Genomic DNA, 57,671 nt, shown 5'->3' with positions numbered 1-57,671 from the left:
GAGCATGACGCTCTGTCTTGAGGCTTAACACGCCACGACCTGCACCGGTACGCCGTTCAACGCCGCGTTGCCGGACAGCACGTCGAGTTGCCGTTCGTCGGTCAGGTCATTGGCACTGACGCCAGGCAGGCTCTGTGCGATCGCCATCTTTACTCCCGCACGTGAATGCCCCCAACCGTGCGGCAGGCTGACCACCCCGGGCATCATGTCCAGACTGCCCAGCACCTGAACCTCGATCATCCCGACCCGGGAGCTGACGCGAACCTGCTGGCCGTCGCTCAGACCACGGCACGCGAGATCGTCAGGATGCATCAACAGCTGATGCCGGGGTTTGCCCTTCACCAGCCGATGGTAGTTGTGCATCCAGGAATTGTTACTGCGCACATGCCGGCGGCCAATCAGCAGCAACTCGCCGGTCTGAGGAGCAGGCTCGGCAGCAAAGCGCGCCAAGTCGGCCATGATCACCTCAGGCGCGGCCTGAATGCGCCCATTGGCGGTCTTCAAGCGCTCTGCAAGATTGGCCTTCAAAGCCCCCAGATCAAGACCGTGCGGATGACTGTCCAGGGTTTCCAGTGACAGCTTATGGGGTGATGCATCGCCATAGAGACCTGCACGCAGCCCGCGATCGATCATCTGCGCAGGCGGCCACGTGGGTTTCAGCGCTCGCTCGGCCTTGGCAGCAAAGGCGCTGGCCAGCCCGACGAAGATTTCCCAGTCGTGCAGCGCACCTTCGGGCTTGTCGAAAATGGCCCGATTGAAGCGCGTGACGTTACGCACGGCCAGGGTGTTGAAGGTGGTGTCGTAGTGATCATTCTCCAGCGTCGAGGTGGACGGCAGAATCAAGTCGGCGTGGCGAGTGGTCTCGTTGATGTAAAGATCGATGCTGAGCATGAACTCAAGCCCTTCGAGCGCCTGCTCCAGCTGACGGCCGTTGGGCGTCGACAGAACCGGGTTACCCGCAACGGTCACCAGCGCGCGAACCTGCCCTTCCCCCTCCACGAGCATTTCCTCGGCCAGCGCCGAAACCGGCAACTCGCCGCCATACTCCGGCAGGCCGGACACCCTGCTTTGCCACAGATTGAAATGACCACCGGATGTCGAGCTGACGAGGTCGACGGCGGGCTCTGTGCACAGCGCGCCACCCACGCGGTCCAGGTTGCCAGTCACCAGATTGATCAGTTGTGCCAGCCAATGGCACAGCGTACCGAAGGTCTGAGTCGACACGCCCATTCGCCCATAACACACCGCCTTGTCAGCGGCCGCGAAATCCCGCGCCAGTTGCCGGATCTGTTCGGCAGCAATACCGCAGCGCGGGCTCATGGCCTCTGCAGTGAAACCGGCAATGGCGTGGCGAACCTGCTCCAGGCCGTCGACAGGCAAATGGCTCTCGCGGGTCAGCCCCTCCTCGAACAGCGTATTGAGCAGCCCGAACAGCAACGCCGCATCACCGCTCGGACGTACGAACAGATGCTGGTCAGCGATGGCAGCCGTCTCACTGCGGCGAGGGTCAATGACCACCAGTTTGCCGCCGCGCTGCTGGATCGCTTTCAGACGCTTTTCAACGTCCGGTACCGTCATGATGCTGCCATTGGACGCCAACGGATTACCGCCGAGAATCAGCATGAAGTCGGTGTAATCGATATCCGGAATCGGCAACAGCATGCCGTGGCCGTACATCAGGAAACTGGTGAGGTGGTGCGGCAACTGATCAACCGACGTCGCCGAAAAACGATTGCGGGTCTTGAGCAGACCGAGAAAGTAATTGCTGTGGGTCATCAACCCGTAGTTATGCACGCTGGGGTTGCCCTGATAGACCGCTACCGCGTTCTGCCCATGGCGCTGCTGAATGGCGTAAAACCGCTCCGCGACCAGATCGAACGCATGCTGCCAGGCAATCGGCTGCCACTGATCACCGCTGCGCAGCATCGGCTGGCGCAAACGATCAGGGTCGTTCTGGATGTCCTGCAGCGCAACCGCCTTGGGGCAGATATGACCGCGGCTGAACGTGTCCAGCGGGTCGCCCTTGATCGAGGCAATGCGCGGCGCAGAATCCGTTTCCACGACGGTCTCGATCACAAGACCGCAAATGGCCTCGCACAGGTGGCAGGCTCGGTAGTGTTCAGTCCGGGTCATCACAGCCTCAGATCTTGTCATGGCAATCCGGTTGATTGCCGAACACTCACTATGCTGCCTTGCCATGCCCCGCGCCACTGATGTTCGGCCCGTGAATCGAGGGGCATCAGGCGCGCGGATGAGGTGGCCGAATCAACCGCCGATAGGCGTGACGACCTTGCGCTGTTGCTGCATTTCGGCCACGGTTTCGATCTGTTCCTGCGCCAGGTGGACGCCGGTCAGATCGCCGATCAGGCGCCAATGCTCGTCGAGACCGGAGCTGATAGTGGCCATGCGATCAATCATGCGCCGCCCCGCCGTACGCGTGACTTCGTCCTCGCTGCGCAGCAGTTCGAAAGACATTGAGGTCATCGAGGCTGTCAGATGGGTAAGCGTGCGGGCGGTGAGCCCGAGCAACTCCGTTAATTGATGCTCTTTTGAGTCCATTCCCCCACCCCTCGATCAGTAATGTATCGGCAACGATTTATAACCCACGTCCGGGATTAAAGAAACGGTCCTTGTTTCAAGCCCGTGAAGCGCATCCCATTAGGCAACGCCCGCGCAAACATGGACTGTTACAGGATTGGTACTAATTGCCAAGCGCTATTTGAGCAGTGTACAAATGCTGCCTTCTGAAAAAGTGCAGATGGCTGCCAACCTTCTCAGCGTAGCCAGTTTTTGCCCCGTCAATACAGAATAACGGCGTCCCTTCTATCCGGGACGCCAGTAGTGTCCATGTTTCAGAAAAACGCATGCTATTGGTAAGACGCGACATTTTTTTATACCATCGCGCCTTTCTTATTCGTCGCCCCGTGCGGCTTCCGCCGCAGGTCTCGCCCGTTTTATCGATAAAAACCGGCTTTGATAACCTGCGGTCTGTTGCAGAAAAGGTAGTTAATCATGAACGCCAGGCACTTTCTCTCGATGATGGATTACACCCCGGAAGAACTCTCGGGCTTGATCCGTCGTGGCGTAGAGCTTAAAGACCTGCGAAATCGCGGTGTACTTTTTGAACCGCTGAAGAACCGGGTATTGGGGATGATTTTCGAGAAATCATCGACACGTACCCGTCTTTCTTTTGAAGCAGGGATGATTCAGCTCGGTGGCCAGGCCATCTTTTTGTCCCATCGAGACACCCAATTGGGCCGCGGCGAGCCGATTGCCGACAGCGCGAAAGTGATGTCGCGCATGCTGGATGCGGTCATGATCCGTACTTATGCGCACAGCAATCTGACCGAATTCGCCGCCAATTCCCGTGTGCCGGTCATCAACGGCCTGTCCGATGACCTGCACCCGTGCCAGTTGCTCGCCGACATGCAGACCTTCCTGGAGCATCGCGGCTCGATCCAGGGCAAGACCGTTGCCTGGATCGGCGATGGCAACAACATGTGCAACAGCTATATAGAAGCGGCGATTCAATTCGACTTCCAGTTGCGTGTGGCCTGCCCTGCCGGCTACGAGCCAAACGCCGAATTCCTGGCACTGGCTGGCGAGCGCGTCACCGTGGTCCGCGATCCGAAAGCCGCAGTCGCTGGCGCACATCTGGTCAGCACCGATGTGTGGACCTCCATGGGCCAGGAAGAGGAAACCGCGCGGCGCAAAAAGCTGTTCGCGCCGTTTCAGGTCACGCGTGCCCTGCTCGACCTGGCTGACAAGGATGTGCTGTTCATGCACTGCCTGCCTGCCCATCGTGGCGAAGAAATCAGTGTCGACCTGCTGGATGATTCACGCTCGGTCGCCTGGGATCAGGCGGAAAATCGCTTGCACGCGCAGAAAGCGCTGCTGGAGTTTCTCGTCGCGCCGGCCTGCAAACCCGCATGAACCCGTTGCTGCTGAACCTGCGCAACCTCGCTTGCGGCTATCAGAACCAGCGCGTGGTGCAGGATCTGAACCTGCACCTCAACGCGGGTGACATAGGCTGCCTGCTCGGCTCGTCGGGCTGCGGCAAGACCACGACACTGCGCGCCATTGCCGGCTTCGAACCGATCCATGCGGGTGAGATCACTCTGGCGGGCGAAGTGATCTCCCGTCCGGGCTGGACCCTGCCGCCGGAGAAACGCCGTATCGGCATGGTGTTTCAGGATTACGCGCTGTTCCCGCACTTGAGTGTCGCCGAAAACATCGCATTCGGCATTCGCAACCACCCGCGCCTGGATAAAGTGATCGCCGAGTTGCTTGAACTGGTCAACCTCGGCGCGCTGGGCAAGCGCTATCCACACGAGCTGTCCGGTGGCCAGCAACAGCGAGTGGCGCTGGCCAGAGCACTGGCGCCCGAGCCGCAACTCCTGCTGCTCGATGAACCCTTCTCCAACCTGGACGGCGAGTTGCGCCGGCGCCTGAGCCATGAGGTGCGCGATATCCTCAAGGCGCGGGGCACCAGCGCGATTCTGGTGACTCATGACCAGGAAGAGGCTTTTGCCGTGAGCGATCACGTAGGCGTATTCAAGGAGGGGCGCCTGGAGCAGTGGGACACACCTTACAATCTCTACCACGAACCGCGCACGCCGTTCGTTGCCAGCTTCATCGGCCAGGGCTATTTCATTCGCGGGCAGATGATGAATCCGGAATCGGTGCATACCGAACTCGGTATTCTGCGCGGCAACCGGGCATACCCGGGCGTAAGCGGCGCCGCCGTGGATGTCTTGCTACGCCCTGACGACATCGTCTACGCGCCGCACAGCGACCTGAAAGCACGGGTCATCGGTCGAACCTTTCAAGGCGCCTCGACGCTGTATCGCCTGCAACTGTCGACCGGCAGTCAGCTGGAAGCCATTTTCCCCAGCCACGCCGATCACGGTCAGGGTGAGGAAGTCGGCATTCGTGTGGCAGCAGACCATCTGGTGCTGTTCCCGGCACCCGGCAGCGTGGTTGTGCATACGCTCAACCACTGAGACGCAGATCATTCCCTGCCGATCGGGGCAAATCTGGCTTGGGTATATTCAGCCAGTACCGCTGGCGAAAGCTCGACCTCAAGTCCCCTCCTCCCGGCACTGACGTAAATGCTGTCAAAGCGCTGCGCAGTTTCGTCGATAAAGGTGCGCAGACGCTTCTTCTGGCCCAAGGGGCTGATGCCACCCAATAGGTAACCCGTCGAGCGTTGCGCCGCTGCAGGGTCGGCCATTTCGGTTTTTTTTGCCCCGGCAGCCTGCGCCAAAGCCTTTAGATCAAGTGTTCCGACGACCGGCACGACGGCGACCAGCAATTCGCCTTTTTCGGTACTGGCGAGCAGCGTCTTGAACACCTGTGCAGGCTCCAGACCCAGCTTTTCCGCCGCCTCCAGCCCATATGACGGCGCTTTCGGATCATGTTCATAACTGTGAATGCGATGTTCGGCGCGATGTTTTTTCAGCAAATCCAGTGCGGGTGTCATGCAGCGCTCCAAAAGGTTCCGAATGCCCATCACTTTAAGCGAAGTAAAGTGAACATGCCTTGATTCACGCCACCTGCGACACTGATGGCCTTTTGGCAACAGCCTGAATTCCCCGGTGTAAAGCGGTCCTGCCGGGTCCTTGCGGGGCCCTGGCGATTTACTGACCGTTCGGTTCCGACCTTTGACAGCGTTGTTTCTTGTCTATATTTTTTCGTTTACGAATATTATCGAAAGCGGTTTTTCGGTATAACTCGCACCGGCGATCAGAAATGGGGTTTTTTCTGAGACGCACGAATAACGAGCACCCACGCCTGTCTCAGGGTGCCGAGACAAAAACAAAAATGAGGTATCCATGTCCATCGCACTAAAACAACCGACGCTCACCGGGCAATGTGTGGCTGAATTTCTTGGCACCGCCCTGATGATTTTTTTCGGCACAGGATGCGTTGCAGCGCTCAAGGTCGCGGGAGCCACTTTCGGTCTTTGGGAAATCTGCATCATCTGGGGCATGGCTGTCAGCATGGGGATCTACCTCAGCGCCGGCATTTCAGGTGCCCACCTCAACCCGGCCGTCAGCATCGCGCTGAGTCTGTTCGCCGGTTTTGAAAAACGTAAATTGCCCTTTTATATCTCGGCGCAAATCGCAGGCGCGTTCTGCGGAGCGGGTCTGGTGTACCTGATGTACATCAGCCTTTTTTTCGACTTCGAACATGCTCACCACATCATTCGCGGCAGCGAGCAGAGTCTTGAACTGGCGTCGGTATTCTCGACATATCCAAACCCGGCCATTTCGGTCGGTCAGGCCTTTCTGGTCGAAGTGGTCATCACCACCATTCTGATGGGTGTGATCATGGCTCTGGGCGATGACAGCAATGGTTTGCCGCGCGGCCCGCTGGCGCCCTTGCTGATCGGCCTGCTGGTAGCCGTGATAGGCAGCTCGATGGGCCCACTGACCGGTTTTGCCATGAACCCGGCGCGCGACTTCGGTCCGAAGCTGATGACGTTCTTCGCTGGCTGGGGTGAAATGGCCTTCACCGGCGGTCGTGACATTCCTTACTTCCTGGTTCCGATTTTTGCGCCCATTCTGGGTGCCTGCCTTGGTGCTGCTGGCTACCGCGCGCTGATTGCGCGTCATCTGCCCAGCGCCGCTCCTGTTGAAAATGAAAAAGAGGCTCCTGTGGTTCGCGGCAAAGTTCAGGCTTCATCTTGAGCACCCCTCAATTTGAATCTCACTCAACTGAATCCCACCCAATAAATGCAAGGCAATCGACATGACTGACACACAGAACAAGAACTACATCATTGCTCTTGACCAGGGCACCACCAGCTCGCGCGCCATCATCTTCGACCGCGACGCCAACGTGGTGAGCACTGCCCAAAGCGAATTCGTCCAGCATTACCCGCAGGCAGGCTGGGTCGAACACGACCCGATGGAAATCTTCGCCACCCAGACGGCCTGCATGACCAAGGCGCTGGCGCAGGCCGATCTGCACCACAACCAGATCGCCGCCATCGGTATCACCAACCAGCGTGAAACCACGGTCATCTGGGAGCGCGACACCGGCCGCCCGATCTACAACGCAATCGTCTGGCAGTGCCGCCGCAGCACCGAGATCTGCCAGCAGCTCAAGCGCGACGGTCTTGAGGAGTACATCAAGGACACCACAGGTCTGGTGATTGACCCGTACTTCTCCGGCTCCAAGGTCAAGTGGATTCTGGACAACGTCGAAGGCAGCCGCGAGCGCGCCCGCAAAGGCGAGCTGATGTTCGGCACCATCGATACCTGGCTGATCTGGAAATTCACCGGCGGCAAGGTTCACGTCACCGACTACACCAACGCCTCGCGGACCATGCTGTTCAATATCCATACGCTGGAATGGGATCAGCGCATGCTCGACGTGCTGGACATCCCGCGCGAGATACTGCCAGAGGTCAAAGCCTCCTCCGAGGTCTACGGTCACAGCAAAAGCGGCATCCCGATTGCCGGTATCGCAGGCGACCAACAGGCGGCGTTGTTCGGCCAGATGTGTGTCGAACCCGGCCAGGCCAAGAACACCTACGGCACCGGCTGCTTCCTGCTGATGAACACCGGCAAGAAAGCCGTGAAGTCGGCGCACGGCATGCTGACCACCATCGGCTGCGGCCCGCGTGGTGAAGTGGCCTATGCACTGGAAGGCGCGGTCTTCAACGGTGGCTCGACCGTGCAGTGGCTGCGCGACGAACTCAAGCTCATCAACGACGCGCTGGACACCGAATACTTCGCTGGCAAGGTCAAGGACAGCAACGGCGTGTACCTGGTGCCGGCGTTCACGGGCCTGGGCGCACCTTACTGGGACCCGTACGCACGAGGCGCATTGTTCGGCCTGACCCGCGGTGTGAAAGTCGATCACATCATCCGTGCAGCGCTGGAATCCATCGCCTATCAAACCCGCGACGTGCTCGATGCCATGCAACAGGACTCCGGCGAACGCCTCAAGTCGCTGCGTGTGGACGGTGGTGCCGTGGCCAACAACTTCCTGATGCAGTTCCAGGCAGACATCCTCGGCACCCACGTCGAGCGTCCGCAAATGCGTGAAACCACGGCACTGGGTGCAGCCTTCCTGGCCGGTCTGGCGATTGGTTTCTGGAGCAGCCTGGACGAGTTGCGTAACAAGGCGGTGATCGAGCGTGTGTTCGAGCCGTCCTGTGAAGAGGCGCATCGCGAAAAACTTTACGCAGGCTGGCAGAAAGCAGTCGCGCGTACTCGTGACTGGGAACCGCACGAAAACGAAGAGTGACAGCGCTGTTGTAAGGAGGGGAGCAGGATTCCGGCTGACAGGTTGCACTTTCCTGCGGCATGATGGGCGCCATTTGTAGAGGGCGTCCAAGGAAAAACAATGAACCTGCCTCCCCGCCAACAACAGATCCTCGAACTGGTCCGTGACCGTGGTTATGTCAGCATCGAGGAGATGGCGACGCTGTTCGTCGTGACCCCACAAACCATTCGCCGTGATATCAATCAATTGGCGGAAATGAACCTGTTGCGCCGCTACCACGGCGGCGCAGCCTATGACTCCAGCATCGAAAATACTGCCTATGCCATGCGTGCGGACCAGATGCGCGACGAAAAACAACGGATCGCCGAGGCCATCGCCGCGCAGATCCCGGACAACGCCTCGTTGTTCATCAATATCGGTACCACCACCGAATCCATCGCCCGTGCGTTGCTCAACCACAACAACCTGAAGATCATCACCAATAACCTGCATGTGGCGTCGATCCTCAGCACCAAGGATGATTTCGAGGTGTTGATAGCAGGCGGCAATGTGCGACGTGACGGTGGCGTGGTGGGCCAGGGCAGCATCGACTTCATCACCCAGTTCAAAGTGGACTTTGCCCTGGTGGGCATCAGCGGCATCGACGAAGACGGCAGCCTGCTGGATTTCGACTATCAGGAAGTACGGGTGTCCCAGGCGATCATCGCCAACGCACGCAAAGTGCTGCTGGCGGCTGACTCCAGCAAGTTCGGACGCAACGCCATGGTCCGCCTGGGGCCGATCACCCTCATCGATTGCCTGGTCACCGACCAGCCACCCGTGCCCGCACTGCAGCAGTTGCTGAATCAGCACAAGATTCGTCTGGAAGTGGTGTGATTGTCAGGCGCGAGCGGTGCTCGCGCGGCGGTCCGCATTGCTCATGAAGACGGTGCGTCGAGCGCCCTATTTTCTGGAGTCTGTACCGGCCTCTTCGCGAGCAAGCTCGCTCATACAAGACTTGTGTACATATGGCGCAGCACCCATCTGTGACGCAGAGCGTCACCCAAGGCAGTCCCATGCCGGAGCGTGAGGAACGATAGGTGTCTTGAAGAACACTATCGTATCCATGCTCTGCGTAGGTATGCCGTTCCGGACGCTCTGCGTCCTCCCCGGTTCAAGCGATGCAGCGCAGATCGTTGATCCAGAGCAATTCAGTGCAGGCAGTGCACCGATCCTCCCGGTAACAATTCCCGCCCTACAATGTTCATATTTGTTCTTTTCCTGACACCATCATCAGTATTTTCAATCGATACGTGCTGGCAAGGGTCATTTTATTGAGCTATGATTTTCGAAAATGAACATTAATGTTCAGATTCGCCTTTCGAGCACTGCTCACGAATTGTCCAGGAGGCCACCAATGCCCCACACCAACGTGCCAACCCCGCCCCTCTCAGAGGTCTACGACATTGCCGTTATTGGCGGTGGCATCAACGGTGTCGGTATCGCAGCGGATGCCTCCGGTCGCGGCCTCTCGGTTTTTCTCTGCGAAAAGGACGACCTGGCCAGCCATACGTCTTCGGCCAGCAGCAAGCTGATTCATGGTGGCCTGCGCTATCTGGAGCACTACGAATTCCGCCTGGTGCGTGAAGCACTGGCAGAACGTGAAGTGCTCCTTGCCAAAGCGCCGCACATCGTAAAGCCAATGCGCTTCGTGCTGCCTCACCGCCCACACCTGCGTCCGGCCTGGATGATTCGTGCCGGGATGTTCCTTTATGACAACCTTGGCAAGCGCGAAAAACTCCCCGCATCGCGGACCATTCATTTCGGTGCGGACAGCCCGCTCAACTCGAGCATCACCCGCGGTTTCGAATATTCCGACTGCTGGGTCGACGACGCGCGCCTGGTAGTGCTCAACGCCATGTCCGCTCGTGAAAACGGTGCGCACATTCATACTCAGACCCGCTGTGTCAGCGCCCGCCGTATCAAGGGCATGTGGCATCTGCATCTTGAGCGCAGCGACGGCAGCCTGTTCTCGATCCACGCCAAGGCGTTGGTCAATGCGGCAGGCCCGTGGGTAGCCAAGTTCATCCGTGAAGACCTCAAGCTCGATTCGGCTTACGGCATCCGCCTGATTCAAGGCAGCCACCTGATCGTGCCGAAACTCTACGAGGGTGAGCACGCGTTTATTCTGCAGAACGAAGACAAGCGCATCGTGTTCACGATTCCGTACCTGGAGCACTTCACCATCGTCGGCACCACTGACCGTGAGTATCAGGGCGATCCGAACAAGGTGGACATCACCGAAGGCGAGATGGATTACGTGCTGAAAGTGGCCAACGACCACTTCAAGAAACAGTTGAGTCGCGCAGACGTGCTCCACACATTCTCTGGCGTGCGCCCGCTGTGCAACGACGAGTCCGATAATCCGTCTGCCATTACCCGTGATTACACGCTTTCGTTGTCAGGCGGCGCGGACGAGGCGCCAATTCTGTCGGTGTTCGGCGGCAAGCTGACCACCTACCGCAAACTGGCAGAATCGGCAATGGCGCAGTTGGCACCGTTCTTCAAACAGATGAAACCAAGCTGGACGGCCAACGCTGCCCTGCCTGGCGGCGAAGACATGACCACCGCCGAAGCGCTGGCGACAGAAATGACCCGCCGCTTCAGCTGGCTGCCCGCGCCTATCGCCAAGCGCTGGTCGATCACTTACGGCAGCCGCAGCTGGCGCTTGCTGGAGGGCGCGCAAAGTCTGGAAGACCTTGGTCAGCATTTGGGTGCAGGCCTGTATACCCGCGAGGTCGATTACCTGTGCGATCAGGAATGGGCCACCAGCATCGAAGACATCCTGTGGCGCCGCACCAAGCTGGGCCTGTTCACGACGCCTGAGGAACAGGCCGCCGTGAGCAGCTACCTGGAAACCGTCGTGCGCAACAAAGCCTCTTTCGAAGCCGCCTGATAATCTGCTTGCAACCTGTTCACCCATCGTGCGGTGGACAGGTTTCCCTCCTTACTGCCCTCCTCCCGCCCCCCCCTTTCCATTCGGTTTTCCGAACAATCGCCCCCGCTTTATTCGGCTTCCCGGACGCATTTGTCCGTAGCATCAGAGCCGATCTAAAAAAACCCTTTTAAATTCAGCGTGTTGAATTCTAAAAACGGTCTGGCACGACTCATGCTCTACATTCTGAACCGAGCGTTTCGACAAGAGCGTGTGTCTGGATGTGGACGCCGTTGAAGCATTCGCCAACAAGCGGGCCGACTCTGATTGCGGCCCCATCAATAAAAAATGACATCAAGGACTCACCCATGCGCATCGTTCCCCACCTGTTGGGCGCAGCCATCGCTGCCGCTCTGATCAGCACGCCGGTTTTCGCCGCCGAACTCACTGGCACTCTGAAGAAGATCAAGGAATCCGGCACCATTACGCTGGGCCATCGTGACGCCTCCATCCCGTTTTCCTACATCGCTGATGCCTCTGGCGTGCCGATGGGCTACTCCCACGACATCCAGCTGAAAATCGTCGAAGCCATCAAAAAAGACCTGGACATGCCTGACCTCAAGGTCAAGTACAACCTGGTGACTTCGCAGACCCGTATCCCGCTGGTTCAGAACGGCACCGTCGATGTGGAATGTGGCTCGACAACCAACAATGTCGAGCGCCAGCAGCAAGTCGATTTCTCCATCGGCATCTTCGAAGTCGGCACGCGCCTGCTGTCGAAAAAAGATTCCAGCTATAAGGATTTCGACGACCTGAAAGGCAAGAACGTCGTCACCACGGCGGGCACCACGTCCGAGCGCATCCTCAAGGCGATGAACGCTGACAAGCAGATGGGCATGAACGTGATCTCCGCCAAAGACCACGGTGAATCCTTCCAGATGCTCGAGTCCGGCCGTGCAGTCGCCTTCATGATGGACGACGCGCTGCTGGCAGGCGAAATGGCCAAGGCCAAAAAACCGGACGACTGGGCAGTGACCGGTACAGCGCAATCCTACGAGATCTACGGCTGCATGGTCCGCAAGGGCGATGCCCCGTTCAAGAAGGCCGTGGATGACGCCATTGTCGCTACCTACAAGTCGGGCGACATCAACGCCATCTACAGCAAGTGGTTCATGTCCCCTGTCCCTCCGAAAGGTCTGAACCTGAACTTCCCGATGAGCGACAAGCTCAAGGAACTGATTCAGAACCCGACCGATAAGCCAGCTGACGACAAGAAAGCCTGAGAGACCGGTTCAGCCAGTCTGAACTGACGGCATCCCGGGCGGGCAGCGCTCGTCCGGGATCGCCTCGTCATTCTCGACAGACGACGGTGCGTGCATTTCGATAGCAATAAAAAGAGGGGGAGACCCTGATGAATTACAACTGGGACTGGGGCGTATTCTTCAAGTCCACCGGCGTCGGCAGCGAGACCTATCTGGACTGGTTCATCTCCGGCCTGGGCTGGACCATCGCCATCGCTGTCATTGCCTGGATCATTGCCCTGATACTGGGTTCGGTGCTGGGCGTCATGCGCACCGTGCCAAACCGTCTGGTGTCAGGTATCGCCACGGTATACGTGGAAATCTTCCGTAATGTGCCACTGCTGGTGCAGCTGTTCATCTGGTACTTCCTGGTGCCCGACCTGCTGCCGGAAAACCTGCAGGAGTGGTACAAGCAGGACCTGAACCCGACCACCTCCGCGTTCCTCAGCGTAGTGGTCTGCCTTGGCCTGTTCACCGCTGCCCGGGTCTGCGAACAGGTGCGTACCGGCATTGAAGCACTGCCGAAGGGCCAGGAATCGGCCGCACGCGCCATGGGCTTCAAGCTGCCACAGATCTACTGGAACGTGCTGTTGCCGCAGGCTTACCGGATCATCATTCCGCCGCTCACCTCCGAATTCCTGAACGTGTTCAAGAACTCTTCGGTCGCGTCGCTGATCGGCCTGATGGAGCTGCTTGCGCAGACCAAACAGACCGCCGAATTCTCCGCCAACCTGTTCGAGGCCTTCACCCTCGCGACCCTCATCTACTTCACGCTGAACATGAGCCTGATGCTGCTGATGCGTGTGATCGAGAAGAAAGTCGCCGTACCGGGACTCATCTCACTGGGGGGCAAATAATGGACTTCACTGGAATCGTTCCGGCCATTCCCGGCCTGTGGAACGGCATGGTCATGACCCTCAAGCTGATGGCAATGGGTGTCGTCGGCGGCCTGGTACTTGGCACGCTGCTGGCGTTGATGCGCCTGTCATCGAACAAGTTGCTGGCCAATGTGGCCGGTGCCTACGTGAACTACTTCCGTTCGATCCCGCTGCTGCTGGTGATCACCTGGTTCTACCTGGCCGTGCCGTTCGTGCTGCGCTGGATTACCGGTGAAGACACGCCCATCGGTGCGTTCGCCTCCTGCGTCGTGGCCTTCATGATGTTCGAAGCCGCGTACTTCTGCGAAATCGTCCGTGCTGGCGTGCAGTCGATCTCCAAGGGGCAAATGGGCGCTGCTCAGGCGCTGGGCATGAATTACTCGCAGATGATGCGACTGATCATCCTGCCCCAGGCCTTTCGCAAAATGACCCCGCTGCTGCTGCAACAGAGCATCATTCTGTTTCAGGACACCTCTCTGGTGTACACCGTCGGCCTCGTCGATTTTCTCAACGCATCGCGCTCCAGTGGCGACATCATCGGGCGCGCCAACGAGTTCCTGATCATTGCCGGTCTGGTGTATTTCACGATCAGCTTTGCCGCCTCGCTGCTGGTGAAGCGCCTGCAAAAAAGGTTTGCCGTATGATTTCCATCAAAAACGTCAACAAGTGGTATGGGGACTTCCAGGTACTGACCGATTGCAGCACCGAGGTCAGCAAGGGTGAAGTGGTTGTGGTGTGCGGCCCGTCCGGCTCCGGCAAATCGACCCTGATCAAATGTGTCAACGCGCTGGAACCGTTCCAGAAAGGCGATATCGTTGTCGACGGCACATCGATCTCCGATTCGAAGACCAACCTGCCGAAACTGCGCTCGCGGGTCGGCATGGTGTTTCAGCACTTCGAACTGTTTCCGCACCTGAGCATTGTCGAAAACCTGACCATCGCGCAGATCAAGGTGCTGGGCCGCAGCAAGGCCGAAGCCACCGAGAAGGGACTGAAGCTGCTGGAGCGCGTCGGCCTTTCCGAGCATGCGCACAAGCACCCCGGCCAGCTTTCCGGCGGGCAACAACAGCGTGTCGCCATCGCGCGCGCGCTGGCGATGGACCCGGTGGTCATGCTGTTCGACGAACCCACGTCCGCGCTCGACCCGGAAATGGTCAATGAAGTGCTCGATGTGATGGTGCAACTGGCCCAGGAAGGCATGACCATGATGTGCGTGACCCACGAAATGGGCTTCGCGCGCAAAGTCGCCAACCGGGTGATTTTCATGGACAAGGGACAGATTGTCGAAGACTGTGCAAAGGAAGAATTTTTCGGTGACGTCAGCGCACGCTCGGAGCGTGCCCAACAATTCCTCGCCAAGATTCTGCAGCACTAGGCAGTACTTTAACGGCTGCCCGCTCATCCGCGGGCAGCTGTTCGGTCCAGGACGACTGTGATGAAATGCGACCCCACTCTTTATCGCGCCGCCCCGCCATCACTCGCCGTGAAACCCCGTCTGATCCGCCAACTGTTCCTACCGCCGCTGATCCTCATGCTAATGATCGGGCTGGGCTATATCGCCTATCTGGTCAGTGAACACAGCGCCATCAAGGGACTGCGCGAAACCGGCGAACGCCAGCTGGAGCTGCACGCCCGCACGGTCGAGAGCGAAATCAGCAAATACACCTACCTGCCCAGCGTGCTGGAACTGGAATCCAGCGTGTCGCAGTTGCTGAACGAACCGGGACCCGAGCTTCAGCAGCAGGTCAACCGCTACCTCGAAGGGCTGAATCGACGCAGCCGCAGCCGTGCCATTTACGTAATGGACACCACCGGACGTGTGCTGGCCACCAGCAACTGGCGTGACGCCGACAGTTATCAGGGCGAAGACCTGTCTTTCCGTGCCTACTTTCAGGATGCCGTGCGCGGCCTGCCCGGGCGCTTTTACGGCATCGGCACCACCACCGGTGAGTCGGGCTATTACTTGGCGCATGGGCTGGAAGACAAAGGCCGCATCATCGGCGTTGCGGTGATCAAGGTACGCCTCGAAGCACTTGAAGAACGCTGGCAGCGGGCGCGCCTGGAGGCATTTGTCAGCGACGAGAATGGCATCATCATCCTCTCCAGCGACCCGGCTCGGCGTCTGAAATCAGTACGTCCGCTCACTGCCGAGATCAAGGAGCGCCTGGCTCGCAGCCTGCAATATTACTGGTGGCCGCTCAACGAACTGGTGCCACTGGAACGGGAAACCTTGTCTGAAGGCGTCGAAACACTGGTTTTCCCCGCCAACATCAGTGTCGACCGCGAACACAAAAAGGTCAGTTATCTGGCCCAGAGCCGCCCGCTGAATGACACCGCCTGGCACCTGACACTGCTTACTCCGCTGGAGGATCTGCGCCGTGAAGCGGCCAACCAGGGCATGCTGGTCGCCGTGGCCTGCGCGCTGGTGACCTTTCTGCTGATTGCCTGGAACGAGCGGCGCAAAGTGATCTCGACCCGGCTTGCTGCCAGGGAAGCGCTGCAGGCGGCCAACAACGAACTGGAACGCAAGATCACCGAGCGCACCGAACACCTGCGGGCCAGCAACGAACGCCTCAAGGCGCAGATTCGTGAACGAAGGCAGGCCGAAGACACTTTGCGCAAGGCGCAGGACGAGCTGGTACAGGCCGGCAAGCTGGCAGCCATCGGCCAGATGTCGACCAGCATCGCGCATGAGCTGAACCAGCCTCTGGCCGCACTGCGCACCTTGTCCGGCAACACCGTGCGCTTTCTGGAACGAGGTGCGCTGGATACCGCCAGTACCAACCTGCGTACCATCAATGACCTGGTCGACCGCATGGGCCGCATCACCGCCAGCCTGCGCGCATTCGCCAGACGCGGCGACGATCAGGGCCAGGCGCAACTGAGCAAGGCTGTCGATGCGGCGGCGCAGTTGCTGAGCGTGCGTCTGGAGCAGTCCGGCCTGATAGTGCATCGAGACTTCGTCGACGCCACCCTGACCATCGACCAGACCCGCCTGGAACAGATTCTGGTCAACCTGATCGGCAACGCACTGGACGCCATGTTCGACCTGCCGCAACCGGAGTTATGGCTCAGCGGATCGGTTGTCGACGGCCGATACCGTCTGCGGGTACGTGATAACGGGCGCGGCGTCGACGCCGAGGCGCGCAAGCATCTGTTTGAACCTTTCTTCACCACCAAACCGGGCGAACAAGGCCTGGGGCTGGGCCTGACGCTGTCGGCGAGCCTTGCCGCCGCAGCCGGAGGCAGCCTGAGCGCAGAGCATCCGCAGGACGGCGGTACGACGTTTGTCCTGAGCCTGCCGTTTATCCCCTATGCCCGCCACCCGGACAGCCCGACATGAGACGACACCCATGAGCATAAACAGCGACCTGACTGTCCTGATCGTTGAAGACGATCCGCATGTATTGCTCGGTTGCCAGCAGGCCCTGGCGCTGGAGGACATCGCCAGCGAAGGCGTTGCCAGCGCTGAAGAGGCGCTAAAGCGCATCGGTGACAACTTCGCCGGTATCGTCATCAGCGACATTCGCTTGCCGGGCATCGACGGCCTGGCGTTGCTGAGCCGTCTCAAGGCACGTGACAGCAGCCTGCCGGTGGTGCTGATCACCGGCCATGGCGATATCACCATGGCCGTCAACGCTATGCGCGATGGCGCTTACGATTTCATGGAGAAACCCTTTTCTCCAGAGCGTCTGGTGGACGTCACCCGACGCGCACTGGAACAACGCGGCCTGGCCCGTGAAGTGTGGGCGTTGCGCAAGCAACTCGCCGAGCGCGATTCGCTGGAGGGCCGGATCATCGGCCGCTCCCCGGCCATGCAAAACCTGCGTGCGTTGATTGCCAACGTCGCCGACACCTCGGCCAACGTACTGATCGAAGGCGAAACCGGCACGGGCAAGGAACTGGTCGCGCGCTGCCTGCACGATTTCAGTCGGCGCAAGGACAGCCAGTTCGTGGCGCTCAACTGTGGCGGGCTGGCGGAAAGCCTGTTCGAGTCGGAAATCTTCGGCCATGAAGCCAACGCCTTCACCGGCGCGGGCAAACGGCGCATCGGCAAGATCGAACACGCGCACAACGGCACGCTGTTTCTCGATGAAGTGGAAAGCATGCCGGTCAATCTGCAGATCAAGCTGTTGCGCGTCCTGCAGGAGCGAACCCTCGAACGGCTGGGTTCCAACCAGAGCGTCGCCGTGGATTGTCGGGTCATAGCGGCAACCAAATCCGACTTGAATGCCTTGGGCAAGACCAATCAGTTCCGCAGCGACCTGTATTACCGCCTGAACGTCGTCACGCTTGAACTGCCGCCCTTGCGTGAGCGCCGCGAAGACATTCTGCAACTGTTCGAACACTTCCTGCAGTTGTCGTCGTTACGCTTCGACCGCGAACCGCCCATGCTGGATCAACAGACCAGTTCGAACCTGATGAGCCACGACTGGCCGGGCAATGTACGCGAACTGCGCAACGTGGCTGAACGCTTTGCCCTTGGCCTGCCAGCGTTCAAGCAGTCAGGCACGGTCAGTGAAAACCAGAGCCTGGGATTTGCCGAAGCGGTCGAAGCCTTCGAGCGCTCGTTGCTCGGCGACGCCTTGCAACGCAGCGGCGGCAACCTCAGCCAGGCCAGTCAGGAACTGGGCATGGCCAAGACCACACTGTTTGACAAGGTCAAGAAATACGGGCTTTGAGCACTGCGCCAGATCCTGAACGTGCGGCGTAGCGCAGATCTGTGACGCAGAGCGTGACCCACTGCATTCCCACGCTGGAGCGTGCGGAACGATAGGCGTCCTCAAGACACCTGTCGTGCCCATTCTCCGCGTGGGCATGCCTTCCGGACGCGCTGCGTCCGATCCCGCACGGGCAGTACGTCACTGCGATTCACCGATAATCTGGCGGATTGCGCTGACGAATACCTCGACCGGCTGACCGCCCGAGACGGCGTACTGGTCGTTGAAGACCATGGTCGGCACGGAGGTGATACCGCGAGACGTCCAGAGCTGCTCGGCCTCGCGAACCTCGGAGGTGTACTCGTCACTGTCCAGGATGGCCTGAGCACGCAGACGGTCCAGGCCGACCTTCTGCGCCACATCCGCCAGAGTCTGGTGACTGGACGGGTCTTTCAGGTCACTGAAATAGGCCTCGAACAACGCCTGCTTCAACGCGTGCTGCTTGCCTTGCTGTTCGGCCCAGTGCAACAGTCGATGGGCATCGAACGTGTTGTAGATACGCCGCTCGCCGCTGGCAAAAGTGAAGCCGAGTTCAGCACCGCGTTCACGGATGGTCTGGTGAATACCTTCGATCTGTTCCGGCGTGGAGCCGTACTTTTCGGCGATGTGCTCTTTGATGTCCTGCCCTTCGGCAGGCATGTTCGGGTTCAGCTCGAAAGGCTGGAAGTGAATGTGCGCTTGCACCTCATCCCCCAGTGCCTCCAGCGCCTGATCCAGCGCGCGCAGGCCAATGACGCACCAGGGGCAGGAAACATCGGAGATGAAGTCGATCTTCAGTGCAGTTGTCATGTCGGCCCTTTTCGGTAAGCAAAGGCCACACGATACACCTCTGCCCATGCCTGACAACCAGGCAGACTTACAACTGAGCCAGGTTGCGACCGTCTTCATGCTGGGCTTTCAGGTACGGCAGCACTGCACCAAGCAACGGCGCCTTGAAGGCCTCCTGAAAACGGTGTGCCAGACCCGGAATCAGGCGCAGTTGGCTGCCCTGAATGTGCGCGGCCACATGCACGCCATGCATGACCGGCAACAGCGGGTCAGCCGTACCATGAACCACCAGTACCGGCAGACGCAGACGGTTCAGCAGTTCCACGCGGCTGGGCTCGGCCAGAATCGCCATGATCTGGCGTTTCACGCCCTCGGGATTGAACGCCCGGTCATAGGAAACGGCCGCCTGATGCAGCAGTTGCTGGCGATCATCCTTGACCTGCGGGCTGCCCAGCGCTGCAAGCAAATCGGCCTGCTGCTCGATCGCCACTTCCCGATTGGGCGCGCCGCGCCGCGCCAGCAGTTGCATCAACGCGGCACTGGGCATGGGCAGACCCTGCGCACCGGAACTGGTCATGATCAGTGTCAGGCTTTCGACCCGCGACGGCGCCAGATCAGCCAGATGCTGAGCGATCATGCCGCCCATGCTCGCGCCCAACACGTGAAACTGACGAATCTGCAATGCATCCATCAACCCCAGCGCATCGTCGGCCATATCAGTCAACGAATAGGGTGCCGAGACAGGCAGGCCAAGTTTATAACGCAGCACTTCGAACGTCAGATTGGCATCCGCTGGCTGTTGTACCCAAGAAGACAGACCCACATCGCGATTGTCGTAGCGAATGACCCGATAGCCCTGCTGACACAACGCGACCACGACCTCGTCCGGCCAGTGAATCAACTGCCCGCCCAGCCCCATCACCAACAGCAAGGCAGGGTCGGACTCGCTACCAATACTCTGGTAGGCAATCCGCACTTCCTTGAGGTCAGCCATCTGTACAGGAACATCGGTATCACAACGATCGGCCGCAAAAGACGGCAAGCCGCACAGAAGCGCGGCCAGAAAAATTAAAACCCGCATGAAAAACACCAAAAAACAGATCCCCAGTAGGCCGCGAGTCTGATGATGTTTCCCCAAGCGCGCTGCCACACTTGCGTGACAGTTTGATGAATGGCGCTGAGCGGTCGTTAATCGGGTGTTGCGTTACGCAGCGACCTGGTCCGCCACCATCAGATTTTCCCCAAAACGGGCGCGCGCTTCGAGGAGCGATTCCTGATGCCAGTTCGAATGCGTATCGCACTCGCCCAGGGACAGAACCTTATAAACCGGCAAACGATCAAACACCGGGGCCAGCAGCTCCGGTTCGGTCACGCTGTCCAGATGCAACCCTGCAACCGGCAGCAAGGCCGCGACACCCAGGTTGGGCCGCAGGTCACCGTGATAGAGGCCAATAAGCTTCTTCAACGGCGAATACTGAAGAATGTGATAGGCACGTTCGAAGGCGTTGCTCCATGCCAGCGGCAGGTCGAGCGCCAGGATCGGTTCGTCGATCTGAATCCACTCGACACCGCGCGCTGCCAGACGCCCGAAGATCTCGCCATACACCGGCAGCAGATGCTCCAGCAGGTCGAGGCGATCCACTTCGTCACCCTGAACGTCACTTAGCCAGAGCAGTGTCAGAGGACCGATCAACGCAGGTTTGCGGCCTTGCTCGCACGCTTCGGCGACGCTCGCCAGCAGCGGGGCCCAAGCGGGCTGAAAACGCTGGTCGCGTTTCAGGTGTGGCACCTGCTGCGGGTAACGCGCCATCAGCCAGTTGCGCAGTTCGGCATCAGTTGTCGCAACACCCTGATCCTGTTTCCAGAAAGCCTGCAGAGCGTGCTGCAATTCACGGTCTGCGCCAATGTGAAAATAGTCAGGGTGTTGAGTCAGGGCCACGATGCGTCCTCCATAAAAGATGGGCCTATTGTCGACAGCTGACACAACATGAGACAAACTCATTTTTTTCGTGTTGATCACAAATACTGCTCATGGAGCACTGAACGTGCTTGAAATACGCCACCTCAAAACCCTGCATGCCCTGCGCGAGGCCGACAGCCTTGTGGAAGCAGCCGAGCGCCTGCATTTGACGCAGTCGGCGCTGTCCCATCAGTTCAAGGAGCTGGAAGAGCGCATGGGCATGCCGCTGTTCGTGCGCAAGACCAAACCGGTGCGCTTTACCAGCGCCGGTTTGCGCCTGCTGCAACTGGCCGACTCCATGCTGCCGCAACTGCGCAGTGCCGAGCGCGACATCGCTCGACTGGCGGGTGGCACGGCGGGACGGCTGCACATGGCAATCGAGTGCCACAGTTGTTTTCAGTGGCTGATGCCGACCATCGACCAGTTCCGCGATGCCTGGCCCGAGGTGGAACTGGACCTGTCTTCCGGCTTCTCGTTCGCACCCTTGCCTGCCCTGGCGCGTGGCGATCTGGACCTGGTGGTGACCTCCGACCCGCTGGAATTGCCCGGCATCACCTATGTGCCGCTATTCACCTACGAAGCGATGCTGGCGGTGGCCAATCAACACGCGCTGGCAAGCAGGCCTTACATCGTCCCGGAAGACTTGCTGACTGAAACGCTGATCACTTACCCGGTGGAACGCGACCGGCTGGATATCTTCACGCGCTTTCTGGAACCCGCCGACATCGAACCGGCACAGGTACGAACATCAGAACTGACGGTGATGATGATGCAACTGGTCGCCAGCGGGCGCGGGGTCTGCGGCATGCCGCACTGGGCGCTGCATGAATACAGCTCACGCGGCTATGTGAAGGCCAAGCGCCTGGGCGAGAAAGGGCTGTTCGCAACGCTGTATGCCGGCATTCGCGCCGACATGCTCGACGCACCGTACATGCGCGATTTCCTGCTGACCGCTAAGGACACCTCGTTTTCGACGCTCGACGGGGTGAGTGTGGTTCGCTGACACCTGATTCGCTGAAATAGGGTTCGCTGACAGTGCCGTCCTGCACCGCGATGCAGGACGACTGCGCCGTTCAGCTGCGTGCAGCCTGCCGCTGAAGATACAGCGGCAGGATCAGATCGCGGGTCAACGGAGCCAGTTGCAAACCCGCATGACTGTCCGCGTCAACCCACAGCACTTCTTCGATCTCGGCGGCAGGCACTGCCTGGGCGTCGGTCCTGACCTCATACAACTGACAGTTGACCTCGAAACCAGGCTCGTTGGCGGCGGGTGCCGTGAACTCACCGAGAAACACTGCCTGCGCCGGATCGACGATCAGCCCGAGCTCTTCTTCGAGTTCTCTGGCCAGCGCCTGCGGTGCCGGTTCACCGGGCTCGATCTTGCCGCCCGGCTGCATGAAGGCCCGGGTACCGCGCTTGCGCACCAGCAGGGTCCGGCCGTCTGCGCCGATCAGCAGCGCCGCCGCGATGCGGATGATCTTCATGCGAAGATCTCCGTTTTCAGCAGCCGCGCCTGATCAGCCCGTTCCAGCGCCAGAACGATCAGGCGATGGATCAGCTCGGCATACGACAGACCGCTGGCCTGCCAGAGCTTGGGGTACATGCTGATCGAGGTGAAGCCCGGCAGCGTGTTGACCTCGTTGATGATGATGTCGCGCCCTTCGGTGACGAAAAAATCGACCCGCGAGAGCCCTGCGCAGCCCAGCACCTTGTAAGCCTGCAACGCGACGTCACGCACCTGATCACTCAGATCGGCGGGCAGCTCGGCGGGGATAGCGATGCGCGCCTGATCGCCGTTCAGGTACTTGGTGTCGTAGGCATAGAATTCATCGTTGGCAATCACTTCGCCACAGACGCTGACCTGCGCATCGAAGTTACCCAATACGGCGCACTCCACTTCCCGGCCGACGATGCCCTGCTCGATCAGCAGCTTATGATCGAACTCGAAACCCAGCGCCAGTGCCGCCGCAAAACCAGCCTCGTCGGACACCTTGCTGACGCCCACCGATGAACCCTGGTTGGCCGGCTTGACGAACATTGGCAGCCCCAATTGGTCGGCAGCTTCGGTGAAAGAAAGGCTCTCTCCACGCGACAGGACCCTGAACGGCGCGACGGCTATGCCCGCATCGCGCAGCAGACGCTTGGTCACATCCTTGTCCATGCAGGCCGCAGAGGACAGCACATCGGCGCCGACAAAGGGCACGGCCAGCATGCGCAGCACACCCTGCAACGCACCGTCTTCGCCAAACGCGCCGTGGATCAGCGGGAATACCACATCAATGGCAGCCAGTGGCTGACCTGACTCGACGTCGACAAACTGCCCGCCGATGCTGCCCGGCAGCAAGGACAACGGCTTGCCTGATGCGCTCAGTTTGATCCGTGCAGGATCAGTGGCGTTGAGCAGGTAATCGGCTTCGTCGAAATGCAGCCAGCGGCCCAGCTTGTCGACGCCGATCAGGGTCAGCGCATAGCGTTCACGATCAATCGCATTGATCACGTTGCGTGCCGACTGCAACGAAACCTCATGCTCGCTGGATTGCCCACCGAAAACGATGGCGACTGACTTTTTCAAAGCGGTTACTCCTGTTTTTCAGGCCGCGAAGATAAAAGCAATGTCGGCTGTTAGTCCAGTAGATGATTGGTCGCAGGCCTGAAATTCAGACAAAAAAATCCCGGTCGTGGGCAATCCATACGAAATGCCCACGACCGGGAGGTCAGACCGCTCATTGAGCGGCTGCGGTTTCTTTCTTGCCAGTCGAGCCAAAGGTGGCGAAACGCTTGTTGAAGCCCGCGATCCGGCCTTCGGTGGTGGTCTTGCGCTGCTGCCCGGTGTACATCGGGTGCGAGGCGCTGGAAACGTCGAGTGCAACGTAAGGATAGGTAGTGCCGTCGGTGTGCTGTTGCGTGCGGTCTGTGTCTACGGTGGAGCCGATCAGGAAGTAAACGTCGGCAGCGGTATCGTGGAACAGCACGGTGCGGTATTGAGGATGGATATCGGGTTTCATCGTGATCTCTCCAGTGAGTTGACTGCAATAGTTATACAGTAACATAACGGAAGATGAGAATGATTGCTGTTGATTGGCATCATTGGTGAGGTTGATCGAACACGCACACGGTGCAGCGGTCGGCGTGAAGCCATCGGAACGCCTGAGCCAGAGACATTCTGTAATAGCGCGCCTTTGCAATTGCCCTCGATTAGCGGCACCCTGCCGCGCCGCCGAACGTCACTGGTCGCCGGTCTGGAACCTGAGCCTCTGTGGCCTATCTTTACTCATCAGCACTTTCAAGAGTCCACCGTTATGACTAACGGACGCGATCATCGAATCGACTTCTTTCGCGGCCTGGCGCTGATCTTCATCTTCTGGGATCACGTGCCGGATAATCCCCTGGCGCAACTGACCGTACGCAACTTCGGCTTCAGCGACGCAGCGGAAATCTTCGTTTTCCTCGCCGGGTACGCCTCGATCCTGGCCTACGGGCGGATCGCTCGACGTGACGGCATGCTGGTGGCTGGTGTGCGAATCCTGCGCCGGACCTGGGTGCTGTATGTGGTGCATATCTTTCTGCTGACCCTGCTGATGGGCATCGTCTTCTTCGCCAACAATCATGTCGAGACGCGCGACATGGTCCAGCAGATGGGCCTTGAATACTTCGTCGGCAACCCGCAACAGGCATTGGCTGATGAACTGCTGCTGCGCTTCAAGCCGAACCTGACCGACCCGTTGCCGCTGTATATCGTGCTGTTGCTGACCTTGCCGCTGACCTTGCCATTGATGCTGCGCAAACTCGAAGTGGCCGTCGGCCTGTCGATTGCGCTGTACCTGATGGTGCCGTTATTCGGCTGGAACCTGCGCGCCTACGAAGGCGGCGGTGTCTGGTACTTCAACCCGGTCGCCTGGCAGCTGCTGTTCGTGCTCGGCGGTGCGTGCGCGTTGCGCAGCGAAACAGCCATAACAGTTAAGCACCCTCCGTTACGCCAACAACCCTTGTTCATGGTGGCCGCCGCCTACGTGGTGATTGCCGGAATGTTGACCTTCAGTGAAAAATGGCCCGGCCTGCACAGCGCGCTAGTCTCGACCCTGCACCTCGACGCCTTGTACCCCATCAGCAAAACCGACCTGGCACCCGCGCGCCTGCTGCACTTCCTTGCACTGGTCTACGTCGTCGCCCGACTGCTGCCAACCTCAAACACCTGGCTCGAAAACTGGCCCGCCCGCCAGACTTGCCGCATGGGCCGCTATTCGCTGGAAGTCTTCTGTCTGGGCGTATTGCTGGCGCCACTGGCAGACATGGCCAATGCACTGGCAGGCGATACATGGCCCATGCAAGTGACGACCGCGATTGTCGGCCTGGGGTTAATGATGCTGATGGCCAATGGGCTGGAGTTGAATAAGCGGCTGGGGAAATCGCCCCGCCTGTTAACTACTTGAGAACAACGTCACATTTGCACGCCCGTCTCGGAAATGTCCTACTGGTTTATCAGACCAAGTTTTTCAGGAACTGGCCGCTATTCGGTATGAGATCAACAAGATACCCACACCGAATTCATAAAATATTTGTCGGCTAATATAAATCTGGACATCAGTAATTCTCATAACATGATCGGCTACAGCAAATTCATGAATAGTATCGTACAAAAGGCATGACGAATGGATACAGCGAGTCTGAAGCAATGCTGAAAAACCAGATTCCTCGTCTATTTCCCTGGCAGTATGAGACATCAGCCTGGCGAGACAAATGATTCGCCAGGCTGAGTTAGGCGTTAACCGCGAGGAGCAACAGTTCGCACAACGGTTTGTGTGCAGATGTGTCCCATGTAAAAAATATGAGGGGTCGCCGTGATGGGCCCTAAAGAGAAATTACTTACGAAGTAGCGAGCCACTCTATAGTTACTTCTCCAAGTGTTGAACCCCCTTTGCGTGTGGACAAAATCTTGGGCCTCCGTACCTCCATAGCAACGTCCGAACTCAATGCGCTCAGAGGCGAACCCATCAGCACCACTAACCAGAATATGCCTGATCGAGGCGTCTTTTTCACCAAAGCTCAGATCCAAAATAGCCATACCGCCTTCCAATGGCGTACCTTTAGTATCGCTAAACCTCACCTCAAGCAGAGCTTCTTTATAAATCTGCGTTGCCAACCAACCAGGGTTAGTATATCCACTTGGAATTCTTATCACTCCCGGTTCGTCGAGCAGCTCATAGCTTTTTAGAACAGGATAGGACCCAAATCTGACAGTGTATGGAAGCCTGCCACCTACCAGTGAGTTTCTTGGCGTGACCCTGATGATCACTTCAGCCCCAGGAGCCAGATCTTTAAAAACCTTGGTCTCAAGTGTCTGAGCAACCCATTCACCATTTTCGTAATACTCGGTCTTCCACTCGTTAGTGACCGGATCACCGACAGGTGTATAGAGCAATACATCTTGCCCACGGTGCGAGACAAAGCCGTAGTAGTGGACGGGGTGTTTATCTGTCAACACATCTGCCACCGAGTGTAGTTTATCCAGCATGACGGTAAATCTTGGCTCGGAAATTTCTTGCACAGCTTCAGCCGCAACGGCCTCGTTGGTTTCATGACTTGATGCACCGACCGGGTCCTCGGCACCTTTATTGGCATGAGCGTCGGAGGCCGATGCCATTATCACGAAAATGGACAACAAGCAAAAACCAACACATTTTCTTCCATAAGTATTCATAGGTATTCTCGCAGATTATGCAGAGGCAGGTTGCCACTGACAAAATTAACGCAATAGAAAGTTAGGCACCTGGTCAACCCTCACATTAAAATCAAGGAAACTTCCTACAAAAAATAATCACCACTGCAGTCTAGGAAAAATCCTACACACTTATCAGGCAAAGTTTTGCGAAGGTCTGCCGCTAGCTAGTTATCATTGACACCAAAGAGCGCTTAGCATGCATATCAACCCTTTAGCTTCTGCATCACAAAATCAACAGCGCACTCTCTCGGGCTCAAGTTCCCTCACCTCACCTGCTGCTCCGCCAATCAACATTCCTCAGGCGCGTGATAACGTGCGTGATCCGAACGCTGAGTTCTATACCACCGAGGAAACACCCTGGTTATCCGACTACAAAACGTCGGCGGCAGGACGGGTTATGCTGGAAAGTATGTCTGAAGAGATATCGAACCTACTCCGAAGTACATACCTGGGTGACTTAACTAAAGATTTTGACAAGACCCTATGCCGTATGTACGACAATTTTCACGATTTCAAGCAGCAGCTTTTTTACCTTAATACGGAGCTGTCAAATAAGCACTTCGGCTTCACGCTGGGTTTTAATCAGGAAATCCAAGTGACCGACCCAGACGATGTGCTCACCCCGGCAGAGTTCGCGTACCTGACCGAGAAGCTGAACGAACGTCAACAACTGAAGGAGGATCTGCGTGCGCACGCAAAAATTGTGATGACGTTACTCGATCACTACACGGAGAAATTCGGCAACCAGCACACACTCAACCTTGAGAATTACAGCAAGGTTATCGACTACGGGCAGGTCTTCAGCCGCAACCACATTGGCAACTTCATGGACACGATCATTTACCAGATCGAGCGCAATGCGCCGAAGCGTGAAGAAGAGCGCAAACCGTTGGTTGATCTTCACGTCTGATCAAGCCAGCGCCACTGCAGTTCATGTGTGGCTGCAGTGGGATTAGTTCATGACGCTCATCCCCGCTGCGCGCCATCCTCCCTCGAAAACCACCAGACAATTCCCTCCCACAATCCCATCCAGCGTCTAAGCTTGGGTCAGGTGCTTTGACAGGATGACCGGACAATCGACTATGGGCGCATTTCGGCATTCCGATAGCAAGCAAGAGACGCTATCCGCTGATCGTGAGGATGATCCTCGTACGCCCAAATATCCGCGTCGCAAGCGATACGGATGGCGGGTGTTCTGGGTCGTGGTGGTGTTGGCCGGGGTTGCATTGGGCGTTGCGGTGGCCGTGGAGAGCAGAACCTCCAGGCTTCAGGCGCGCGAATTCAGCCGCTTTGCCGCGAGCCTGGGTTACTCGATGCAGCCCGGACCTAGTCATGACGTGGTGTATCCCGGTGACGGGCCGTTCGACCGGCGCCTGGGCTATTCATCCATGGATGAATTCCTGTCGCGCCTGCTCAAACGCGACTACGTGATCACGCGCCAGACCCGCTTTTCCCCGGAACTGTTGCGTTACGTCCGGCATGGATTTTTCGTGCCTTACGAGGAAAAGACCCAGGCCGGGCTGTCGATCACCGATTGCCGAAACGAGCCGCTGTACGAATTCAGATACCCACAGCAGTTTTACCCGACCTTTGCCGCCATTCCGTCATTGCTGGTGAACAGCCTGCTGTTCATCGAAAACCGTGACCTGCTCGATCCGCAGCAGCCCATGGCCAACCCTGCGGTGGACTGGCCACGTTTTGTCAAAGCCGCCTGGTCGCAACTGGCGAAGATGTTTGCCCTCCCCGGCCAGTCGGCTGGGGGCAGCACGCTGGCCACTCAGCTGGAAAAATACCGTCACTCCCCAGACGGGCTGACGCTGTCGGGTTCTGAAAAGCTGCGGCAGATGATTTCCGCCAGCGTTCGCGCCTATCAGCCGGGGACCGAGACACTCGCCGTGCGCCAGCGGGTGGTGCGTGACTACCTGAACAGCGTGCCGCTGTCTGCGGTGCCAGGGCATGGCGAAGTGCATGGTCTGGCTGAAGGACTGCGGGTGTGGTTCGGCGCAGACTTCGGCAAAACCAACGAGATACTGGCTTCTAATCCCGGCGATAAACAGGCACTGGCCGACAAGGCGCTGGCGCTGCGTGAAGTGCTCTCACTGGTAATCGCCCAGCGTCGTCCGTCGCACTATCTAGCCAAGGGCCGCCAGGAATTGGCAGAGCTGACCGACAGCCACATTCGGTTGCTGGCCCAGGCTAACGTCATCGACCGACCGCTGGCCGATGCCGCGCTGGCAGCCCAGGTCATCTACCGCGACTGGGCGCAGCAACCGACCCTGCAGCCCATCGAAACCAACAAGGGCATCAGTGTCGCGCGCACTCGCCTGTCGAATCTGCTCAATCGCCCGCTCTACGATCTGGACCGTCTTGACCTGTCCGCCACCAGCACCCTGCATGGCGAATTGCAGCGCAGCGTCAGCCAGTACCTGCGCGACCTGGCCAACCCTGAATTTGCCGCAAGGATCGGGTTGATGGGCGAGCGCCTGTTGACTCCGGCCAGCACAACACAGGTGCGCTACAGCTTCACGCTGTTTGAACGCGGCGTGGACGGCTCGCGGGTCAGGGTCCAGACCGACAGCACTGATCAGCCGTTCGATATCAACGAAGGCAGCAAGCTGGAGCTGGGCTCGACGGCGAAGATGCGCGTGCTGACGACGTATCTGGAGATCATCGCCGAACTGCATGGGCGCTATGCGAGCTTGAACCCTGCGCAATTGCGCAAAGTCCCTGTCGAGGAACCGGATCGGCTGACCCGCTGGGCGGTGGATTATCTGCTGCTGAACAAGGACCATGACCTGGCAAAGATGCTGTCGGCTGCACTCGACCGCACCTATTCGGCCAGCCCCGCAGAAGCGTTCTTCACCGGTGGCGGCATGCACCGTTTCAATAATTTCCGGCGCGAAGACAACGAGCGGATTCCAACCCTGCGCGAGTCGCTGCGTGAGTCGATCAACCTGCCGTTCATCCGCCTGATGCGCGATGTCGTTCGCTACAGCACCTATCAGGCGCCCAACAACAGCGCCGAGCTGCTCAAGGATGATGACAACCCGCGCCGCCAGGAATACCTGGCGCAGTTTGCCGACCGCGAAGGCACGGTATTCCTGCTGCGCTTCTGGAAACGCTACAAGGAAAAGACCACGCAGGAGCGACTCGACACCTTCCTCGACGGCATTCACCCGACGGCGATCCGTCTGGCTGCGGTGCACCGTTATCTGCTGCCGGGCGCTGATCAGGGCACATTCAACGCGTTCATCCGCGCCCACCTGGACGAGCCCAGGGCGAGCTCGAAACTCACCGACAAACGTCTTGCCGAGCTGTACAAGAGTTACGGACCGGGCACTTATGATCTGCCCGATCAAGGCTACATCGCCCGCGTCCATCCGCTGGAACTGTGGCTGGTAGGCTACCTGCTCAAACACCCGGACGCGCAGTTCAAGGACGCAGTGGCCGCCAGTCGTTTCGAGCGTCAGGAAGTCTATGGCTGGCTGTTCAAGAGTCGCCACAAAGGCGCTCGCGACAGCCGTGTGCGGACCATGATGGAGGTCGAAGCGTTTCTGGACATCGAGCAACGCTGGCAGCGCGTGGGTTATCCGTTCGACCATCTGGTGCCTTCGCTGGCGACGGCTATCGGCAGTTCGGGAGACCGTCCGGCGGCGCTTGCCGAGCTGATCGGCATCATCCAGAACGATGGTATCCGCCTGCCTGCGGTGCGCATCGACAGTCTGCACTTTGCTGCCGATACGCCTTACGACACCCAACTGAGCATCAACCCGGAACTGGGCAAGCGTGTGTTGCCATCGGAGGTCGCAGCGGCAATGCGCGAGGCCTTGTCGCAAGTGGTGGATGGCGGCACGGCCAAACGCGTGCAAGGCACGTTCAAGATGCAGGACGGCAGTGTGCTGGCGATGGGTGGCAAGACCGGCACCGGCGACAACAGGATCGAAAGCGTCGGTGCGGGCGGGCGTATTCTCAGCTCAAGGGCAATCAACCGCACGGCGACTTTTGTGTTTTATATCGGCGACAACCACTTTGGCGCGCTGACGGCGTTTGTGCCGGGACGTGCTGCCGAGGGCTTTCGCTTCACCTCGGCGTTGCCGGTGCAGGTGCTCAAAGGCATGGCACCGATCCTGACGCCGTACCTGGAGAACCACGGACAGGCGATGTGCAACGCCCCGCTTGCCGATCCGCCCAAGGGTGTCTGACCGGCAATGACCGCTCGTCTGCCAGCTCTGTGATTACAAAAAGATATATCTTAAGGTATATCTAACTTGTAACCAGAGAGCAAAAACATGCGTGAAGATAAACACCCTCCCCACCACCGTCCGCCGCATCTTCGTGAACCAGGTGAAGATCGCGACGGCTTTGAAAAACGCCCGGGCCGTGAACGCGGTGGACGTGGCCCTCGGGTTTTCGCCCCTGGCGATCTGAAATTACTGCTGTTGGCGTTGATCGCCGAACAGCCCGCCCACGGCTATGACCTGATCCGCAAGATCGAAGGTCTGTTCGAGGGTGCGTACTGCCCCAGCCCCGGCGTTATCTACCCCACCCTGACGTTTCTTGAAGAAAGCGAAATGGTGGTCGGCGACGCCCAGGCCGGCAAGAAGCTCTACACCATCACCGATGCGGGTCGCCAATCCCTGGAAGATCAGGCCGTGGCGCTGGAAGGTGTGCGCATGCGCATCGATGTCAGCAAGCGCTCACTGCGCGGCCACGATCGTCCGCCGGAAATCCACGAAGCGGTGCACAACCTGCGCCACGCGCTGCAGATGCACCATGGCCGCTGGAGCCCGGAAGAGATTTTGCGCGTCAGCGAACTGCTCAACAGCACGGCCAAGGCTGTCGTCGATGGGCCTCAACCTGCCTCGGAGGAGTCGGCATGAATTCGCCCCAGTCAATCCATCGCGTCATGCATGAAATCAAGCGTCGCAAGCTGCAGGTGGTGCGGGTCAAGGAACTGACACCCCTGATGCGCCGCATTACCTTGCAGGGGCCGGAGTTGGCGGGTTTCATCAGCCTGGGCACCGACGACCACGTCAAACTGTTCTTCCCGCAAACGGCAGAAGAGCAGGCCGCGCTGGAAAACCTGAACCCTGCCGGCGACAAGGACACGCCGCGCCCGCCGATGCGCGATTACACACCGCGTCGCTACGATGAAGAAACCGGGGAACTGGATATCGATTTCGTTCTGCATGGCGAAGGCCCGGCGGCCACCTGGGCCGCGCAGGCAGCGCCCGGGCAATTCCTGCACATCGCCGGGCCAAAGGGGTCGATGGTGGTGCCGGACATGTTCGACAGCTACCTGCTGATCGGCGACGAAACAGCCATTCCGGCCATCGCCCGACGCCTTGAATCGCTGCCCGCCAATCGTGCTGCGCTGGTGGTGGTCGAAGTCGCCACCCCGCAGGAACAGCAGGTGTTCGACAGTGCCGCACAGGTCGACGTGATCTGGATCGTACGCGGCGAACAGAGTCTGCTGGACGTCACGCGTCGTCTGGAGATGCCCGAGGGCAAGCTGTACGCCTGGGTCGCGACCGAATCCGCGCTGTCACGCAAGTTACGTCGTGTGCTGCTCGACGAGTTCGGCCTGGAAGAGGACTTCGTCAAGGCCGCCGGTTACTGGAAGCTGGACAGCACTGAAGAATGAGCAGGACCTGGCGACTCACCGGGTACGACGAGACGCCCGTTTATCAACTGCCAGCAGCACCAATGCGATCAGCACGAAACCGAGCAGCACGCCCAGCGCGTTGATGAATGCCGCCGGGAAACCGAGCGTGCCGACATCGATGAACGGGTACAGGTAATCACCGAACATGTGGCCACGCAGCAGGACATAGGCGAAGTAGACGATCGGATAGATCGCCCAGAGCACTACATGGCTCAGACGCAGCGTGCCCTTGGGCACGTACAGCCACCAATAGAGCACGAACGCCAGCGGCATTATGTCGTGCAGCAGTTCGTCGGCCACCCACTGCCAGCCTTCCGGGTGCCACAAGTGGCGCAGCAGAATGTTGTAGGCGATGCCCACCAGCGCAATACTCACCGCAATGCCACCACACACCACCGGATGCCGGAAAAACCGGTGGCCTGCCGACTGCCGTGTCGTCAGCGCGCAACTCAGGGCGACCGCTACCAGCGTATTGGTCAGTACGGTGAAAAAACTTGAAAAGCGCACCAGCCCACCCAGCAGACTGGCGTGATCGGCATAACGGCCAATCAGGATCAGGTAAAGCTGAATCACCAATCCCGACCAGCCGAGACAAGCGGCCACAAGGGCGTAATAGCGCTGTCCCTGCGCAGGTTGTGGATGTTCACTGAGCATCAATCGGTATCCTTGCGTGCCGGCGTCCATGCCGGACTGTCTGGCGGGCCTGTTACCAGCCCTTGCTGCGATGCAATTTCACATACAGCGCTTCGACCTTTTCCCGCGCCCAGGGTGTCTTTCGCAGGAAGGTCAGGCTGGACTTGATGCTCGGATCGCTCTTGAAGCAGCGAATATCGATGCGTTCGGCGAGGCCGGACCATTCGTAATGTTCGACCAGCGCCCTGAGGATCTGCTCCAGCGTGACGCCGTGCAACGGGTCGGAATTGGGTGTTGTCATGATGAGCCTTGCAACGAAATAAGAAGAGACGAACCTGAACGGATCTCTGGAGTACGCAGGTGCTTCCCGAAAGTCTGCCATTGTAAGCGCCGCGCTTTCATAAAACACCGTCGACCTGCAGCACTGTTGCCGGCGTTGCAATGATCCATGTCAGGTTTTTCGCTTTTAGAAAAATCGTTAGCGCCCTATCATTGCCGGGTTAAGGATTGAAGATTCCCCCTTCTGCAGATGTTCCTTCGGACAAAAAGCCTATGCACGAATTCGGGCGGTAATGGTCTACGACTCAACGACCGCGCCAGCCGAACGTGCAGCCGCGCTCTGCCTGACGGTTTAATTCCACCGTCGGCGATTCGTCTCAACAAGCAGCTTCAAGGAATGGCGCCAGGGCAGGCGATGCTTAAAAACAAGATTTCAATTACTTACTTCTCGCGGAGATTCGCATTATGAGCACTGACGGTGCTTCAAATAGAAATCGCCTGTTGCCGACCCTGCTCGGGCTGGTGATCCTGTTGATGGGGCTGGCCTTGCTGGTCGGTGGTGCCCGACTGCTGCAACTGGATGGCTCGTTGTATTACCTGTTGGCCGGTATCGGCTTCGCCGTGACCGGCGTGTTGCTGATCACCGGACGTGCGGCTGCGCTGGGCCTTTATGCACTGCTGCTGTTCGCGAGCACTGTATGGTCGTTGTGGGAAGTCGGCCTCGATTGGTGGCAACTGGTGCCACGCCTGGCGCTGTGGTTCGCACTGGGTATCGTATTGCTGCTGCCATGGTTCCGCAGACCGTTGCTGCGCAACGGTCCGGCACGCATGGGCACCGGTGCATTGAGCATCGCTGTGGTGCTGGCCGGCCTGACCGCGCTGGCGAGCCAGTTCACCAACCCGGGCCGTATCGAAGGCCAGCTGGACCGCGAGACGGCTGGCACGACCAACACCGCCCCAGCCATGCCTGACGGCGACTGGCAGTCCTACGGCCGCACCGCCTTCGGTGACCGTTACTCGCCGCTGGCGCAGATCACGCCGGAAAACGTCAACAAGCTGGAGCCGGCCTGGACCTATCGCACGGGTGACATTCCGGGGCCGAACGATCCGGGGGAAACGACTGCCGAGAACACCCCACTCAAGGTCAACGGCATGCTTTATGTGTGCACGCCGCACAGCCAGGTGATCGCGCTTGACCCGGATTCGGGCAAGGAAATCTGGCGCTTCGATCCGAAGCTCAGCACTCAGAACGCTGCCAACTTCAAGGGCTGGGCGCACATGACCTGCCGTGGCGTCACCTATCATGACGACGCTGCCTACGCCGCCAGCGCCCCGGCGCAAAGCCCGACGGTCCCGGCTGCTGACGGCACGGCCACTGCCAGTGCTGCCTGCCCGCGCAGAATCTTCCTGCCGACTGCCGACACCCGTCTGATCGCGCTGAACGCCGATACTGGCAAGATGTGTGAAGACTTCGGCAACAAGGGTTCGGTTGACCTGACCGCCAACATGGGCACCTTCGCTCCGGGCGGCTACTACTCCACGTCGCCACCCGCGGTCACCAAGGACCTGGTGATTATCGGTGGCCACGTCACTGACAACGTCTCCATGGACGAGCCGTCCGGCGTGATCCGCGCCTATGACGTGCACACCGGCCGTCTGGTGTGGAACTGGGACAGCGGCAATCCGGAAGAAACTGCACCGATTGCCGAAGGCAAGATCTACACCCGCAACTCGCCGAACATGTGGTCCATGTTCAGCGTCGATGAAAAGCTCGGCATGATCTACCTGCCGATGGGTAACCAGACCCCTGACCAGTGGGGCGGCGACCGTACGCCAGAGTCCGAGAAGTACAGCGCGGGCCTGGTTGCACTGGACATCGCTACCGGCCGCGTGCGCTGGGACTACCAGTTCACTCACCATGACCTGTGGGACATGGACGTGGGCGGTCAGCCGACGCTGCTGGACATGAAAACCGCTGACGGCGTCAAACCCGCAGTGCTGGCGTCGACCAAGCAGGGCAGCATCTACGTGCTGGATCGCAGCACCGGCAAACCGATCGTGCCGATCAATGAAGTGCCGGTCCCGCAAGGCGCTGTCGCGGGCGATCACACCTCGCCGACCCAGCCCAAGTCCGACCTGAACTTCATGCCGCCGCCGCTCAAGGAGCGCGACATGTGGGGCGTGACGCCGTTTGACCAGATGATGTGCCGGATCGACTTCAAGTCGCTGCGCTACGATGGTCCGTTCACGCCACCGTCGTTGCAGGGTTCGATCGTTTATCCGGGTAACTTCGGCGTGTTCGACTGGGGCGGTATTTCCGTCGACCCGGTGCGTCAGATCGCCTTCGTCAATCCTAACTACATGGCTTTCCGTTCGAAGCTGGTACCGTCTGCCGAAGTTGAAGGCGGCCCGGGCCGCAAGAGCGAAACCGAAGGCGTACAGCCGAACAAGGGCGCGCCTTATGGTGTGATCCTGGAAGCACTGCTGTCGCCGATGGGCCTGCCTTGCCAGGCACCCGCGTGGGGTTATGTGGCGGCGGTCGACCTGACCAACCACAAGACCATCTGGATGCACAAGAACGGTACCGTGCGCGACAGCTCGCCGATCCCGCTCCCGCTGACCATGGGCGTTCCAAGCCTGGGTGGTACGTTCACCACCGCCAGCGGCCTGGCGTTCATGAGCGCTACGCTTGACCAGTACCTGCGTGCTTATGACGTGCGTAACGGCAAGCAGTTGTGGGAAGCCCGCCTGCCCGCAGGTGCGCAAACCACGCCGATGACCTACACCGGCAAGGACGGTCAGCAATACGTGCTGGTCGTTGCGGGCGGTCACGGCTCACTGGGCACCAAACAGGGTGACTACGTGATGGCGTTCAAACTGCCGAAGTGATGCGTTGCTGAGGTCAATGAACGGCGGCTACCGAGAGGTAGCCGCTTTTTTTTGTCGCCACTGAAGCCGGATCCCGGTTGATCCAGCTACCGGGCAGGGTTGCGGCAGACGACTATCGCTCCTCACGCTCCAGCGTGGGAATGCCGTTCTGGACGCTATGCGTCCTCTCTCCAGTGCGACTGACTAGCGTGCCTTGGCGCTGCTTTTGTCACTGGCGCGCAGGATGTCGCTCCAGCGGCGGACCAGGTAGTTGTGCTCGTTCATGACCGAATTCCACACGGCAATATGGCCCATGCGTTCTTCGTAGGAGCCGCCGTCGCGGACTTCTCCGGCGTCGATGAGCGGCAAGCCGTCGCTGCCGAGCAGTTGTTCGCGCGCAGGCAGGCCGGCGTACCAGTAATCCCATTCGGCAGCGCTGAGGTGATCGCGGCTGCGTGCCGGATTGCCGATGTAGTAGCCCTGCCGCGCCATCACTGCGCCGGGCCAGCCCGACAACCACCAGTTGAGATACGCGTACGCCGCATCCAGCACCGGCCCCTTGGCGTGGCGTGACAGGGAAAGCCCGCCAAACCAGCCGCGATAACCTTCTTTGGGCACCGCCACACGGTACTTGACCCCCGCACGGTGCAGCCTGACCAGGGTCGGTGACCAGAGGCTCTGAATGTCGATGTTCGGGCTGAGCATCAGTTCGGCGGCTTCTTCGTCGCCTGACCAGAACGCACCAAAATGCCCTTGCTGCTGTTTGCGCACCAGCACATCAGCGAGCCGATCGATTTCTTCGATGCTCATGTTGCCGATGTCCTTGAAGCTCGCCAGCCCCGCCCCCTGCACCGCCAGCGCGGCATCCAATGCGCCGATGGCCGCGTCACTCTGCAAGGCGATGCGCCCGCCCCACACCGGGTCGAGCAGCCAGCCCCAGCTTTCGTCCGCAGAGCTCAAGCCCTCCGGCAAGCGCTCGGGACGATAGGCGAAGCTGTCGGCGTTGTGGGTCAGCGGCAACATGCTGATGCGCTCGGTCACCGCGCTGCCAAGACTGCCGTCGTGCTGCACGAACAAACGCTCGCTGGGCACACTGCCGCTGCCTGGCTGGTCGGTAGGCCGCAGACGGCCCTGCTTGGGCAAGTCGTTGATTTCGTGCCACAGCGCGATGCGCCGCGTGTCGATGGGTTGAATCGCCCGGGCAGGCCAGACGAAATCCACGTTATGAAACCACTGGTCGTAGAGGTCGTAGCTGTCTGGTTGCATGACCGCGATGCGTTGCGCGGTTTGCACGTCATGAATCTGGTAGATCAGTTTGATCCCCAGTTCCTGCTCGGCCCGCTCACGCAAAGACTCCAGCAGGGTCACGGAGGTGCCCAGCACGCGCAAGGTGATGGTCATGCTGCCGACTCGTTGAGCGGTGGCGCGAAACTGCCAGAGAAGACGTCGAACGAACGACGCAGCAGATCGGGATCGAGACCGCGCAGGATGAACACCAGCCGCGAGGTGCGATCCTCGCCCGGCCAGGCGGCAAGATGCACCGGCGCATGCAGGCAATGCTGCACACCATGAATCACGATGGGAGCCTGATTGTCGTTCACGTTGAGCAGCCCTTTGACGCGGAGGATTCGTTCACCGTGGCATCTTAACAGCATCGACAGCCACACCCCGAAGCCGACCCAGTCCAGAGGGCGCTCGAACGTCAGGCAACAGACCTGCGCATCACCATGCCGCGCGGAAGTCGACAGCACCCGATGCAGTTGCCAGCGGGTCACTTCAGCGGCCGGTTCGTCGCTGCGCATGCCCTCGCCCAGCAGCAACTGATCGCCGCTGTGGACCTCCGCCGTATCAAGCAATGGCGCAGAAAAATTCAGCGCTTGCAGATGCTCGCGCAGGCCATCCAGTACCGACTCATCGACCAGATCGGTTTTGCTCAACAGCAGACGATCCGCCGCCGCGACCTGCGCCAGCCATTCCGGATGCAGACGCTCTTGCAGCGTCGCGTGACAAGCGTCCACCAGCGTGACAATCAGACCGATGTGAAAACGCCCGCGCAATTGCGGGTCGTTGCTCAGCGTGGTGAGAATCGGGGCCGGATCGGCCAGGCCGGTGGTCTCCAGAATCACCCGGCGAAATGCAGGAATTTCACCTCGATTACGCCGCTCCAGCAGACCGAGCAGCGCGTCTTTCAATTCACCGCGGACGGTGCAGCAGACACAGCCGCTGGGCAACAGCACGGTATCCGGTGCGACCTCTTCAACCAGCAGATGATCGATACCCACATCGCCGAATTCGTTGATCAGCAGCGCGGTGTCACCCATGTTTTCATCGGCCAGCAGGCGTTTGAGCAACGTGGTCTTGCCGCTGCCGAGGAAGCCGGTAATCACGTTCAGGGCAATACTCATGATGACCTCTGCAGATGATCGAGCAGACGTGAATCAAGCGGGTCCAGCGGCCGGCCGATCAGCAACTCGGCTTTCTGCCAGAGCTGTTCCAGCCCGGTCGCCAGTTCCTGCTTGCCGGTGGCCCCGAGCAGGAGATAGGAAACGCCTTGAAAATCTTCGACCTTCAGGCGAAACGGCGCGACCACCTTGTTGATTGCAGCAATACGCCGCAAGCGCTCACGCCGCCGGGGCAGTTCTGCAGCCAGCGGATCGCTCCAGTGCACGTCTTCACCCAATAGCCCGCACAATCCACACATCAGGTGTTCTCCAGCTGTTTGCTCATGGCATGACGTCGCCGGAATTGGGGCCCAGGGTCTGACCGACGAACAGATTGCCACCTGGCTCGCTGGCCAGCAGCACCGCCACCGGGGCGACCTCCTCGGCCAGACCGAAGCGGCCCAATGGCAACTCGGCGGCCTTGGCGGTTTTCCAGGCGCTGCTGATCCCGGCGACCAGTGGGGTTTCGATAGGGCCGGGTGCAATGGCGTTGACCAGCACGTTGTCCTTGGCGACTTCCAGCGCCAGGGATTTGCTGAAACCGATCACCCCGGCCTTGGCGGCGGCGTAATGGGTCAGTTCGGCACCGCCCTTGATGCCCAGTTGCGAAGCAACATTGATGATGCGCCCCCAGCGCTGGGCAATCATGTGCGGCAATGCACGCTGACTGGCCACAAAGACGCTGGTCAGGTCGATGCGCAGCATGTCGTTCCACATATCGAGGGTCAGGTCGACGCAACGCGCCTGGGTCAGCATGCCCGCGTTGTTGACCAGAATGTCGATACCTCCGAACTGCTCGACACAGGCATCGACGCTGGCTTGCGCGCCGTCGGTGCTGCCGACATCGGCCACGCACTCCTGAACCTGAGCGCCCAGCTGACGGCACTCTGCAGCGATCTTCGCCAGGCTGTGGGCGTCTCGATCGCCCAGCACCAGACGCGCGCCTTCAGCCGCATAGGCGCGAGCGATGGCTGCGCCGATGCCACTGCCTGCTCCGGTGATCACTGCCCGCTTTTGTTTGAGTTGCTGCATGGGTCGGGTTCCTCGGTTGGTTTGGGGATCACTGCGTATTGCTCGCGAACGCTCAGTCACTGACACGCCATTCCCAGCGTCTGTACTGAACGCTTCGCGAGCAGGCTCGCTGCCGATCCGAATCGCTCTACTCGGGCCAGCGCACGGTCAGGCCACCGTCGATCACGATGCTTTGCCCGGTCAGGTAACTGGCTTCATCGCTGCATAGAAAACGCACCAGCGCAGCGACTTCATCCGCTCTACCGACACGGCCCAGCGGGATGACTTTGGCCGCCTGCGCCAGACCTTCCGGCCCCAGCGAGTTCTTGCTGTCCAGCGATTGCGGCGTCTCGATCAAGCCGGGAATCACCGCGTTGCAACGGATGCCCTTCGGGGCGAGCTCCACCGCCAGTGACCGGCACAGCCCTGGCACGCCGGCCTTGGCCGCTGCGTAATGGGCATGGTCCTGCCAGCCATACACACCACCGGCAATCGAGGAAATCGCCACCAGCGCCCCGCCCTCACCCATGTGCCGGACGGCGGCGCGGAAGGTACGCATCACGCCGGTCAGGTCCACGTCGAGCATCTCGTTCCAGCGCTCGTCGGTCATTTCCAGCAACGGCGCGCGGCGCAACAGCCCGGCATTGGCGACCGCATAGTCGATGCGGCCAAACGCCTTGACTGCCTGCGCGGCCAGATCATCGACCGATTCGGTGAAGGTCACATCCAGCGGCAGCATCAGGCATTCGCCGCCCGCCTCCGCCACCAGCCTGCGGGTTTCGTCCGGATCATGCGGGTCAGCCGGATAGAACCCGCCTGCCACCGCCACACCCTGGCGGGCAAACGCCACTGCCAGCGCCTGACCGATGCCGCTGGCGGCACCGGTTATCACTGCAACTTTACGCATCATGTGCTGCTCCTCATTTCACCGTTTCAGGTCGCACGTGTTTAGCGGCGAACATCAGTGCACCCGACAGGAAGCAAGGCACTGCGCCGAAGTACAACGCCGAGGTCTGCCAGTCGCCGCCTGCGCTCAGTACCGATGTGGCGCCGAAGCCTGCGACCACAGCACCGAGCGGGCCCATGGCATGGATGATTGCGCCACCCGTGGCACGAATGCTGGTCGGGAAGCTTTCGCTGATGAAGAACAAGGCCGCCGAGTACGGGCCGATCAGGAAGAACAGCCCCAGGCTGTACAAGCCGACCACCGTCACCATGTTGCTTGGCCCGTAAAGCATGCCGGCAAACGCCAGGCCGCCGAGCATCCAGCCAAGGCCGATGACATTGCGGCGACCGATCCGGTCACCCATCCAGCCGTGACACAGGTAGCCGCAATAGCCCACCAGGTTGGACAGCACCAGAATGATCAGCGAGTTCTCGAACGAGATGTGGTGGACGCTGACGATCACCGTCGTACCCAGCACACTGAATACCTGAATGGCCGCCCAGTTGAGCAGGATCGCAGCACCGATCACCAGGGTCGCGCGGCGCGAAGAACCGCGAAAGGCCGCGCCGATACCGGCCTTGCTGTGCTCTTCGTAATCCACCCCGTAGGTCTGCGCCACGGCCTGCGCCTGACTGAGGTCGCCCTTCTTGCGCAATTGGGTGATGCGTTGATGGATCTGAAACTGCGGGCTTTCCTTGAGCTTGCGCGCCAGGATAGCGATGACGATGGCCGGAATAGCCGCAAACACGAAGCAACCCTGCCAGCCGATGACCGGCAACAGCACCGCCGTCAGACCAGCAGCGATCAGCGCACCGACCGGCCAGCCGCCCTGCACCAGGCTGTAGATAAAGCCACGGCGCTTGGTGAGTCGCGGGTCGTCGGATGCGGCGTAGATCTCGCTCAGATAGGTCGCGTTGACCGTTTCCTCTGCATAACCCAGACCGCCCAGCGAACGAATGAGGATCAGGGGCGACTTGCCCCATGCTCCGCCGATGGCCGTGAGCGCCGAGCAGATCGCCGAGCCACTCACGGTGAAAATGATACCCACGCGCCGTCCCAGGCGATCTACCAGCGGGCCGATGGCCAGAGCCACCACCGCGGTGCCGACCGCGACCCAGGTCGCGATTTCGGCCTGTTCGACCTCACTCCAGCTGAAATGCCGACCGATTTCCGGTAACAGCGTGCCAAACAGAATGAAGTCATATACCGCAAACACCCACGCGAAAAACGCAATCCATGTGGCGAACCGTACTTGCTCCGGAGTCAGTTGCTCAGGTTTCCAGCCGGTCAGGTCGAGCTTATTGTAAATGGACATGAGTGACGCCTCGGACAGGGCAATGAATCAGCGGGTACGGGGATTGCGACGCACGAAGTCGTCGGCAATCTCGTCGAAAGTGACGAACTTGACGCCAGCATGGCTCTGAATGTGCTCGATCAAGCGCTCCAGCATCAGCAGCACTTGCGGGCGACCAGACACGTCCGGGTGAATGGTCATGGTGAATACAGCATGTTCGTGTTCGCGATAGACCCAGTCGAACTGGTCGCGCCACATTTCTTCCAGGTGCCGAGGGTTGACGAAACCGTGGCTGTTCGGTGCCTTCTTGATGAACATCATTGGCGGCAGATCGTCCAGGTACCAGTTGGCCGGAATTTCCACCAGATCGGTTTCTTCGCCACGTACCAGCGGCTTCATCCAGGTATCCGGATGCTGGCTGTAATCGATTTTGGTCCACTTGTCGCCCACCCGAACGTAGTAAGGGTGGAAGTCGTTGTGCATCAGGCTGTGGTCGTACTTGATGCCTTTCTTGAGCAGCAGCTCGTTGGTGACGTTGCTGAACTCCCACCATGGCGCGACATAGCCGGTCGGGCGTTTGCCGGTCATTTGCGTGATCAGGTCGATGGACTTGTCGAGGACGATCTCCTCTTGCTCCGGGGTCATCGCAATCGGGTTTTCATGGCTGTAACCATGCACACCGATTTCATGCCCGGCATCCGCCACGGCTTTCATCTGCTCGGGGAAGGTCTCCATGGAGTGCCCCGGAATGAACCAGGTGGTGCGCAGACCGTAACGCTCGAACAGCTTGAGCAGACGCGGAGCGCCGACTTCACCGGCGAACAGGCCGCGGGAAATGTCGTCCGGCGAATCCTCGCCGCCATAGGAGCCCAGCCAGCCAGCAACGGCATCCACATCCACACCAAACGCACACAGAATTTCTTTGGCCATCGTTGTTCTCCCACGGGTTAATCAGATCGGCTTCGCGCTGTACGGCACGCGGGCCGGTTTGCACTGCAAAACGTATTCAAGGGGCTGCGATCAATGACTCCACGGTCAGCGCCGCACGCAGCAGCCGTGCGTCTTCGCCTGCCGGTGCGCTGAGCAACAGCCCGGTGGGCAAGCCCGAGGCATCGCGGCCGCTGGGCAGTGACACGCCGGGCATGTTCAGCAGGCTGCCGGGCATGGTCAGGCGCAGCGTGGCGAGGTTGGTTTGAACGAACAGGTCGTCGTCCTTCAGCAGCGGTGCGAGCGGCGGCGCCACATGGGCCACGGTCGGAGTAATCAGCAGCGCGCCGTCCAGTTCGAGGGTCAACTGCTCCTGCAACCGCTCGCGCGCAGCGTACAGATTGACCAGCAGGCTGGCCGGCATGGAACGGGCTGCCTCCAGGCGCTTGCGAACCCTGGGATCAAGCTGGCTGGCGGCGTCGCTGTCGAGCAACGCCTGATGCAGCGCGAACGCCTCGGCTGCACCAAGCCAGCCCTGTTGCTGGGTTAACAGCAACGTGGCCTGAAATGCCTGGCAAGGCTTTACCTCGATCAGCGCACCGCTTGCGCGCAAGGCTTCAACAGCACGCAACAGGTTGTCGCGAACGGCCGGCGTGACGCGTTCGTCTTCCAGCACCGCCTGATCGAGCAGGAAACGTTGACCGGCCAGGCTGCGTGGTATCAACGATGAAGGTTTGCTGCGCGCACAGAGCAGATCGTCGATCACCAGAGCGTCGCGCACACTGCGGGTCAGTGGCCCGACGCTGTCCAGCGTCAGCGCCAGCGGGAAAACGCCGTCGCGGCTATAGCGGCGACTGGTGCTGCGAAACCCCACCAGACCGTTGAGCGCTGCCGGCACACGAATAGAACCGGCGGTATCGGTGCCCATGGCGATCGGTACGGTTCCGTTGGCGACGGCGACTGCCGAACCCGAAGACGAACCGCCAGGAATACGTGGCGAGCCGTCGCTGTTGGGGTTGATCGGCGTACCGAAATGCGGGTTCAGGCCCAGCCCTGAATAAGCGAATTCACTGAGATTGGTCTTGCCCAGGCTGACCATCCCGGACCGTGCCAGCAGCCCGACACTCGGCGCATCCAGCAGCGCGGGGGACAGGTTGTTGCGCACCGCGGCACCGGCGGTTGTGACGCTGCCTGCCACGTCGAAAAGATCCTTCCAGGCGATGGGCACGCCGTCGAAGGGGCTCAATGGCTGCCCTTGCTGCCAGCGGGCCGCAGAGGCTTCGGCTTCCCTGCGTGCCCGTTCGATACTCATGGAAATGAACACATGATCGGCGCGTGCCGCCTGTTGCAGGGCCTTGTCCAGAGCCTGCACAGGGTCACTGCGCCCCTGGGCAAAATCCTCGGCCAGTGCGCAGGCATCACCGGTAACGCTGTGACTCCCGGTATCGGTCATGGACATCACACCTTTAAAAATGTACTTATTAATAAAATGTACATTTAACAAAGGCAGGTTCCATGCCAATCTGCATGTCGCGACGCCCTGACCCGATCGAGCTGACGACCCTTTCGTGCTGGAAACACCGTACTAGAAACCTTTTTGCAAAGGCATCAATCAGTTGCGATAAGGCGTCGTGGGCGAACAGGATCGTCATAAAGAAATAATGTATCTTTTACAAAAGATACATTTCAGTGCAAAAAAGTAACGGTGGCCCCATGAGCGAGCATAAGGACGTGTGCCAAGGTGACAACAGCGCTTCTGTGCGAGAATCGTCCGTCAACCGCCAGAAGTGTATGAAACCGATGTCAGAAGAGGACCCGCGCACCGCGTCGCGCTACGCCATGATCCGCGAGGTGTTGCGTAACGCCATCGTCTCGGGCGCGGCCGCCAATGGACTGGTGCTGCTTGAAGCACCGCTGGCAGAACTGTTCGGCACCAGCCGGGTGCCGGTGCGCAAGGCGCTCAACCTGCTGCATGAAGAAGGCTTGATCAGCCGCTTCGACGGCCGGGGTTATCTGGTCAATCCTGACGCGCAGGAAGTCGAGCCGCTGCGTCTGAGCCTGAGCCACAAGCAGTTCGGGCTGGACAGCAGCGAAGAACTGGTCGATACCCGCCCGCTCGGCGAACGTATTCACGATGAGATCGGTGCGGCACTGTCGGCCTGTATCGCCTTTGGTCACTACCGGCTGGATGAACAAAGCGCCGCGCAGCATTACGGAGTGAGCCGCGCAGTGGTTCGTGAGGCGCTGATGCGTCTGCGGGATCGCGGCCTGGTGGAAAAAGAGCCTTACTCGCAATGGCTGGCGGGGCCGTTGACGGCCCGGGAAATCACCGAAGACTACGAATTGCGCGCCTGCCTCGAGCCCGAAGCCTTGCGCCAGACGGCGCCGCAGCTGAGCCGCGAAACCCTGGAGGCAATGCTGGCCAGGGTCATCGAGGCGCAAAACGTCGAACAGTGCAGCCTTGAGGAGATCGAGCGCCTTGAGGACGACCTGCATCAGCAATGCCTGGGCGGTCTGCAAAACCGCAAGATCGCCATGCTGATCAGCCAGGCGCAGAGCCCGATGATTATCAACCGGATTTTCTACCGCCTGCTGAGCATTGGCGCCGATGAAGCGATGCTCGCCGAACACCGGCTGATCATTGAATTGCTGCTGCACGGCGCCTTCGACGCCGCCGCACTGAACCTCAAGGAACACCTGTTACGCGCCCGCCAGCGCATGCTGCAACGCCTGAAAGTGTTGTCGGTATTGCCGGAGCAGGAAGTGCCGGGGTATCTGACGCGGTTGAGTTGAGATGGGGCAAAGTTGGAGTTAACGCGACAGAGACTATCGTTACCACGCTCCAGCGTGGCAACGCAGTTCTGGACGCTCTGTGTCCGATCCTGAACACGCAGCGCGGCGTCGATTTGTGACGCGGAGCGTCACGAACGGCATGCCAACGCGGAGCATTGGCACGATAGTGTTCTCGCGCAAGTGCCCTCCCTGAAGATTATCGTTCCGTACGCTCCAGCGTGGCAACGCAGTTCTGGACGCTCTGTGTCCGATCCTGAACACGCGGCGCGGCGTCGATTTGTGACGCGGAGCGTCACGAACGGCATGCCAACGCGGAGCATTGGCACGATAGTGTTCTCGCGCAAGTGCTCTCCCTGAAGATTATCGCTCCGCACGCTCCAGCGTGGGAATGCTGTTCTGGACGCTCTGCGTCCGATCTTGGACGGGGAGCATTGGCACGATAGTCAGTGTGTGTTTCAGGGCTACCCATCACTTGCCGATCACTTCGCCGCGCATCGGTGCCAGCCGGGCGATGAGGCGGTTTTGTACGGGGACCGGGACCTTTTCGGTGTCCATCGCGGCGATCAGGTCTTCGACCAGCGCGTTGAAATCGCTGGGCGTCAGGTGCTGGCCCTTGTGCGCCTCGGCCATGCTGTCGCCGGTATAGCGACACGGGCCGCCGGACTCGACGCAGAGTTGCTCGACCAGTTTGTCGCGCAGACGCACGATGTCGACTTTCTTGAAATGCTCGACGATCCGCTCATCCCTGGCCACGTTTATCAGCATACCTTCGACGATGCGCTGGATACCGGCACGCTGGCCAAGGTCCTGGTAGAGGCTGTCATCCTTGGGTGGCTGTTGCTGCTGCGCGCAACCGGCCAGTAGCGTCAGCATCATGGCTATCAGCATACGCCTCATCAGAAACTCCCCTGCACAGACAGATAGGTGCCGTTCTGGTTGTCCAGCGTGGCGATTTCGCCCAAACGGGCGTAAGCCAGGACCACGGACACGTGCTTGTTGGGGAAATAGCCGAGAAACACATCGGCCCAGTCACTTTCGCCCGCAAACGACAGGTTGTCTGGCTTCTCGCGATATTCGACACCGAGTGCCCAGCGCGGATTGAACAGCACGGCTACCGAGCTCTCCTTGAGCAGGCTGCGGCTGTCGCGCCGATCGCCGCCGAATCCCAACAGTCCGGTTTCGTTGGCGCGGCTGTAACGCACGCCGCCGTTTACCACAACGTTGTAGCCGAACGCCGCGCCCATGAACAAGCGGCTGGCCGTCAGGTAGCCTTCGACATCCGAGTCACGTCGGGCGCCGACCAGGCTGGGAATCAGGAAATCGTTCTGATGCTTGTACTGCACCCCCAGAGAAACCTGCGGCAGGCTTTCGTAGATCAGGTCGCCGAAGAGCCGCACCTTGACGCCGAACACGTCCTGACTGAGGTTATCGTCCGGCAGGCTGAGCCTGTGCTGCAGGTTGCTGATATCGAAACGCTGATGCGCGTAGGAAAACTCCACGCGGTTGCCATAGGCGACCGCCAGGCCTGCCACATCAAGGTTGTAGTCCGGCAGATCCACATGCGTGGCGAAGGCGGTAGCGCCCCACTCGCCTTGCTCGCTGTAGCCGGTAATCACCGCCCACGGGGTTATGCCGCCGCCGGCGCTGCCTTCAATGCTGGTAGCGCCACCCGTGGCGATCAACCGGCCGTTGTCGCCCAGGGCGGGCGTCGAAGCAACCCCCGCCATACCCACCAGCAAAGACCCCAACAGCAGCGATGTTTTGTGCAACATGGATTAATTCACCATAAGACCGGGTGAGGCCTGATACGTGGCAATCCATGCCTCGAACGCCGACGCGGTCAGCGGTCGACTGATCAGGTAACCCTGGGCCGTATCGCAGTGCCAACGCCGGAGCAGGTCTAGGCTGTGTTGATACTCGACACCTTCTGCCACCACCTTCAGTCCGAGGTTGTGGCTCATTTCAATGGTCGACCGCACGATTACTGCGTCTTCACTGGTTTCATCCAGATTGCGCACGAAAGACTGGTCGATTTTCAGCTCCTGCACGGGCAGACGTTTCAAGTGAGCCAATGACGAGTAGCCAGTACCGAAATCGTCGACTGACAGACTGATGCCGCAATCACGCAGGCGATGCAGGACGATCAGTGCTTTTTCCGGTTCGCTCATGACTGCGCTTTCGGTGATCTCGAATACCAGTTGTTCGGCAGGCAGAGCGTATTGCTTGAGCAATTTCATGACATAACCGACCAGATCATCACCCAGCAGGTCATCAGCGGAAATGTTCACCGACACCTGCAGGACCAGACCGCGCTGACGCCATTCGGCCAGTTGGCGAATCGCCTCTTCGATCACCCAGTTGGTCAGCAGGTAAATGCTCCCGGTACGCTCGGCGAGGACGATGAATTCGGCAGGCGAGACATTGCCGAACTGCGGATGAGCCCAGCGCAACAGCGCTTCGGCCTGACGCACATAGCCCTGACGGATATCCAGCTTGGGCTGGTAATGCAGCGTGAATTCGCCATTTTGCGCGGCCTTGCGCAGGTCACGAATCAGCGTGATCTGCCGCTGGTGGGCCAGATCACGTCCATCCTGATAAATCTGCAGGCGACCAGGAATGAACGCGGCGTCCTTGCGGGCAATTGCCGCACGGTTGAGCAATTCCTGGGCGGAATCACCGTGTTCCGGATACACCGTGATGCCAATGCAGCACTCAAGCTCCAGCTCGTGATTGTCGATACGCTGCGGCTCACTGAGCAGACGCTGTAGGGCGTCTGCCATGCCCACTGCACCCGCGCTGGACGTGTTGTCCAGCAACAGCAGAAACTCGTTGGTCCCCAGACGTGCCACGGTATCGCCGGCACGCAGATTACCTTGCAGGCGCTGGCCCACATGGCGCAACAACTGCTCCACGCCTTCAACGCTCACGCTTTCGCCGATCGTGGCGAGGTTTTCGATACTCAGAGACAACAGAGCCAACGCACGTTCTGCAGCAATCGAGCTACCCAGACGCTCCATCACCAGCGCCCGGTTGGGCAGCCCGGTCAGATTGTCGTGCAGCGCGTTGTGCGCCAATTGCCCCTCGCGCACCGCGATGCCCTGCTGCATGGTGTTGATCGCTTCGGCGAGCATGCCCAGCTCATCGCTGCGAACCAGGGTGACCGGCGTTTTATAGTCGCCATCACCAATACGTTTGGCCGCCGTGGCCAGGGCCTGTACCGGTAGCGACACGCTTCGCGCCAGTGCCAGTGTGCCGATCAGCGACGCCACCAAAGCGGCCATGGAAATCCAGAAGATCTTCTCATTCAGCGGCGCGAATGCCTGATAGGCCTTGTCCAGAGGGCTCTGTAATAGCGCGATAACCTGCCCGTCGCCGCCAATACTGGTGTTGGCGAGCATCAGGGTCTGGCTGAGAAAGTTAAGGTTCGATTGCTCGGTAAGCAGCATCTGGCCTTCCGAGGAGCTGCGCATCAGCTCAATCAGGCCCGCGTGCAGGGCCTCTGGCTGGGTACTGATCAGTTCACCGTTCTTACCGTCTTCTACGGTGAGAAAAGACACTTCCAGACCGCTGAGCGAACGCAGTTCTTCGGCAATACCGCTGTCGATGGTAAAGCCCATGACCACGCGGCCGATCGGCAATGGCGCGAGAACGGTGCTCTCCACCAGCAAATGAGGGTCTCCGCCGCCGGGCACAATGAGCACTGACTGACCGGCACGTTTGGCATTGCGCAGGGCTTGGTCATAGACAAACCTGGAACCTTCGGGGACTTTCGGCACGGTGCTGGCAATCACTACGCCATCCATGCCCAGCAGAAACATGTCGCTGGCATTGATGCGTTTGCCATGGTTGAGCAACACCGAGCGAATGGTCGAGGCGTCGGAACTGGCCACCGCGTCACGAAAGCCGAAATCTGCTGCCACCAGTTGCACGGTGTCACGCAGACGTTTGCCGCGCAGATCGATCAGACGCTCGAAGACGCGGCTACCCACCTCCAGCTGCGCCTGGGCCTGAGTGCGCACCGCCTCGCCTGTTGCAACCTTGACGGCGAGATAGACCGCACTCACGACAATCAGCAACAGGACAATCAGAACCCCGGCAATGCGCGCCTGAAAGCTGGCTCTAAATTTCATTCATGTGCGGCCTTGTGAAAGGCGTCACCGAAACCGCCGGGTGCGGGCTTGCCGGGTTTGTCATCGGCTTCCGCTTCGACCGCGAGGTTGAAACGCTGAGTGAGGCCTGCTGCCGGCAACTCAAGCTCGCCGCCCGACACAGGCTGCATGTCCGCGATACGCGGATGCCAGAGGGTCGCGGCATAATGCCCGGCCGGAAGCTGATCCAGCTTGAGCTGGCCGTTGCTGTCGGTCACGCCGAACCACGAATCGTCGGTGACGTAGATGTAACCGACCATCCAGTCATGGATGTTGCAGCCCAGTACGACCACGCCAGGCTTGTCGAACAACAGCGGATCCGAGGGTGTGCCCTCGTAAAGCCGCAACTCGAAGCGCTTGGCCGGAGAAAAGGAGTAGACCTGATGGCGGATGTTGTCGCTGTTGGGGAACTTGACCTGAGTGCCGGCGTGGATGGCCAGTACATGTGGCGCAAACTCCTGATCACGCTGGTCCATTGACGCCTTCAACACAACAGGTGAAGGATCGGGCGGCCCTTTGAGCGTTACCACCGCATCTGCAAGGGGCTTGCCTTCCTTGTCCGTTACCTGGGCGGTAAAGCTGGAAGCCGATGCGTTTGCAGCCGATGCTATCCACAGTCCTGCCACTAATGCAGAAATAAATACGTTGGTCATGCCTGATTCAACCCATACCGGCAGTGCCGTAAATGAAGTAAGCCCGTCCTTGTCAGCCCTGACAGGCCCGCTAATAAATAACGGTTTTCCAACCGCTTTACAGACTATCGACCAAGACTATTGAAACCTGAGAGCCGCTGCCCCATCTAAGAACCATGTTCAACCTCTCAGGTGCCCCATGAGCGACCAGCAGACAGACTCGCCAGACTTGCCCAATGACGCAGACGAGCACGACGTGTCTCTGAGTTCCGACAGCACCTCGCTGGCCTTGCCCGGCCAGAACCTGCCCGACAAGGTTTACATCATCCCGATCCACAACCGTCCGTTCTTCCCGGCGCAGGTCCTGCCTGTCATCGTCAATGAAGAGCCGTGGGCCGAAACGCTGGAGCTGGTCAGCAAGTCCGAGCATCATTCGCTGGCGCTGTTCTTCATGGACACTCCGCAGGAAGATCCGCGCCACTTCAAGACCGACGCACTCCCCGAGTATGGCACTCTGGTCAAGGTTCACCACGCCAGTCGCGAAAATGGTCGTTTACAGTTCGTCGCGCAGGGGTTGAGCCGTGTGCGTATCCGTACCTGGCTCAAACACCACCGCCCACCGTACCTGGTAGAAGTCGAATACCCGCAGCAGCCCAATGAGCCGACCGATGAAGTGAAGGCCTACGGCATGGCCCTGATCAATGCGATCAAGGAACTGCTGCCGCTCAACCCGCTGTACAGCGAAGAGCTGAAGAATTACCTCAACCGTTTCAGCCCCAACGATCCCTCGCCGCTCACTGACTTCGCCGCCGCGCTGACCTCGGCCACCGGCGTCGAGCTGCAGGAGGTGCTCGACTGCGTGCCGATGCTCAGGCGCATGGAGAAAGTCCTGCCGATGCTGCGCAAGGAAGTCGAGGTTGCACGCCTGCAGAAGGAAATCTCTGCCGAAGTGAACCGCAAGATCGGCGAGCATCAGCGGCAGTTCTTCCTCAAGGAACAGCTCAAGGTCATTCAGCAGGAGCTGGGCCTGAGCAAGGATGATCGCAGCGCCGACATTGAACAGTTTGAGCAGCGCCTCGAAGGCAAGACCTTGCCGCCACAGGCGCGCAAGAAGTTCGACGAAGAAATCGGCAAGCTCAAGGTGCTGGAAACCGGCTCGCCCGAATACGCCGTGACGCGCAATTACCTGGATTGGACCAGCTCGCTGCCATGGGGCATCTATGGTGCCGACAAGCTGGACCTCAAACACGCGCGCAAGGTGCTCGATCAGCACCATGCCGGGCTTGACGACATCAAGGCGCGGATTCTGGAATTCCTCGCCGTCGGTGCCTACAAGGGTGAAATCAGCGGCTCGATCGTGCTGCTGGTCGGCCCGCCAGGGGTGGGCAAGACCAGCGTCGGGCGCTCGATTGCCGAGTCGCTGGGGCGGCCGTTCTATCGCCTGAGCGTGGGCGGCATGCGCGACGAGGCCGAAATCAAGGGTCACCGCCGTACCTATATCGGTGCGCAACCGGGCAAGCTGGTGCAGGCGCTGAAAGACGTTGAAGTCATGAACCCGGTCATCATGCTCGATGAGATCGACAAGATGGGCCAGAGCTATCAGGGCGACCCTGCATCCGCGCTGCTGGAAACCCTGGACCCGGAACAAAACGTCGAGTTTCTCGATCACTACCTGGACCTGCGTCTGGACCTCTCCAAGGTTCTGTTCGTGTGCACGGCCAACACGCTGGACTCGATCCCCGGCCCGCTGCTCGACCGGATGGAAGTGATTCGCCTGTCCGGCTATATCACTGAAGAGAAGCTGGCGATTGCCAAACGCCACTTGTGGCCCAAACAACTGGAGAAAGCAGGCGTTGCCAAAAGCAAGCTGAGCATCAGCGACAGCGCCCTGCGCGCCGTCATCGAGGGCTACGCCCGCGAAGCCGGTGTGCGGCATCTGGAGAAGCAACTTGGCAAGCTGGTGCGCAAGGCAGTGGTCAAACTGCTGGACGAGCCCGATTCAGTGATCAAGATCGGACCAAAAGACCTCGAAGCGTCGCTGGGCATGCCCGTATTCCGCAGCGAACAAGTACTGTCCGGCACCGGCGTGATCACCGGCCTGGCGTGGACCAGCATGGGCGGCGCTACCCTGCCCATCGAGGCGACGCGCATTCATACGCTCAACCGTGGCTTCAAGCTGACCGGGCAATTGGGCGATGTGATGAAAGAGTCGGCTGAAATTGCCTACAGCTACGTCAGCGCCAATCTGTCGAAGTTTGGTGGTGATGCGAAGTTCTTCGATGAGGCGTTCGTGCACGTACATGTTCCCGAAGGTGCCACCCCGAAAGACGGTCCGAGTGCGGGTGTGACCATGGCCAGCGCCTTGCTGTCCCTGGCCCGCAACCAGCCGCCGAAAAAAGGCGTCGCCATGACCGGCGAACTGACCCTGACCGGGCACGTGCTGCCGATCGGCGGCGTGCGGGAAAAAGTCATTGCCGCGCGACGCCAGAAGATCCACGAACTGATCCTGCCGGAACCTAACCGTGGCAACTTCGAGGAACTGCCGGACTACCTCAAGGAAGGCATTACCGTGCACTTCGCCAAACGCTTTGCGGACGTGGTGAAGGTGTTGTTCTAAAGATTGATACTGCGCAGGTCCTACGCTGAACGGGCACGAGAGGTGTTCTATCGGGCACCTCTCGTTCCAGCACACTTCAGCATGGGAATGCAGTTCTGGACGCTCTGCGTCCGATCCAGGGCGCGACACCGGTCGTACTCCCTCACAAAACTCCGATCAGTTATCCTTGCGCCTCGTATCGCGATACCGGAACTTGCCATGACCCCTGCCCGTTTCATTGCCCCGCTGAGCCTTGCGCTGCTGACGGCGTGCGCTCAGACGCCGAAAAACATTGTTTCCATCGACACGCAAAGCGACTGCCCGCTGACACTCACGTCCGGGCAGACGCTGATCCTGACCCTGCCCAGCAACCCCACCACCGGCTTTCGCTGGCTGACCCAGAACCCGGCCCAGAATATTCTGCGCAGCCTGGGGCCTGAGGTGTATGCCAGCGCCGAGAGCAAGGAGATGGTCGGCGACGGCGGGCAATCGGTCTGGCGCTTCAAGGCCACCGATGCCGGGACCGGCCGGCTGATGATGGTCTATCAGCAACCCTGGGCACCCGAAGTCGTCCCGGAGCAGACCTTCGAGTGCGCCATCAGCGTGAAGTGAGGCTTTGCGCACGGCTTGTCCGACAGCACGTACTGCACCATGCATCCCGGCAGCAACTTGGCTAGAATGCCGGCTTTTCAAAGCCTTCGCCGGAACCGCCGTGAGCAAAGAAACCGACCGCATTTTCGCCCAGCCGCTGGCCCAGGTGCCTGACTTCGCCTTCAACGAGGACGTGGTGCGGGTATTCCCGGACATGATCAAACGTTCGGTGCCCGGTTATCCGACGATTGTCGAAAACCTCGGTGTGCTGGCCGCGCAATTTGCGCAGCCAAATACTGTGCTCTATGACCTGGGCAGTTCTCTGGGCGCTGTCACCCAGGCCCTGCGCCGCCATGTGCGCGGTGAGGGCTGCGAAGTCATTGCGATAGACAACTCCAGTGCCATGGTCGAGCGTTGCCGTGAATACCTCAACGCGCAGAACTCCATGTTTCAGGAGTTGCTGCCGGTGCAGGTCCTCGAAGGTGACATCCTCGCGCTGGCGTTCAAACCCGCCTCGGTGGTGGCGCTGAACTTCACCCTGCAATTCATTGCCCCCGAACAGCGTCTGGCATTGCTCGGCCGCATTCGTGATGCGCTGGTGCCCGGCGGTGCGCTGATCCTCTCGGAAAAACTGCGCTTCGACGACCAGCAGGAACAGGCTCTGCTGACCGACCTGCACATCGCCTTCAAACGCGCCAACGGCTACAGCGACCTGGAAATTGCCCAGAAGCGCAGCGCCATCGAAAACGTCATGAAACCCGACAGCCTCGAAGAACACCGCCAACGCCTGCTTGCCGCAGGTTTTTCCAAAGTGGTGCCCTGGTTTCAATGCCTTAACTTCACCTCGTTGATTGCCCTGCCATGATTGATCTCGCTCCCCTCGTCCGTCGTCTGGCGGGAACCCCTCTGGCCGATTGGGCCAATGGCCTGCAGGCCCAGCTCGACACCAAGATGGCCAAGGGTCACGGTGACCTGCAGCGCTGGCAAAGTGCGCTGGATGCCTTGCCCGACCTGCAGCCCGAGCGAATCGATCTGCTCGACAGCTTTACCCTGGAAGCCCAGTGCAACGGCGAGACCCGCACCGTCCTGCGCAAGGCACTGCTGGGCCTGTCACCGTGGCGCAAGGGGCCGTTCAATGTGTTCGGCGTGCATATCGACACTGAATGGCGCTCGGACTGGAAGTGGTCGAGGGTTTCGCAACACCTGGACCTGAAGGGCAAACGCGTTCTGGATGTCGGCTGCGGCAACGGTTATTACCAATGGCGCATGCTTGGCGCCGGGGCCGACAGCGTGATCGGGGTCGACCCCAACTGGCTGTTTTTCTGTCAGTTTCAGGCCATGCAGCGCTATCTGCCTGACCTGCCCGCCTGGCACCTGCCGTTCGCGCTGGAAGATTTGCCCGCCAATCTTGAAGGCTTCGACACAGTGTTCTCGATGGGCGTGCTGTATCACCGCAAATCCCCCATCGACCACCTGCTGGCCTTGAAAGACTGCCTGGTAAAAGGCGGCGAGCTGGTGATGGAAACCCTGGTAGTGCCGGGCGATGTCCATCAAGTGCTGGTCCCGGAAGATCGTTATGCGCAGATGCGCAACGTCTGGTTCCTGCCTTCAGTCCCCGCGCTGGAGTTGTGGATGCGCCGTGCCGGCTTCACCGATGTGCGTTGCGTCGACGTCAGCCACACAACGGTCGACGAACAGCGCAGCACCGAGTGGATGCGCTTCCAGTCCCTGAGCGACTATCTGGACCCCACCGATCACAGCAAGACTATCGAGGGCCTGCCTGCCCCCATGCGTGCGGTGATCGTGGGGCGCAAACCCTGAGGGATTAGTTATCTGGCCGCCGCCACGATCAACGCTTTCATCTCGGCCACTGCCGCCTTGAAGCCGACGAACAGAGCATGAGCAACCAGCGCGTGGCCGATGTTCAGTTCGTTGATGCCCTTGATCGCGGCGACGGCTTCGACGTTGTGATAATGCAGGCCGTGACCGGCATTGACGATCAGCCCTTGGGCGAGACCAAACGCGACGCCGTCGGCGACCCGCTGCAGTTCTTCGGCAACTTCAGTCGGGGTCTGAGCATCGGCATAGCGACCGGTATGCAGTTCGATGGCGGGGGCGCCGACGCGTTTTGAAGCGGCGATCTGACGCTCGTCGGCGTCGATGAACAGTGAAACCTCGCAGCCAATCTTCGCCAGTCGCTCGACCGCTGCCTTGATCCGCGCTTCCTGCCCTGCCACGTCCAGACCGCCTTCGGTGGTCAGCTCCTGCCGTGTCTCAGGCACCAGACAGATGTGCGCCGGGCGAAGGCGTTCGGCGAAGGCGAGCATTTCTTCGGTCACGCCCATTTCGAAATTCATGCGGGTCTGCAAGACATCCTTGAGCAGCAGGACATCGCGCTCCTGAATATGGCGGCGGTCTTCGCGCAAGTGAACGGTGATGCCGTCGGCGCCTGCCTCTTCGGCGTCCAGGGCAGCCTTGACCGGGTCCGGGTAGCGCGTGCCACGAGCCTGACGCAAGGTGGCTACGTGGTCGATGTTTACGCCGAGAAGGATGCGAGTGCTTTGGGTCACGGTGGTCTCCAGAAAAATGGGCGAGCTGGTCGAAGCAGGCTGTAGAGAATAAAGCCTGATCAAGGCTTGCGAAACAGTTCACGACTGACTAACGGGCGACCGCCCAAGTGTACCGCCAGCGCCTGACGCATCAGACGCTTGGCAGCGGACAACGCACCGGGGACGCTCCAGTCCGCTTCGGACATGGCCAGTAATTCCGCGCCCTGAAACAGACCGGGCTGAAGCAGGTAGACACGCTCGAGCCCGGCATCGACCTGCAAGCGATACATGCCATCAATGGCCAGCGGTTCGCCATTGATGTCGGCGTCCATCGCGAAGCCATAGCCCAGGTCATCCAGCAACCGCCATTCGAACGAACGCAGCAACGGCTCCAGCGGACGCCCCAGAGAAAGGGCCAGCAGCGTGGCAGCGTAATGTTCGAACACGGCAGGATGAGGATCTTCGGCAGGCAACAGGCGAATCAGCAGCTCGTTGAGGTACATGCCGCTGAATAACGCCTCGCCGGTCATCCAGGTAGCGACGCCCGCGCTTTCCATGCGGCCGACATTCTTCAGCTCGCCCCGCCCTCGAAACTCGACCTCGAGGGGCACGAATGGGCGTGCCAGCGAACCCGCCTTGCCCTTGGCACTGCGCAGCACGGCACGCAGACGGCCCTTAGGCGTGAGGAAGTCGACCAGCGCGCTGTTTTCGCGATACGCACGGCTGTGGAGCACATAAGCAGGTTGGCCGGTAGGCGTGCTCATCAGGCTGGCTCGAAAGGGAAGTGTTCGCCCGACCATAGCAAGGTCGGGCGAAAGGACAGCTTAGAGGTCGCCGTAGCCAAGGGAACGCAGTGCGCGCTCGTCATCGGACCAGCCACCTTTGACCTTGACCCACAGGTTGAGCATCACCTTGGAGTCGAACAGCAGTTCCATGTCACGACGCGCATCACTGCCGATGCGCTTGATGCGATCGCCCTTGTCGCCAATGATGATCTTCTTCTGTCCATCGCGCTCGACAAGAATCAGCGCATGGATATGCAGGGTGCGGCCCTGCTGCTTGAATTCTTCGATCTCGACGGTGATCTGGTACGGAAGCTCGGCACCCAACTGGCGCATGATTTTCTCGCGGACCAGTTCGGCAGCCAGAAAGCGGCTGCTGCGATCGGTGATCTGGTCTTCCGGGAAGAAGTGGTCATTCTCGGGCAGGTGCGAGGCAATCAGGCTTTCCAGCGCTTCGAGGTTGTGACCATGCTGCGCGGAGATCGGCACGATGGACGCATTCGGCAACTGACCCTGCAGCCACTCCAGATGCGGCATCAGATCGCTTTTGTCTTCGATGCGATCGGTCTTGTTGATCGCCAGGATGACCGGCCCCTGGACATACTGAACGCGCTCCAGAACCATCTGGTCTTCGTCCGTCCAGCGGGTGCGATCGACGACGAAGATGACCACGTCGACGTCCTTCAGCGCCGCCGAAGCGGTCTTGTTCATGTAACGGTTGAGCGCTTTCTCGCCATTCTTGTGCATGCCGGGAGTATCGACATAGATTGCCTGCACGGCGCCTTCAGTCTTGATGCCCAGCATGTTGTGGCGCGTGGTCTGCGGCTTGCGCGAGGTGATCGCGAGCTTCTGACCGAGAATGTGGTTGAGCAGCGTGGACTTGCCTACGTTGGGACGGCCGACAATGGCAACATAGCCACAGCGTGTTGCGGTTGTATCATTCATGACCGTTCTCCACGCCCAGGGCGATGAGTGCTGCTGCGGCGGCTACCTGTTCGGCGATCCGGCGGCTGACAC

52 protein-coding genes (1 of these 52 only partly in view) are annotated in these 57,671 nt (G+C 59.8%); 24 read left to right on the top strand and 28 right to left on the bottom strand.

Annotated features, from left to right (window positions below; all coding sequences use genetic code 11):
• Window positions 1–24: 24 nt before the first annotated feature.
• Window positions 25–2,133, bottom strand: a complete 2,109-nt coding sequence (locus BT119_RS19825) for a molybdopterin oxidoreductase family protein (protein ID WP_003363603.1) — start codon at window positions 2,131–2,133, stop codon at window positions 25–27.
• Window positions 2,134–2,265: 132 nt separating this feature from the next.
• Window positions 2,266–2,559, bottom strand: a complete 294-nt coding sequence (locus BT119_RS19820; RefSeq protein ID WP_032609138.1) for a hypothetical protein — start codon at window positions 2,557–2,559, stop codon at window positions 2,266–2,268.
• Window positions 2,560–3,012: 453 nt separating this feature from the next.
• On the opposite strand from BT119_RS19820, the gene argF reads away from it, so the two are divergent.
• Window positions 3,013–3,933 (top strand): ornithine carbamoyltransferase, encoded by a 921-nt coding sequence (argF, locus tag BT119_RS19815; RefSeq protein ID WP_058416677.1) that lies wholly within the window; start codon window positions 3,013–3,015, stop codon window positions 3,931–3,933.
• Window positions 3,930–5,003, top strand: coding sequence for an ABC transporter ATP-binding protein (locus BT119_RS19810; RefSeq protein ID WP_003363608.1), 1,074 nt, complete (start codon window positions 3,930–3,932; stop codon window positions 5,001–5,003). The genes argF and BT119_RS19810 overlap by 4 nt, the downstream gene beginning before the upstream one ends.
• Window positions 5,004–5,011: 8 nt before the next feature.
• On the opposite strand, the gene ybaK is transcribed toward BT119_RS19810, so the two are convergent.
• Window positions 5,012–5,482, bottom strand: a complete 471-nt coding sequence (gene ybaK, locus BT119_RS19805) for a Cys-tRNA(Pro) deacylase (RefSeq protein WP_003363610.1) — start codon at window positions 5,480–5,482, stop codon at window positions 5,012–5,014.
• A 352-nt stretch (window positions 5,483–5,834) separates the two neighbouring features.
• Between ybaK and BT119_RS19800 the strand changes: the two genes are divergently transcribed.
• From BT119_RS19800 to BT119_RS19755, 10 genes are all read left to right on the top strand, one after another.
• Complete coding sequence (locus BT119_RS19800; protein WP_003363613.1) at window positions 5,835–6,692, top strand: MIP/aquaporin family protein; 858 nt, start codon at window positions 5,835–5,837, stop codon at window positions 6,690–6,692.
• A 61-nt stretch (window positions 6,693–6,753) separates the two neighbouring features.
• A complete protein-coding gene (gene glpK / locus BT119_RS19795) occupies window positions 6,754–8,259 on the top strand; it encodes a glycerol kinase GlpK (RefSeq protein WP_003363615.1) in 1,506 nt (501 codons plus the stop codon).
• 99 nt (window positions 8,260–8,358) lie between these two features.
• The gene (locus BT119_RS19790; protein WP_003363617.1) at window positions 8,359–9,114 is read left to right on the top strand and encodes a DeoR/GlpR family transcriptional regulator; all 756 of its coding nucleotides are present in this window, start codon (window positions 8,359–8,361) and stop codon (window positions 9,112–9,114) included.
• Window positions 9,115–9,634: 520 nt separating this feature from the next.
• Window positions 9,635–11,173: a glycerol-3-phosphate dehydrogenase gene (glpD, locus tag BT119_RS19785; RefSeq protein ID WP_003431248.1), complete on the top strand. Its 1,539-nt coding sequence runs from the start codon at window positions 9,635–9,637 to the stop codon at window positions 11,171–11,173.
• Window positions 11,174–11,520: 347 nt separating this feature from the next.
• On the top strand, window positions 11,521–12,435 hold the full coding sequence (locus tag BT119_RS19780) for a glutamate/aspartate ABC transporter substrate-binding protein (protein ID WP_003363622.1): 915 nt from the start codon (window positions 11,521–11,523) through the stop codon (window positions 12,433–12,435).
• A gap of 128 nt (window positions 12,436–12,563) precedes the next feature.
• Window positions 12,564–13,310 carry an amino acid ABC transporter permease gene (locus BT119_RS19775; protein WP_003363624.1) on the top strand — a complete coding sequence of 249 codons (747 nt, stop codon included), beginning with the start codon at window positions 12,564–12,566 and terminating at the stop codon, window positions 13,308–13,310.
• Window positions 13,307–13,975, top strand: coding sequence for an amino acid ABC transporter permease (locus tag BT119_RS19770; RefSeq protein WP_170947361.1), 669 nt, complete (start codon window positions 13,307–13,309; stop codon window positions 13,973–13,975). The genes BT119_RS19775 and BT119_RS19770 overlap by 4 nt, the downstream gene beginning before the upstream one ends.
• Window positions 13,972–14,706, top strand: coding sequence for an amino acid ABC transporter ATP-binding protein (locus BT119_RS19765; RefSeq protein WP_003363626.1), 735 nt, complete (start codon window positions 13,972–13,974; stop codon window positions 14,704–14,706). The genes BT119_RS19770 and BT119_RS19765 overlap by 4 nt, the downstream gene beginning before the upstream one ends.
• A 60-nt stretch (window positions 14,707–14,766) precedes the next feature.
• A complete protein-coding gene (locus BT119_RS19760; protein ID WP_072366765.1) occupies window positions 14,767–16,674 on the top strand; it encodes a two-component sensor histidine kinase AauS in 1,908 nt (635 codons plus the stop codon).
• A gap of 10 nt (window positions 16,675–16,684) precedes the next feature.
• On the top strand, window positions 16,685–18,013 hold the full coding sequence (locus BT119_RS19755) for a two-component response regulator AauR (RefSeq protein ID WP_072366763.1): 1,329 nt from the start codon (window positions 16,685–16,687) through the stop codon (window positions 18,011–18,013).
• A 180-nt stretch (window positions 18,014–18,193) separates the two neighbouring features.
• Here the strand turns inward: BT119_RS19755 and BT119_RS19745 are convergent, their stop codons facing one another.
• The 3 genes from BT119_RS19745 to BT119_RS19735 all read right to left on the bottom strand — a co-directional run bounded on the left by BT119_RS19745 (window position 18,194) and on the right by BT119_RS19735 (window position 20,759).
• A complete protein-coding gene (locus BT119_RS19745) occupies window positions 18,194–18,841 on the bottom strand; it encodes a DsbA family oxidoreductase (protein ID WP_072366761.1) in 648 nt (215 codons plus the stop codon).
• A 67-nt stretch (window positions 18,842–18,908) separates the two neighbouring features.
• Window positions 18,909–19,901 (bottom strand): alpha/beta fold hydrolase, encoded by a 993-nt coding sequence (locus tag BT119_RS19740; protein WP_054082112.1) that lies wholly within the window; start codon window positions 19,899–19,901, stop codon window positions 18,909–18,911.
• A gap of 123 nt (window positions 19,902–20,024) precedes the next feature.
• The gene (locus BT119_RS19735) at window positions 20,025–20,759 is read right to left on the bottom strand and encodes a uroporphyrinogen decarboxylase/cobalamine-independent methonine synthase family protein (protein ID WP_003363637.1); all 735 of its coding nucleotides are present in this window, start codon (window positions 20,757–20,759) and stop codon (window positions 20,025–20,027) included.
• A gap of 106 nt (window positions 20,760–20,865) precedes the next feature.
• Between BT119_RS19735 and metR the strand changes: the two genes are divergently transcribed.
• Window positions 20,866–21,783 (top strand): transcriptional regulator MetR, encoded by a 918-nt coding sequence (gene metR, locus BT119_RS19730; RefSeq protein WP_003431263.1) that lies wholly within the window; start codon window positions 20,866–20,868, stop codon window positions 21,781–21,783.
• Between the two features lie 70 nt (window positions 21,784–21,853).
• Here the strand turns inward: metR and BT119_RS19725 are convergent, their stop codons facing one another.
• The 3 genes from BT119_RS19725 to BT119_RS19715 all read right to left on the bottom strand — a co-directional run bounded on the left by BT119_RS19725 (window position 21,854) and on the right by BT119_RS19715 (window position 23,785).
• The gene (locus BT119_RS19725; RefSeq protein WP_058416675.1) at window positions 21,854–22,264 is read right to left on the bottom strand and encodes an NUDIX hydrolase; all 411 of its coding nucleotides are present in this window, start codon (window positions 22,262–22,264) and stop codon (window positions 21,854–21,856) included.
• Window positions 22,261–23,352 (bottom strand): D-alanine--D-alanine ligase, encoded by a 1,092-nt coding sequence (gene ddlA / locus BT119_RS19720; protein ID WP_003431276.1) that lies wholly within the window; start codon window positions 23,350–23,352, stop codon window positions 22,261–22,263. Before ddlA ends, BT119_RS19725 begins: the two co-directional genes overlap by 4 nt.
• Window positions 23,353–23,503: 151 nt before the next feature.
• Entirely contained in the window at window positions 23,504–23,785 is a 282-nt protein-coding gene (locus tag BT119_RS19715) for a type B 50S ribosomal protein L31 (protein ID WP_003363645.1), read from the bottom strand.
• Between the two features lie 294 nt (window positions 23,786–24,079).
• Between BT119_RS19715 and BT119_RS19710 the strand changes: the two genes are divergently transcribed.
• Complete coding sequence (locus BT119_RS19710; RefSeq protein ID WP_003363647.1) at window positions 24,080–25,210, top strand: OpgC domain-containing protein; 1,131 nt, start codon at window positions 24,080–24,082, stop codon at window positions 25,208–25,210.
• Window positions 25,211–25,542: 332 nt separating this feature from the next.
• Here the strand turns inward: BT119_RS19710 and BT119_RS19705 are convergent, their stop codons facing one another.
• A complete protein-coding gene (locus BT119_RS19705) occupies window positions 25,543–26,292 on the bottom strand; it encodes a hypothetical protein (RefSeq protein WP_054082184.1) in 750 nt (249 codons plus the stop codon).
• 403 nt (window positions 26,293–26,695) lie between these two features.
• Between BT119_RS19705 and BT119_RS19700 the strand changes: the two genes are divergently transcribed.
• From BT119_RS19700 to BT119_RS19685, 4 genes are all read left to right on the top strand, one after another.
• The gene (locus BT119_RS19700) at window positions 26,696–27,409 is read left to right on the top strand and encodes a hypothetical protein (protein ID WP_072366757.1); all 714 of its coding nucleotides are present in this window, start codon (window positions 26,696–26,698) and stop codon (window positions 27,407–27,409) included.
• A gap of 172 nt (window positions 27,410–27,581) precedes the next feature.
• Window positions 27,582–30,701 carry a biosynthetic peptidoglycan transglycosylase gene (locus BT119_RS19695; RefSeq protein WP_175550597.1) on the top strand — a complete coding sequence of 1,040 codons (3,120 nt, stop codon included), beginning with the start codon at window positions 27,582–27,584 and terminating at the stop codon, window positions 30,699–30,701.
• A gap of 87 nt (window positions 30,702–30,788) precedes the next feature.
• Window positions 30,789–31,379 (top strand): PadR family transcriptional regulator, encoded by a 591-nt coding sequence (locus tag BT119_RS19690; protein WP_003431287.1) that lies wholly within the window; start codon window positions 30,789–30,791, stop codon window positions 31,377–31,379.
• Window positions 31,376–32,143: a siderophore-interacting protein gene (locus BT119_RS19685; RefSeq protein WP_072366752.1), complete on the top strand. Its 768-nt coding sequence runs from the start codon at window positions 31,376–31,378 to the stop codon at window positions 32,141–32,143. Before BT119_RS19690 ends, BT119_RS19685 begins: the two co-directional genes overlap by 4 nt.
• Window positions 32,144–32,158: 15 nt before the next feature.
• On the opposite strand, the gene BT119_RS19680 is transcribed toward BT119_RS19685, so the two are convergent.
• The gene (locus BT119_RS19680) at window positions 32,159–32,818 is read right to left on the bottom strand and encodes a Pr6Pr family membrane protein (RefSeq protein WP_003363659.1); all 660 of its coding nucleotides are present in this window, start codon (window positions 32,816–32,818) and stop codon (window positions 32,159–32,161) included.
• Between the two features lie 52 nt (window positions 32,819–32,870).
• On the bottom strand, window positions 32,871–33,098 hold the full coding sequence (locus tag BT119_RS19675) for a VF530 family protein (RefSeq protein WP_003363662.1): 228 nt from the start codon (window positions 33,096–33,098) through the stop codon (window positions 32,871–32,873).
• Window positions 33,099–33,541: 443 nt separating this feature from the next.
• On the opposite strand from BT119_RS19675, the gene BT119_RS19670 reads away from it, so the two are divergent.
• Window positions 33,542–35,965, top strand: coding sequence for a glucose/quinate/shikimate family membrane-bound PQQ-dependent dehydrogenase (locus tag BT119_RS19670; RefSeq protein ID WP_024662567.1), 2,424 nt, complete (start codon window positions 33,542–33,544; stop codon window positions 35,963–35,965).
• Window positions 35,966–36,148: 183 nt separating this feature from the next.
• Here BT119_RS19670 and BT119_RS19665 read toward each other — a convergent pair whose 3' ends face one another.
• From BT119_RS19665 to BT119_RS19630, 8 genes are all read right to left on the bottom strand, one after another.
• Entirely contained in the window at window positions 36,149–37,345 is a 1,197-nt protein-coding gene (locus tag BT119_RS19665) for an ABC transporter substrate-binding protein (protein WP_046719058.1), read from the bottom strand.
• Entirely contained in the window at window positions 37,342–38,349 is a 1,008-nt protein-coding gene (locus tag BT119_RS19660; protein ID WP_024662650.1) for a CobW family GTP-binding protein, read from the bottom strand. Before BT119_RS19660 ends, BT119_RS19665 begins: the two co-directional genes overlap by 4 nt.
• Window positions 38,346–38,645: a hypothetical protein gene (locus BT119_RS19655; protein WP_003431302.1), complete on the bottom strand. Its 300-nt coding sequence runs from the start codon at window positions 38,643–38,645 to the stop codon at window positions 38,346–38,348. The genes BT119_RS19660 and BT119_RS19655 overlap by 4 nt, the downstream gene beginning before the upstream one ends.
• Before the next feature lie 22 nt (window positions 38,646–38,667).
• On the bottom strand, window positions 38,668–39,417 hold the full coding sequence (locus BT119_RS19650; RefSeq protein WP_003363672.1) for an SDR family NAD(P)-dependent oxidoreductase: 750 nt from the start codon (window positions 39,415–39,417) through the stop codon (window positions 38,668–38,670).
• A gap of 127 nt (window positions 39,418–39,544) precedes the next feature.
• Window positions 39,545–40,306, bottom strand: coding sequence for an SDR family NAD(P)-dependent oxidoreductase (locus BT119_RS19645; RefSeq protein ID WP_072366748.1), 762 nt, complete (start codon window positions 40,304–40,306; stop codon window positions 39,545–39,547).
• 10 nt (window positions 40,307–40,316) lie between these two features.
• Window positions 40,317–41,657: an MFS transporter gene (locus BT119_RS19640; RefSeq protein ID WP_003363677.1), complete on the bottom strand. Its 1,341-nt coding sequence runs from the start codon at window positions 41,655–41,657 to the stop codon at window positions 40,317–40,319.
• A 27-nt stretch (window positions 41,658–41,684) separates the two neighbouring features.
• On the bottom strand, window positions 41,685–42,566 hold the full coding sequence (locus BT119_RS19635; RefSeq protein ID WP_002554892.1) for a polysaccharide deacetylase family protein: 882 nt from the start codon (window positions 42,564–42,566) through the stop codon (window positions 41,685–41,687).
• A gap of 76 nt (window positions 42,567–42,642) precedes the next feature.
• A complete protein-coding gene (locus BT119_RS19630; RefSeq protein WP_054082106.1) occupies window positions 42,643–44,016 on the bottom strand; it encodes an amidase in 1,374 nt (457 codons plus the stop codon).
• A gap of 347 nt (window positions 44,017–44,363) precedes the next feature.
• On the opposite strand from BT119_RS19630, the gene BT119_RS19625 reads away from it, so the two are divergent.
• Complete coding sequence (locus BT119_RS19625) at window positions 44,364–45,356, top strand: GntR family transcriptional regulator (protein ID WP_371857184.1); 993 nt, start codon at window positions 44,364–44,366, stop codon at window positions 45,354–45,356.
• 468 nt (window positions 45,357–45,824) lie between these two features.
• Here the strand turns inward: BT119_RS19625 and BT119_RS19615 are convergent, their stop codons facing one another.
• From BT119_RS19615 to BT119_RS19600, 4 genes are read right to left on the bottom strand one after another with little or no spacing between them, the layout of a single operon-like run.
• Window positions 45,825–46,253 carry a group I truncated hemoglobin gene (locus BT119_RS19615; RefSeq protein WP_003363688.1) on the bottom strand — a complete coding sequence of 143 codons (429 nt, stop codon included), beginning with the start codon at window positions 46,251–46,253 and terminating at the stop codon, window positions 45,825–45,827.
• The gene (locus BT119_RS19610) at window positions 46,253–47,128 is read right to left on the bottom strand and encodes a DUF3034 family protein (RefSeq protein ID WP_003363690.1); all 876 of its coding nucleotides are present in this window, start codon (window positions 47,126–47,128) and stop codon (window positions 46,253–46,255) included. Before BT119_RS19610 ends, BT119_RS19615 begins: the two co-directional genes overlap by 1 nt.
• 3 nt (window positions 47,129–47,131) lie before the next feature.
• Entirely contained in the window at window positions 47,132–49,486 is a 2,355-nt protein-coding gene (locus BT119_RS19605; RefSeq protein WP_044308863.1) for a bifunctional diguanylate cyclase/phosphodiesterase, read from the bottom strand.
• Window positions 49,483–50,157 carry a methylamine utilization protein gene (locus BT119_RS19600; RefSeq protein ID WP_044308864.1) on the bottom strand — a complete coding sequence of 225 codons (675 nt, stop codon included), beginning with the start codon at window positions 50,155–50,157 and terminating at the stop codon, window positions 49,483–49,485. The genes BT119_RS19605 and BT119_RS19600 overlap by 4 nt, the downstream gene beginning before the upstream one ends.
• A gap of 178 nt (window positions 50,158–50,335) precedes the next feature.
• Here BT119_RS19600 and lon point away from each other — a divergent pair, with 178 nt between their 5' ends.
• From lon to cmoB, 4 genes are all read left to right on the top strand, one after another.
• A complete protein-coding gene (gene lon, locus BT119_RS19595; protein ID WP_003363694.1) occupies window positions 50,336–52,753 on the top strand; it encodes an endopeptidase La in 2,418 nt (805 codons plus the stop codon).
• Between the two features lie 198 nt (window positions 52,754–52,951).
• The gene (locus tag BT119_RS19590) at window positions 52,952–53,344 is read left to right on the top strand and encodes a protease inhibitor I42 family protein (RefSeq protein WP_003363696.1); all 393 of its coding nucleotides are present in this window, start codon (window positions 52,952–52,954) and stop codon (window positions 53,342–53,344) included.
• A gap of 100 nt (window positions 53,345–53,444) precedes the next feature.
• Window positions 53,445–54,188, top strand: a complete 744-nt coding sequence (gene cmoA / locus BT119_RS19585) for a carboxy-S-adenosyl-L-methionine synthase CmoA (protein ID WP_003363698.1) — start codon at window positions 53,445–53,447, stop codon at window positions 54,186–54,188.
• Window positions 54,185–55,144 (top strand): tRNA 5-methoxyuridine(34)/uridine 5-oxyacetic acid(34) synthase CmoB, encoded by a 960-nt coding sequence (cmoB, locus tag BT119_RS19580; protein WP_072366746.1) that lies wholly within the window; start codon window positions 54,185–54,187, stop codon window positions 55,142–55,144. Before cmoA ends, cmoB begins: the two co-directional genes overlap by 4 nt.
• An 8-nt stretch (window positions 55,145–55,152) precedes the next feature.
• Here the strand turns inward: cmoB and pdxJ are convergent, their stop codons facing one another.
• The 4 genes in view from pdxJ to rnc are tightly spaced (at most 60 nt apart) and all read right to left on the bottom strand, a layout consistent with a single transcriptional unit that may run on beyond the window.
• Entirely contained in the window at window positions 55,153–55,893 is a 741-nt protein-coding gene (pdxJ, locus tag BT119_RS19575) for a pyridoxine 5'-phosphate synthase (RefSeq protein WP_003431309.1), read from the bottom strand.
• Window positions 55,894–55,952: 59 nt separating this feature from the next.
• On the bottom strand, window positions 55,953–56,636 hold the full coding sequence (gene recO, locus BT119_RS19570; protein WP_054082103.1) for a DNA repair protein RecO: 684 nt from the start codon (window positions 56,634–56,636) through the stop codon (window positions 55,953–55,955).
• Between the two features lie 60 nt (window positions 56,637–56,696).
• Window positions 56,697–57,599: a GTPase Era gene (gene era / locus BT119_RS19565; protein ID WP_003363707.1), complete on the bottom strand. Its 903-nt coding sequence runs from the start codon at window positions 57,597–57,599 to the stop codon at window positions 56,697–56,699.
• Window positions 57,592–57,671 carry the 3' end of a ribonuclease III gene (rnc, locus tag BT119_RS19560; protein ID WP_002554906.1) on the bottom strand. Its footprint extends 610 nt past the window's final position, so the window shows 80 of its 690 coding nt (coding positions 611–690); its start codon lies beyond the right edge, outside the window; its stop codon occupies window positions 57,592–57,594. Before rnc ends, era begins: the two co-directional genes overlap by 8 nt.

Source organism: Pseudomonas sp. NFACC10-1 (assembly GCF_900119195.1).
GTDB lineage: Bacteria > Pseudomonadota > Gammaproteobacteria > Pseudomonadales > Pseudomonadaceae > Aquipseudomonas > Aquipseudomonas cerasi.
The sequence above is the reverse complement of the archived record's forward strand: the minus strand, read 5'-3'. Positions and strand labels throughout refer to the sequence as shown.

Excerpts from the sequence above, each read along its gene's own strand:
- BT119_RS19825 (WP_003363603.1), bottom strand. The coding sequence starts at position 2,133 with ATGACCCGGACTGAACACTACCGAGCCTGCCACCTGTGCGAGGCCATT.
- BT119_RS19820 (WP_032609138.1), bottom strand. The coding sequence starts at position 2,559 with ATGGACTCAAAAGAGCATCAATTAACGGAGTTGCTCGGGCTCACCGCC.
- argF (WP_058416677.1), top strand. The coding sequence starts at position 3,013 with ATGAACGCCAGGCACTTTCTCTCGATGATGGATTACACCCCGGAAGAA.
- BT119_RS19810 (WP_003363608.1), top strand. The coding sequence starts at position 3,930 with ATGAACCCGTTGCTGCTGAACCTGCGCAACCTCGCTTGCGGCTATCAG.
- ybaK (WP_003363610.1), bottom strand. The coding sequence starts at position 5,482 with ATGACACCCGCACTGGATTTGCTGAAAAAACATCGCGCCGAACATCGC.
- BT119_RS19800 (WP_003363613.1), top strand. The coding sequence starts at position 5,835 with ATGTCCATCGCACTAAAACAACCGACGCTCACCGGGCAATGTGTGGCT.
- glpK (WP_003363615.1), top strand. The coding sequence starts at position 6,754 with ATGACTGACACACAGAACAAGAACTACATCATTGCTCTTGACCAGGGC.
- BT119_RS19790 (WP_003363617.1), top strand. The coding sequence starts at position 8,359 with ATGAACCTGCCTCCCCGCCAACAACAGATCCTCGAACTGGTCCGTGAC.
- glpD (WP_003431248.1), top strand. The coding sequence starts at position 9,635 with ATGCCCCACACCAACGTGCCAACCCCGCCCCTCTCAGAGGTCTACGAC.
- BT119_RS19780 (WP_003363622.1), top strand. The coding sequence starts at position 11,521 with ATGCGCATCGTTCCCCACCTGTTGGGCGCAGCCATCGCTGCCGCTCTG.
- BT119_RS19775 (WP_003363624.1), top strand. The coding sequence starts at position 12,564 with ATGAATTACAACTGGGACTGGGGCGTATTCTTCAAGTCCACCGGCGTC.
- BT119_RS19765 (WP_003363626.1), top strand. The coding sequence starts at position 13,972 with ATGATTTCCATCAAAAACGTCAACAAGTGGTATGGGGACTTCCAGGTA.
- BT119_RS19760 (WP_072366765.1), top strand. The coding sequence starts at position 14,767 with ATGAAATGCGACCCCACTCTTTATCGCGCCGCCCCGCCATCACTCGCC.
- BT119_RS19755 (WP_072366763.1), top strand. The coding sequence starts at position 16,685 with ATGAGCATAAACAGCGACCTGACTGTCCTGATCGTTGAAGACGATCCG.
- BT119_RS19745 (WP_072366761.1), bottom strand. The coding sequence starts at position 18,841 with ATGACAACTGCACTGAAGATCGACTTCATCTCCGATGTTTCCTGCCCC.
- BT119_RS19740 (WP_054082112.1), bottom strand. The coding sequence starts at position 19,901 with ATGCGGGTTTTAATTTTTCTGGCCGCGCTTCTGTGCGGCTTGCCGTCT.
- BT119_RS19725 (WP_058416675.1), bottom strand. The coding sequence starts at position 22,264 with ATGAAGATCATCCGCATCGCGGCGGCGCTGCTGATCGGCGCAGACGGC.
- BT119_RS19715 (WP_003363645.1), bottom strand. The coding sequence starts at position 23,785 with ATGAAACCCGATATCCATCCTCAATACCGCACCGTGCTGTTCCACGAT.
- BT119_RS19710 (WP_003363647.1), top strand. The coding sequence starts at position 24,080 with ATGACTAACGGACGCGATCATCGAATCGACTTCTTTCGCGGCCTGGCG.
- BT119_RS19705 (WP_054082184.1), bottom strand. The coding sequence starts at position 26,292 with ATGCTGGATAAACTACACTCGGTGGCAGATGTGTTGACAGATAAACAC.
- BT119_RS19700 (WP_072366757.1), top strand. The coding sequence starts at position 26,696 with ATGCATATCAACCCTTTAGCTTCTGCATCACAAAATCAACAGCGCACT.
- BT119_RS19695 (WP_175550597.1), top strand. The coding sequence starts at position 27,582 with ATGGGCGCATTTCGGCATTCCGATAGCAAGCAAGAGACGCTATCCGCT.
- BT119_RS19690 (WP_003431287.1), top strand. The coding sequence starts at position 30,789 with ATGCGTGAAGATAAACACCCTCCCCACCACCGTCCGCCGCATCTTCGT.
- BT119_RS19685 (WP_072366752.1), top strand. The coding sequence starts at position 31,376 with ATGAATTCGCCCCAGTCAATCCATCGCGTCATGCATGAAATCAAGCGT.
- BT119_RS19680 (WP_003363659.1), bottom strand. The coding sequence starts at position 32,818 with ATGCTCAGTGAACATCCACAACCTGCGCAGGGACAGCGCTATTACGCC.
- BT119_RS19675 (WP_003363662.1), bottom strand. The coding sequence starts at position 33,098 with ATGACAACACCCAATTCCGACCCGTTGCACGGCGTCACGCTGGAGCAG.
- BT119_RS19670 (WP_024662567.1), top strand. The coding sequence starts at position 33,542 with ATGAGCACTGACGGTGCTTCAAATAGAAATCGCCTGTTGCCGACCCTG.
- BT119_RS19665 (WP_046719058.1), bottom strand. The coding sequence starts at position 37,345 with ATGACCATCACCTTGCGCGTGCTGGGCACCTCCGTGACCCTGCTGGAG.
- BT119_RS19660 (WP_024662650.1), bottom strand. The coding sequence starts at position 38,349 with ATGAGTATTGCCCTGAACGTGATTACCGGCTTCCTCGGCAGCGGCAAG.
- BT119_RS19655 (WP_003431302.1), bottom strand. The coding sequence starts at position 38,645 with ATGTGTGGATTGTGCGGGCTATTGGGTGAAGACGTGCACTGGAGCGAT.
- BT119_RS19650 (WP_003363672.1), bottom strand. The coding sequence starts at position 39,417 with ATGCAGCAACTCAAACAAAAGCGGGCAGTGATCACCGGAGCAGGCAGT.
- BT119_RS19645 (WP_072366748.1), bottom strand. The coding sequence starts at position 40,306 with ATGATGCGTAAAGTTGCAGTGATAACCGGTGCCGCCAGCGGCATCGGT.
- BT119_RS19640 (WP_003363677.1), bottom strand. The coding sequence starts at position 41,657 with ATGTCCATTTACAATAAGCTCGACCTGACCGGCTGGAAACCTGAGCAA.
- BT119_RS19635 (WP_002554892.1), bottom strand. The coding sequence starts at position 42,566 with ATGGCCAAAGAAATTCTGTGTGCGTTTGGTGTGGATGTGGATGCCGTT.
- BT119_RS19630 (WP_054082106.1), bottom strand. The coding sequence starts at position 44,016 with ATGACCGATACCGGGAGTCACAGCGTTACCGGTGATGCCTGCGCACTG.
- BT119_RS19625 (WP_371857184.1), top strand. The coding sequence starts at position 44,364 with ATGTCAGAAGAGGACCCGCGCACCGCGTCGCGCTACGCCATGATCCGC.
- BT119_RS19615 (WP_003363688.1), bottom strand. The coding sequence starts at position 46,253 with ATGAGGCGTATGCTGATAGCCATGATGCTGACGCTACTGGCCGGTTGC.
- BT119_RS19610 (WP_003363690.1), bottom strand. The coding sequence starts at position 47,128 with ATGTTGCACAAAACATCGCTGCTGTTGGGGTCTTTGCTGGTGGGTATG.
- BT119_RS19605 (WP_044308863.1), bottom strand. The coding sequence starts at position 49,486 with ATGAAATTTAGAGCCAGCTTTCAGGCGCGCATTGCCGGGGTTCTGATT.
- BT119_RS19600 (WP_044308864.1), bottom strand. The coding sequence starts at position 50,157 with ATGACCAACGTATTTATTTCTGCATTAGTGGCAGGACTGTGGATAGCA.
- lon (WP_003363694.1), top strand. The coding sequence starts at position 50,336 with ATGAGCGACCAGCAGACAGACTCGCCAGACTTGCCCAATGACGCAGAC.
- BT119_RS19590 (WP_003363696.1), top strand. The coding sequence starts at position 52,952 with ATGACCCCTGCCCGTTTCATTGCCCCGCTGAGCCTTGCGCTGCTGACG.
- cmoB (WP_072366746.1), top strand. The coding sequence starts at position 54,185 with ATGATTGATCTCGCTCCCCTCGTCCGTCGTCTGGCGGGAACCCCTCTG.
- recO (WP_054082103.1), bottom strand. The coding sequence starts at position 56,636 with ATGAGCACGCCTACCGGCCAACCTGCTTATGTGCTCCACAGCCGTGCG.
- era (WP_003363707.1), bottom strand. The coding sequence starts at position 57,599 with ATGAATGATACAACCGCAACACGCTGTGGCTATGTTGCCATTGTCGGC.